Raw genomic sequence first — 56,571 nt, 5'->3', positions numbered from 1 at the left:
GCAGTGCGGCGAGCGCCCGGTACTGCGCGCCGTCGACGACGCCGTAGGACCCGGGCAGGTCGGCGATGCGCAGCGTGTCCCAGACGCCGGCCTTCTTGGGCCTCATGACCACGAGATCGCGGCCCGGGGCGAGGAGGGAGAGGAGATCCCGGTCGGAGGACACGATGACGACGGATTCGTGCGCTCCGGCCGCGATCGAGGCGATGACGTCGTCGGCCTCGGTGCCGGGCACCTCGGCGACGGGGATCCCGGCGGCGGTGAGGAGCGCGGCGATGAGGGGGAGCTGGACCGCGAGGTCCGGCGGGGTCTCCGTGCCGGCGGCCACGTCGGTGACCCGCTGCGCCTTGTACTCCGGGACGACGGCGGTGCGGAACGCCGGTCGCCAGTCCGCGTCCATCGTCGCGACGATGCGGGTAGAGCCGGTGAGCTCGACGAGGGAGGCGAGTGTCTGGGTCACTCCGCGGGCGGCGTTGATCGGCATCCCCGCGGGGTCGCGGAGCGAATCCGGGAGGGCGTGGAACGCCCGGTAGTACAGCGTCGGGGTGTCGAGGACGACGAGCGGTTGAGTCACGGTGTCACCCTACAACGGCCCTCGGACACGGGTCCGGGGGAGCATCGCGCCCCGCCCGCCGTGGCAGAATGACCGGGTGACTTCCAGGACAGTTCTGCATCACGGCGACGTCTACAGCAGCGCCGATCCCTTCGCCACCGCCATCGCCTTCGAGGGCGACACCGTGACCTGGGTGGGGTCCGATGAGGCCGCCGCCGAGCTCGGCGGGAACCAGGTCGACCTCACCGAGGACTTCGTCACCCCGGGGTTCGTCAGCGCCGGGGTGGACCTCCGGGACGCCGAGGTGTCGCCCGCGGAGCTCCTGGCCGCCGGCATCACCACCGCGCACGTCGTGGGGGAGAGCACGACGGTGGAGAACTTCGCCGCGGCCGCACCCCCGGGGCTCGACATCGTCGCCTACCCGCTCGGGCGCACCGACGCGACCGGCGCGGTGGGCATCGCCGAGCTCGACCCGCAGCACCTGCCGGAGCACCCACAGTTCGCGCTCGTCGACTCCCCGGAGCAGCTCCGGACCGCCCTCGAGCTGTTCCAGGATCCCGTGGTGCGCACCCACGCGCAGCGCCACGGCTACCGGCTGCTCATCGGCTGCCCCGTCCCTGCGTCAGGTGTGGAGAAGCTCGCCGGTCACGGCATCCCGGTCACCCTCGACCCGACCCGCCACGAGCAGCCGCTCGGCACCATGCTCTCCGCCGGAGTGCAGCTGAGCTTCGCCCTCGACCCCGCATCCCCATGGCGCTCGCTCAGCGCAGCGGTGTACGGCGCAGCCGACGGCATCTCCGCACGCGCCGCATTCAACTGCGCGACCCGGTTCGGGCTGCGCGCGATCGGTCGGTTCGAGGCCGGCGTGCTCGCCCCCGGCGCACTGGCGACTGCGGTGCGCTGGGAGGTCGACGGGCTCGCAGTGCAGGTCGCCGACGAGCGGGTGGCGGCGTGGAGCACCGATCCGCGCTCCGGCACCCCGGGGTTGCCCGATCTGACCGATCCGGAATCGCTGCCCCGGCTGCGCACGGTGTGGGTGCGCGGCACCGAGGTGTGACCGCTTAGCCGAGCGGCGCGGCGCGGGCATGCGCGACACGCCGGGAGTGCTGAGATTCTTCGACCTGTTTCCTGCTACCGCAACCCGCTGTTCACCTGGGCGGATAGGCATCGTCCCAGGTCAGAGCGATTTTGCGGAACCCTGCTCGGCGGGTAGGTTCGACTCTGACGCTCCCGTTGCGGGAGCGCGACCCGGTTCCCGCCGGCATTAGAAAACGTGGGCCTCTCGGCTCCACGGTCCGAAGTCGGTGGGGCCGGGTCCATCGATTCACGCCGGAGCGCCTCACCGGCCCGACCGCCGGTGTCCTCTAGGCTGGGGGAGTGCCTATGAAGACCCTCATCGTCATCCCCACGTACAACGAGCGGGATTCCCTCCCGCACACCATCGAGTCGATCCGCACCTGGGTGCCCGCGGCCGAGATCCTCGTCGTCGACGACGCCTCGCCGGACGGCACGGGGGAGTGGGCGGACGAGGCCGCGACGGCCGATCCGCGCATCTCCGTGCTCCATCGCACTGCGAAGAACGGCCTCGGTGCCGCGTATGTCGCCGGCTTCACCTGGGCCCTCGAGCGCGACTACGCGGTGATCTGCGAGATGGACGCCGACGGCTCGCACCGCGGCCGCGACCTGCCGCAGCTGCTCGCGGCGATCGAGGGCGGCGCGGACCTCGCGATCGGCTCCCGCTGGATCCCCGGGGGAGCGGTGGTCAACTGGCCGCGCAACCGCCACCTGCTGTCCCGCGGGGCGAACCTCTACGTCAACGCCGCGATGGGTCTCGGGGTCGGCGACGCGACCGCCGGCTTCCGCGCCTACCGGCGTGAGGCACTTGCGGCGATCGCGCTCGACGACATCGAGTCCCAGGGCTACTGCTTCCAGATCGACATGACGAAGCGGGTGGACGAGGCCGGCTTCCGGATCGCCGAGGTGCCGATCACCTTCGTCGAGCGCGAGCTCGGGGAGTCGAAGATGCACGGCGGAATCATCTCCGAGGCGATGACGAACGTCGCCCGCTGGGGCCTCGAGCGCCGCGGGCGCCAGGTCCGGCGCCTGCTCCGTCGCTGAGCCCAGACCCGCCGCCGGAAGCGGTCCGATGAACCCTGAATGCAGCGATCCCGCCGAGTCCTCTCGGCGGGATCGTGCGCTTTCAGGGGGTCAGCTCTGCGGCGGGGCCTCTTCACGCCGCACTGCCAGCCGCTCGTCGAGCAGCACCTGGAGCTCTTCGAAGGAGCGGCGCTCGAGGAGCATGTCCCAGTGGGTGCGGACGTGCTTCTCCGGCTCCGCCTCCGGCTCCTCGCCGCCCACCCGGGTGCCGATGCCGTGGGTGCCCGAATCCCAGGTCGCTGGCACCTCGGCCTCGACGGAGAACGGGACGGTGAAGGTGTGCCCGTCCTCGCAGGCGTACTCGACGACCTGCCGCGGCGCCGGCTCGACGCCGACGTCCGATTCGAGGCTCCGCGAGCCCAACTGGGTCCCGCGCAGGCTGCGCTCACTCATTCCTGGTCCACCTTCCGGTCGTGCACGATCGAACAATCCAGTCCAACAGTCTACCGGGCGCTTTCATTCCTCAGGAACGAGGATTCCCCGGCGACGGCGGATCACCCGCAGGCAGGTGATTCCCGAGCACGGCGAGTGCCCGGGCCGGGTGATCGGTGACGATGCCGTCGACCCCGAGCGCGGCGAGCTCGCGCATGTGCGCGGGTTCGTTGACGGTCCAGACGTGGACGAGGAGCCCGGCGGCATGAGCACGGTCGACGAAGCGGCGCGTCACGACGGTGATGCCGGACCGCCGGTGCGGTACCTGGAAGGCATCGAGGTCCGGATCGAACCGGTGGGCGGCCCGGCGGCCCGCGAGCAGGAACGCGGCGACCTCGGCGGTGCCCGCGGAGCTGCGCACGCCCGGAAGCGCGGCACGCAGCCGGGCGAGCCGGCGGGTGGAGAACGACGCGAGGCGGATCCGGTGGCCGATGTCCATCGCGTGGATCAGGCGCACGGTGGAGGCGGTGGACCGGTCGGCCTTGACGTCGATGTTGAAGGACACGCCCGGGAGCTCCTCGAGCACGTCCGCCAGGCGGGGGAGTCGACCGCCGCCGGTGAGCTCGATCCGATCGAGGGTCCGGGCGTCGAGGTCGCCGAGGCGTTCGGGGCGGCCGGCGAGGCGCGCGAGGTCGGGATCGTGGACGGCGTAGAGGACCCCGTCGCGGGAGGCGTGCACGTCCGTCTCGATCCAGTCGAGCCCGAGGTCCGCGCAGCGTCGGAAGCCCTCGATGGTGTTCTCCGCGGCGTCGTCCCACAGTCCGCCGCGGTGGGCGATCGTCTCCGGTCCGGTCATCGCACCCACAGTAGCCGAGCGTCGACCCACGGGCCCGCCGGACCTCCGGCGCCCGCCTGGGGATCGCCTGTGTGGGTGCGTCGAAGCGCTCCCTGACGTTGACCACGGCGGCCGTGACCGGGGACAATCGGCGTATGAGCGATCATCGTGAACCCGTGGAACCGACCGAAGTGTACGACTCGACCCATCGCAGCGCCTCGGATCGCATCCGGGCCGCGGCGGACCAGGTGATCTCCGGCGGCGTGCGCGCCGCCGATGCCGCACGACTGCGCGCGGAGTCCGCCCGCAGCGGCGTGCGCGACTTCGCCGACCAGCCCGTCGACCGGGTCCGCTCCTACTCCGAGCGCGCCCGCACGGAGAGCGCGCGGATCGGTGACCGCGCGAAGTCCCAGGCCCATCGCGCTGCGGCCCCCGGGGGACCGGTCGACTGGACCGAGACGAAGATCAACGGCCTCATCGCCGGAGTGAGCACCCGGATCACCGATGCGGTGCGCACCGGCAAGGTCGACCGCGTGTTCCAGTTCGCCCAGGAGGGCGTGACGAAGGGCGCGAGCCAGGCCCGCCGTCTGCTCCGCCGCTGAGATCCGCAATCCCCGGTCGCCCACCGCGACCGGGCGGACGCGCACCGACGACGAGGGGCGCCGATCGATTCGATCGGCGCCCTCGTCGCGTGGGTCACTCCCCGGAGTCGATGTCCGGGGTGCGGCTCCCGAGCTGGCTGTCCATGCGGAGTAGTCCGGAGCCGTCGTCGCCGACGAGGGTGAGGCGGCCGACGATCTCGCCCACCGTCGCCTCCTCCTCGAGCTGCTCGTCGACGAACCAGTTGAGCAGCGGGACGATGTCGAGATCGCCCTCGGACTGGGCCGTCCGGTAGAGCTCACGGATCGCCTCGGACACCTTCTCCTCATGGGCGAGGGCGGCCTCGAACAGCTCGACGGGCGACTTGCCCGCGAAGCTCGGGGTCTCGATGGTGCCGATCTGCGGGGCGGCGCCGCGGTCGAGCGCGTGTGAGATGAACTTCGCGGCGTGGACCTGCTCCTCCTCGGCCTGGGCACGCATCCACGAGCTCATGCCGGTGAGATCCTGGTTCTCGAGCTCGATCGCGAGCTGGAGGTAGACCATCGAGGCGGTGAGCTCGAGGGTGACCTGATCGCTGATGGCGGTGGACATCGTGTCGGACAGTCGCATGGGATTTCCTCTCGGACGGGTTCGCGGGTACGGGTGCGTTCGTGCTCTCCTGCCATGCTAGGCCGCTCGGGGGAGCGGGGCATCTGTGGTCAGGCTTGCCTCACCTCGACCGGCTCGCGCCGTCCGGTGCTGCGGACGATGAGGACGGAGAACACGGCGGCGAGGAAGCACAGGCCGCCGGCGACGATCCACGCGAGATCGTAGGCGCCGAAGGTGTCGCGGATCCACCCCGCGCCGAAGGCCGCAGTCGCCGCGCCGACCTGGTGGGAGGCGAACACCCAGCCGAACACGACCGCGCCGGCCGGACCGAAGCGCTCGACGCACAGGGACACGGTCGGCGGTACGGTGGCGACCCAGTCGAGGCCGTAGAAGATGACGAAGGCCCAGAGCGGCGGGTGGACCTCGGGGCCGAGGAGCATCGGGAGGAGCAGGAGCGAGCCGCCGCGCAGCGTGTAGTAGAGGAAGAGGAGCATCCGCGGGTCGACCTTGTCGGTGAGCCAGCCGGAGAGCACGGTGCCGGCGATGTCGAAGATCCCGACGAGGGCAAGCAGCCCGGCCGCGGTGGTCGCGGGCATGCCGTGGTCGTGCGCCGCGGGGACGAAATGCGTGCCGATGAGGCCGTTCGTGCTCGCTCCGCAGACGGCGAATCCGAGAGCGAGCATCCAGAAGGTGCGCGTGCGCGCGGAGTCACGGAGGACGGCGAGCGCCCGCCCGGCGGCCGAACCGGTGCGATCGGGCAGCGGGGCGCCGGGATTCTCCAGCGTCGCCCCGAGGGGATCGAGCCCGACCACGGCGGGATGGTCGCGGAGCAGCGTGAGAGCGATGGGGAGCGCGACGAGCGCCGCCGCCATGACGACGAGGGACGGCACACGCCACCCGTACAGCCCGACGAGGTGCGCGACGGCGGGAAGGAAGATCAGCTGGCCGGTCGCCGAGGCGGCCGTGAGGATGCCGGAGACGAGACCGCGGCGGGCGACGAACCAGCGGTTGGTGATCGTCGCGACGAAGGCCATCGACATCGCACCGGTGCCGGAGCCGATGACGACGCCCCAGAGGAGCCACAGATGCCACACCTCGGTCATGAAGACCGAGAGGCCCGAGCCCGCGGCGACCGACAGCAGCGCGACCCCGACGACGCGCCGGATCCCGAACCGGTCCATGAGCGCGGCCGCGAAGGGCGAGAGCAGCCCGAACAGGAAAAGGTTGATCGACATCGCGAGGCCGATCTGCCCGTGGGACCAGCCGAACTCGGAAGACAGCGGCTCCATGTAGACGCCCGGGACGGCCCGGAAGCCCGCGGCGCCGATGAGCGTGAGGAAGGCGGCGACGACCACCGCGAGGTACCACCAGCGGCGGCCGGCCACCCGAGCGGGACCGAGGGGGAGCGGCGGCTGCGTCGGAGTGCGGCCGCCGGGGGAACGATGCGACATGGTCATCATTCTCCGACATCGGAGACGTCGTGTCCGTATGGTGGATAGCCGGCGGGGTGAGGCACCGGTGGGGGAGGGTGAGCCTCCGCTAAGACCCGAGGATGACACCACTTGCCACGGTGGCCGACTGCGTGAGGATCCTCGACATGCGATCCGGGTATCCCTTCGCTCACAATGTCCTCGGGTTCAGCGATCCGAGCGTGGCGCTCGTCGACGGACGGTGGACGATGTTCCTCGGAGGGATGGCGCCGACGTTCCGGACCAACATCTATGAGTTCGAGCTGCCGTGCGGCGCCGATCCGACGAGCCCCGCCTGGAGCCCGAGTCGGTCGTCCGCGGCATCCGCCCGACGGGTGCGACCGATCGTGCGGCAGCCTGCCCGCGGCACGTGGAACCGCTGCACGCATTCGGTCTGCTATGTGCGCGGAATGGACTCGGGCGTCGAGGTCGAGCGCATCTACCACGCCGGTCGCGCCGTCGAGACCGTGCTTCACCGCAGAGCGCCGTACCGCATCGGATACCTCGAACGGCGCCCGGGATGCGACTGGGTGAGCGCGCAGGCGCCGATTCCGCTCCACTCGGCCGCACTGCCGAGCGTCCTCGAGCCCAAGGTCGAGTTCCACGACGGGCTGTGGCACATGCGGTTCCTCACGATCCCGGTCGGTCTGCCGAGCGACGACACCGACCATTTCCGGATCATGCACACGGTGAGCCGCACCGGGCGCGACGACTGGTCGGAGCCCGTCGAGTGGTTCGGAGCCGATGACGGCTTCTTCGACAGCGTCGTGGCCGAGGACGAGCACGGCGCAGTCATGGTCACCACCCGGGACTCCGATCTCGAGGGGCGCACCGGCGGACCCGCCCAGGGCGTCTGGCTCAGCACCGCTGCGCACGCCTCGGCACCGCGCTCGGCATGGTCCGATCCGGTGAGAGTCTTCGCGCCTGAGGAGGCCGGCATCGAATGGGTCGACAACGGGATGTGTGCGCCGAGCGCGCAGTGGATCGAAGGCCATCAGCGCCGACTGAGCGTCTTCTTCGCCGGCGCGCCGCGCGATCGGAGCTGGCCGCGTCTGACGCTGCGGGCATTGCGGGCGCGGCGCACACCGCCGGTGCCGTCCCCGGTCTACTTCACCGTCCGGCGCCTCGACATCGACATCCCCGTGGCGGGAGATCGAGGACCGGGGCTGACGGCGGACTCCTGACCGCGGGGCCTCCGCTGAGGAGCGGAGCACGTTTGGACACTCATGCCCTGCGGAGGATCCCCGGGGTGGGGTCGCACAGGGTGAGACGAGTGCCGTAGAGCTCCGGGCGGCCGAAGTCCGCGAACGACACCGTCACCCGGCGCGGGCCGGCCTCGGCGATGTCGACCCGGATCCATGTGGATCCGTGGAGCAGCTCCCACGGTTCGGCCAGGGAGCTCAGCCCGTGCGTCCGGAGATGCTCCTCGGCTTCGTCCGCCGACATGGGCCCAGCCAGGGGGAGTCCGAACACCGTGCGCGGTTCCCACCCGTCGCCGCAGGGTGCGAGATGGCCGAGGAGCTCGCCGTCACCCCGGTGGACCGGGATCGGGGCCGACGTCATCGTCGCCACGATGGACCGGAGAACCTCGAACAGGGGGAGCAGCGGGTCGAGAGCGAAGTCCACAGGATCGTCGATCCCAGTGATGACCTCACCGTGGGTCCAGGTGCGTCCACCGAGGACCGCCATCGGGGTCGCGGACCAGAGACGACTCTCGACGACATGCCGGTCCGGGCTCGGCCCGCGTACCGGCGCGGTCGGAGCAACGGGAGCGTCACCGACCACGAGGCCGATCCGAACGGCGCCGAGCATCTCGATGACGTCAGCGCTCGTCTCCGGAGGGGCGAACTCGACACGGTCGCCGGGACGGCGGCCATCGTGGAGCCAGCGCTCGGCCGACTTGATCGTCCGGTGGTTGAGCTCGGAGACCAGCAGCGTCTGCTCGTTGACGGCTGCCTGGGCATCGGGCGCGACGGCGGCTGCGGCATCGAGGACATGGGGGAGTGCGAGGCTCATGACGAAGTCACCTTCTTCCGTGCGGCGGTCGGTCGCGCCGGGACGACGGCACCGCAGCGGCTCGGTGCGCAGTGCTGCATCCACCCTCGCGGCTGACGCGCCGTCAGGGTCAAGACCATCCGTCGGTGTAATGGTATTTGCGCATCTATCCGTTAATGAGCTTCGATGGTCCCATGAAGAGCACATGGACATGGCTCGGTGATCATCTGGCCCTCGACTTCGTGAACACGGTCGTGTGTTCGGACGGGACGACGCGGCAGGAGCTGTGGGACGGACCCGAAGCGATGGAGGAGTGGCTGGAGGCGGAGCCGGAATCGCTCCCGGCACCCGCTGCGGTGAGCGCCGACGATGTCGGCGGCCTCAGACGGCTCCGCGATCACGCGCTCGAGCTCCTCGACGCGGCGGTCCGCGAGCAGGAGCTTCCGGGGGACTCCGTCGAGGCGATCAACGCGGCGGTGGTCGCGGCCGGGACCGCTCGCGTGCTGACGCACCGGGCGCGATCGTCGACGGTGGTGACCACGAGCACCGATCCGCTGCGCGAGCTGCGCGGACATCTCGCGGCGGCGGTGGTCGATCTCCTCGGGAGAGAGGATCTCGCGAACCTCGCACGGTGCGGAGCGCCGGGGTGCGGTCAGTACTATCACCGTTCCCGCCCCAATCAGCGCTGGTGCAGTCCGGGCTGCGGCAACCGCGCGCGCGTCGATCGCCACCGACACCGACGACTGAACGGAGAGCAATGATGAGCACGATCAACGTCCTCGGAGTTCCCAGCAGCGCGGGCAGCTATGCGCCCGGTCAGGAGCTGGCGCCGGCGGCGCTGCGCGAAGCGGGCCTGCTTCGGGCGCTCGCCGACGCGGGGCACGACGTCCGCGACCATGGAGACCTCACCCATCAGACATGGAAGCCCGACCGCAGCCGTCGGCGCGCCCAGAACCTGGGCGAGGTCGTCCTGTCCGTCGACGAGCTCGCCCAGGCGTGCGCCGCACATCTCGGCGGAGACGAGCGGCTCCTCGTCCTTGGCGGCAACTGCACGATCGCTCTCGGGACCTGTGCCGGACTCCGACACGCCGGAGCGGAACCCGGCCTCGTCTACGTCGACCGGCATTTCGACCTGAGCACCCCGGACAGCACCGCTGAGGGTGCGCTCGACTGGATGGGGATGGCTCACGCCCTCGATGTCGAGGGTGCCGTCCCAGCGCTGCTGAACGTGCTGGGCGCCCGTCCGCTCCTGCACCCATCGCGTCTGTCCTATCTCGGGGTCGACGTCGACGGGACAGCCGAATGGGAGCAGCGCTGCGCCTCTCGGCTCGACCTGCCCGTCGTCCCGCTCGATGCACTGGCGCAGAATCCGGCCCGGGCGGCGTCCCAGGCTCTGCAGGCGATTGCGCCCGGACCGTTCGTCGTGCACGTCGACGTCGATGTCCTCGACTTCATCGACGCACCGATCGCCGAGAACGTCAACGGCCGGAACACCGGGCCGACCATCGAACAGCTCGAAGACGCCATCGCAGTGCTCTGGGCGCATTCGAGCTGCCGAGGGCTGTCCATCGGGGAGCTCAACCCCGTGCACGCCGCCGCGGACACGGATGCCATGCCGCGGTTCGTCGCGGCAGTGGTGCGAGCATTGACTCCGTGACGAACTTCGGCGCTCCGGCTGCGTCCTCTCCCTCTGCATCCCGCGCCGATAATATACATTATGTTAACTACGGGCGGAAGAGGGGAAGAGGGCGGGAACGGCGCAGACGTACCCCCTCCCGGTTCCGCACGTCTGCGCCGGCCCCGCTCCCCGTTCAGCTGAACTGCGAGAAGTCGGGCTTGCGCTTCTCCGCGAAGGCGGTGAACGCCTCCTTGGCCTCCGGGCTCGTCAGACGTGCGGCGAACTCCTCACCCTCGACGCGCATGTGCTCGGTGATCGCCGTGGTGTCGCGCATGAGCTGCTTCGTCGCGCGGACCGCGCCGAGCGGCAGCTGTGCGATCCGGGCGGCGACGGCCTCGATCGTGGGCACGAGCTCGGCGGCGGGAACCGCTGTCGTGGCGAGTCCCCATTCCACAGCCGTGTCGCCTCTCACGGTCTCCCCCAGCGCGAGCATGCTGAATGCGCGCAGGTGGCCGATCCGGGCCGGCAGGAGCATGCTCGAGGCGGCCTCCGGGACCAGTCCCAGGCTGACGAACGGCGTCGAGAGCTTCGCGTCCTCGGCGATGGCGACGTAGTCGCAGTGGAGCAGCATCGTCGTCCCCACGCCGACCGCCCGGCCCTGGACGGCGGCGAGCAGCGGCTTGGGGAACTCCGCGATCGCGCGGACGAACCGGCGCACGTGGCGCGGTCCGCTGTCCGGCGTGCTCGCGGCGAACTCGCCGACGTCGTTGCCCGCGGTGAACATGTCCCCCTCACCCCGGATGACGACGACGCGGACCGCAGGATCGTCCTGGGCCGCCTCGAGAGCGTCCGCAAGGATTCCGTACATCTCGTTCGTCAGCGCGTTCTTCTTCTCGGCGCGGTCCATGACGAGCGTGAGGACGCCGTCGGATCGCTCCGTTCGGATGCTGCTGTGCTGCGTGCTGTCATTCATCGTTCTTCTCTCCTGGTGAGAATCGGGTGGTCACGGTTTCCAGCCAGCGCTCGACGAGGGCGAGCTCGCTCGCGTCGAAGCCCTCGCACAGCCGGTCGTTGATGGTGCGGGCGGTCCGGACCGCCTCGGCCCGGGCGGCCCGACCCTCCGCGGTGAGGACGATCGTCGCGGCGCGCCCGTCGTGCGGGTCGGGACGGCGTTCGACGAGTCCGTCCCGGCTCATCCGGTCGAGCAGACCGGACAGCGCGGAGGGGCTGAGCCGCAGCTGCGCGCGCAGCTCTTTCGTCGGTCGCCCCGAATCGTCGTCCCCGACGGCGAAGAGGATGCCGGCCCGGGCGGAGTTCTGCTTCCCCGCGTCGTCGTGGAGGGCGGCCTGGAGCGAGCGTTGCGCGAGGTTGAGCAGATAGATGAAACGGGGCTTCCGCTCAGGGGCGGGCGCGGATCCCGCGAATTCATTTCGCATACGAACAATACTAGGTCACATACGAAGCATCTTGTCGAGCGTCGGGTCCATCATTCCGTCACCGCTGTGACGCGAGCACAGTGGTGCACGGTCATGGGCGGTGAGCCCGCACCTCCCGCCGCCTGACTGCAGGCCGAGGTCGGGCCGCCTCTCCCCCAGTCCCTCGAGGACCTCGGCCTGCGGGTGGTGCACAGCGCGTGAATGACAGAGCCCGCCCGTCCGGAGAGGACGAGCGGGCACTGGAAGGTTCGGATCCGATCAGCGGTCGGTCGAGCGACGCGAGGACTTCTGGTCGGCCGTCGGCAGTACGACGATCGCGAGCAGGGGCAGCACCAGCATCCCGCCGATGATGGCCATCGAGAGCAGCACATCGATCATGTCTTTCACCTCCCACCGAGTCGTCGTGGACAATCCTAACCCGAGGTCAGGACTGCTCCGCACCCGCGTCCGGGCGCGTCGGCACCGCACATCCGTCCGGCCCGCACGCGGCGGCATCGGGCTCCCCCAGCGGCGTCAGTCCGACCTGCGGATGCACCTCCGCCCACACCTGCTCGAGTGCCTGGGTGAAGACCTCGGCCGGCTGAGCGCCGGACACCCCGTACTTCTGCTCGAAGACGAAGAACGGCACCCCGGAAACGCCGATCTGCTGGGCCGCGGCGAGGTCGGCCTGCACCGCGCGCACCACCGTGGGATCGGTGAGTCCGGCGCGCACCGCGCCGGCGTCGAGGCGCTGCGCCGCCCCGATCCGCACGAGCACGTCCGCATCCGCGATGACCTCGCCGTCGCGGAAGTGCGCGTCGAACAGCGCGTCCTCCACTGCCCCGACGTCCGCACCCGTGGCCTCCGCATATTTGAGCAGCGCGTGCGCGGCGAGCGAGGACGAGGGCACCACGGAATCGAAGTCGAAGTCGAGCCCCTCCCCCGCACCGGCCCGCGCGATCTGCTGCGTCATCGCCTCGACCTGGGCGCGCGGCATGCCCTTGCGCTCGATGAGGTATTCGACCTCGGTACCGTCGTAGCGCACCGGCAGGTCGGGATCGAGGATGAAGGCGTGCCACGCGACCTCGACCTCGTCGCGGTGCGCGAACCGCGCCAGCGCCGATTCGAAGCGGGCCTTGCCGATCCGGCACCACGGGCAGGCGATGTCGGACCAGATGTCGATGCGGATGGTCATGGCGAGGCTCCTCGGGACGGAGGGTCGATGGGCGGTGGAGGAACGGACGGCTGCGGCGGTGGCGGCCGCCCCTGTCCTGCGGGTCCCGGCGGGTCGGACCGGGTGGGCACGGCACCGGCCGGGTGGAGTCCTGCGGGATCGTCCCGCCGGTACGTCAGGCGCCGGAGCAGCGCCTCGGCCGGCCCCCGCCGGCCGCGGGATTCGAGCACTCCGGCGATGACGAGCGAGAGCACCCAGACCGCGACCGCCAGTGCGTAGGCCCCTGCGGTGCCCATCCACTCCCCCATGCCGAATCCCCAGGCCGCCAGCAGCGGAGCGAAGATCAGCGACTGGAGCAGATAGAAGCTCAGCGAGCGCTTGCCGACAGCCGCGACCGCGCGCAGCGGCGACCTGACGCGGGAGCGCAGTCGCAGCGCGAGCAGACCGAACAGCGCGGCGTAGCCGACCCCGCCGGCCATGCCGGTGAGGGTGACGAGCCCCATGGTGCCCCACCACGCTGCGTCCGCCAGCGGCAGGAGGCCGAGGTACGACAGTGCCTGGGGCACGGCGCCGAGGACTCCGATGAGGATCCCCCACAGCGCGGTGCGGCCGAGCAGACGGCGGTGGCGCTCCGAGTCCTCGAGGAAGCGGTGGCGGGCGGCGAACCACCCGAGGAGGATGCAGGCGGGCACCACGAGGCCGAGGAGCTGACCGAACAGGCCGAGGGCGAAGAACAGCACCCGGGCGCCCACCGAGACGAGGTAGTTCCCGTCCCCGCTGAGCATGCCGCGCTGGCTGCCGACGGTGAAGCCGGTATCGCCCGCGAGCTCCTCGGCGGACATGCCGGTGGCCTGCGGCAGCACCCACGAGACCATCACCGCGCCGAACAGGCTGAAGAGCGCGCTGACGGCGAGCATCGCGACGACCACCCAGACGAGGATCTTCAGGGTCCGGTCGGTGCGTCGGAAGAACAGCGCGGCGAGGATGAGGCCGGCGAGTCCGTAGGCGCCGAGGATGTCACCGGCGAACAGGAGTGCGGCGTGGACGAACCCGAAGGCGATCATCCACCAGTGGCGCCGTGCGAGCATCCGCCGGACCACCGGCTCGGGGATCCCGCGCGCCGCGCGCGAGGTCGCGAACTGCACCATCCCGTAGCCGAACAGGAAGGCGAACATCGGATAGACGCGGGCGTCGACGAAGAGGATCGCGAGTGTGGAGAGCGCCCGGTCGAGCACGGTGCCGTCGGTCGGGTGCACGACCGCGGGGTGTTCGTCGCCGCCGTAGAGGAACCACGACACATTGGCGATCGCGATGAACAGGAGCATGACCCCGCGGGCGAGGTCGGGGGCGAGAGCGCGCGGACCCGGTCCGCGGTGCGGCGTGTGCGGCGCGGGACCGGCCGCAGGAGCCGGGCCGGCCGGGCCCCGGCGGGGTTCGGGCGTGTGCATGCGATCGATGCCTTCGGGCGGGGATCGCCGAACGGGGCGGGTGCCGTCGGCGGGGCACTTCGCAGTCTAGCGGGATCCGCGGACTCAGCCGAGGAGCCGGAACCCGAGGCCGAGGACGAGCGGCAGGGTGACCATCGACAGAAGCGTCTGCACGGCGATGAGGGCGGCCATGAGCCGGGCGTTCCCGCCGAGCTGCCGGGCCATGACGTACGCGCTCGGCGCGGTCGCGATCGCCTGGAACACGAGGCCCACGCGAGCCGCCTCGCCGGTGACGCCGAAGGCGAGGAGCGCGGCGACGGTCACCGCCGGCAGGACGAGGAGCTTGACCGCGGCGGCGACGACCAGGCCGACCCCGTGCTCGCCGATCGAGATCGCACGCATCCCCGCGCCGACGCACAGCAGGCCGACCGGCAGGGCCGCGGCCGACAGCGGGTCGAGCACCTCGAGCGCGAGCCCGGGCAGTTCGACGGGGAGCAGGTTGACGACGATCCCGAGCGCGCAGCCGAGCACGAGCGGATTGAGGACCACCGTGCGCAGGAGCGAGAGCCACGAGTGCTTGTCGACGAGGAAGAGCTCGAAGGCGAGCGAGGACAGGACGTTGACGAGGGGGACGAGGATCGCGCCGATGATCGCCGCGAGCGCGAGCCCGGTGTCGGCGAACAGCGCCGCGGACAGGGACAGGCCGATGTAGGTGTTGAAGCGGATGCCGCCCTGGAACACCGAGGTGAACGCCGGGGCGTCGGCCGCGACGAGCCGGTGGACCAGGCACAGGACGCCCGCCACGCCGAGCGTCGGCAGCACGAGGCCGAGTGCGAGCGGGCCGAGGTCGAAGGCGGCGATGTCGACGGTGGCGACGTTGCGGAACAGCAGGGTCGGCAGGAGGGCGAAGTAGGCGAGCTTCTCCGCGCCCGCCCAGAAGTCCGCGGAGGAGAACAGCGGGGTGCGCCGCAATCCGAAGCCCAGGGCGATGAGAGCCGCCACCGGCACGAGCGCGGTGACGATGTCGGCGAATCCCATGGACCTCACTCTAGGAGATCGGCCGTGCTGCAGAACCTGCGGGCGCGGAGTCGGCGGTTCTCGGGAATGATCTCGGACTTGAGTGTGTTCGACTCAATGTAAGGCTTCACCGCACATCTGAAAGGACATGCACATGGCCACCAAGTTCGATCCGATCCGCGATCTCGACCGCTTCTTCTCCGAGGTCACCCGCACCCCCAACACCGCCGCGCTGCCGATGGACCTCTACCGTGAGGGCGAGGTGTTCGTCGCCCGCATCGACATGCCCGGCGTCGACCCGGCGAGCATCGATGTCGACGTGCAGGACCGCACGCTGACCGTGCGCGCCGAGCGCACCGCGAACACGAGCACCCAGGACATCAAGTGGCTCACCCGTGAGCGTCCCACCGGGACCTTCGCCCGTCAGCTCACCCTGGGCAACCGGATCGCCCTCGACCAGATCTCGGCGGACTACACCGACGGTGTGCTCCTGCTGACGATCCCGGTCGCGGAGGAGGCGCGGCCGCGCAAGATCTCGGTCGCCCACAACCAGGGCACCGACCGCAGCACCACGGTCACCACGGACCTGGGCACCTCGACCGGCACCGACTCCGGCACCTCGGGCACCGGCACCTCGGTCTGAGGATCCTCGGGGCGTCCCTCGCCCCGGTGACAGCGGAACCGGCCGGGACATCGCATCACGCGATGTCCCGGCCGGTTCTTCCATGTCCGGGCGTCGGCCGGCGCCTCACTCCATCGAGAGCACGATCTTGCCGAAGCGGAGGTTCGAGTCGAGCTGGGAGTGCGCCTCGGCGACCTCGTCGAGCGGGTAGACGGAGTCGATGACGGGATCGATGTCCCCGTCGGACACCATCTCGAGGAACCCGGCGAAGTCCCGCGGGGACCCCATCGCGGTGCCGAGGATCCGCTTGTGCTGGAGGTAGAGGGTACGGATGTCGAAGTCGGAGACGATGCCGCTGTCACCGGTCCCGCCCATCGACAGCACCGCTCCCCCGCGCCGCAGCAGCAGCACGGACTCCTGGAGCGTCGATCCCACCGAGTCGAGGACGAGGTCGGCCTCTCCGATCTCGTCGCGCAGCCGCAGCTCCCAGTCCGGGACGGTGTAGTCGACGCCGACCGCAGCGCCCATCTCCTCGGCGAGCCGGAGCTTGTCCTCGCTCGAGGACGTCACCGCGACGCGCGCGCCGGCCTTGACGGCGAGCTGGAGGGCGATGAGCGACACGCCCGACCCGGCGCCGAGGATGACGAGGGTCTGGCCGCGCCGCAGCCGCCCGACGGTGAACAGCGCCCGGTATGCGGTGAGGCCGGACAGCGACAGCGCGCCGGCCTCCGCCCAGGCGAGGTGGCGCGGTTTGGGGAACAGGCAGGCCTCGTCGACCGCGATGAGCTCCGCGTAGGTGCCGCCGTCGGGCCCGCCGCCGAGCACCGCGTAATCCGGTCCGGGGCAGGCGTCGTCGTCGCCCCAGCGCAGGGACGGCAGGATGATGACCTCCTCCCCCGTGTCACGGCGGATGCCGGCGCCGTCGGAGCCGAGGATCACCGGCAGGTGCGGTCGGTAGCCGGGGCCGATCCCGCCACGGATGAGCGCGTCGCGGCGGTTGATGCCCGCGGTCCGCAGCTCGACGAGGACCTGACCGGCCTTCGGTTCGGGGTCCGGGATCCCGGTGCATCCGAGGACCTCCGGTCCGCCGTGCTCTGTCAGCAGGACTCCGCGCATTCTCGTGTCTCCTCCTCAGTCGATTCCGTTCCTCATCCTCCCACGGATGGTTCTGCCCTCATGCGGATCCGGCGTCGGTGAGACGCTGTGCGCGATAGCTGAGACAGAGGTACGGGAGGTCGAGGCGGGTGCCGAGTGCCACGGGGTGCTCCTCGGCGAAGTAGTCGCGGAGGTTGGCCTCGACGCGCTTGCGGATGTGCCGCGGCGAGCGCAGCCAGTAGGAGCGGGTGGCGGCGAGGTCGACGATGTCGTCGACGCCCACCGGGGTGCTGAACTCGTCGAGGCGCGCCTCGACACGACCGAACCCCGGTCCGAGCTCAGGGCGCCAGTGCGGGCGGTAGACGTCGCCGGCGTGCATGATGCGGCTCAGCCGCAGCACCCAGTCGACGCGCACATCGAGCTGGTTGAGCACGATCCACAGCACTCCGCCCGGGCGGAGGACGCGGGCGATCTCCGCGGCTGAGCGCTCCGGGTCGAGCCAATGCCAGGCCTGGGCGACGGTGACGAGGTCGACGCTGCCGTCGGCCAGCGGGATCGACTCCCCAGTGCCGAGGATCCCGCGGGCCGGGTTGCGGGCGAGCGCCTGGCCGTCGGGGTCGACGGCGACGACCTCGAGGCCGCGCTCGAGCAGCGGGCGCGTGAGCTTTCCGGTGCCGGCGGCGAGGTCGAGCACCGCTCCCCCGTCCGCCGCGATCGCATCGACGAGCGCGTCCGGGTAGCCGGGACGCACCGCGTCGTAGACGTCCGCGGCCGTGCCGAAGCACCTGCCGTGCGCCTCGCGGCCGGCGGCAGGCATGCGCGGGCCGGCCAATCAGACCTGCTCCGCGAGGAGGAACTCCGCTCCGGTGTCGGCGCACACGTGCTGCAGCTGACCGACGAGGGTGTCGGCCAGCGGGATCCCGTGGGCGGATCGCTCGGCGCGGATCCTGGTCTCGGGGTCGCCGGCGACCTGCACGGGATGCGCCGGGTCGACGGGCTCGAGCCCGCGCAGGGTGTCGCGCAGCTCCTTCGCGTAGTCGGCGGCCACGCCCGGGTTGATGAGCTCGGTGTCGATCGCGAGGAAGAAGTAGCCGACGTCGTGGAACCCGGCCTTGCTGCCGGGCTGGTCGGCGCCCGGGATCGCGGCGGACAGGAGCTGGATCATCGTGGCCAGCGCGTAGCCCTTGTGGCCGCCGGACAGGGTGCCGCGCCCGCCGATCGGCACGAGGCCGTGGCGGTCGTCGTGGCTGCACAGACCGGCGTACGCGGCCCCGGCGTCGGTCTCGACCTCGCCTGCGTCGTCGACGACCCACTCCGCGGGCAGCGGCTCGCCCTTGAGCCCGTAGACCTTGACCTTGTTGAGGGGGACGACGGAGGAGGCCATGTCGATGACGATCGGCTCCTCCCCGGTGACGGGGGCGGCGAAGGCGAGCGGATTCGTGCCCATGAGCGGGTGGCGGGAGCCGGTGGGGGTCTGCAGGGCCTCCCGGGTCGAGCACAGGGCCATGCCCATGAGCCCCTCCTCGGCGGCCATCCGCGCGTAGTAGCCGGCGGCGCCGAAGTGGTTGGCGTTGCCCACCGAGCCGAGCCCGATGCCCATCTCCTTGGCCTTCGCGATCGCCTCGCGCATGCCGAGGTGCGCCGCGGTGTGGCCGAACCCCCGGTGCCCATCGATGAGGCTGAAGGCCCCGGCGCTGCGGGTCACCTCGGGCACGGCGTCCGGGTCGGTGGTGCCGGCGGCGATCTCCCGGTGGTAGATCGGCAGCATCGAGATGCCGTGGGAGTCGACCCCGGAGAGGTCGGTGGCGAACATGACGTCGGTGCACACGGTGCGGGTGGCGTCGTCGACGCCGAAGCCGGCCATGATGGCATCGATCTGGGAACGGGTCGAGTCCGGTGTGTATCGTTTCATGTGCCCATCATGGCACCCGCGCGGCGTCCACGATGTACTCGACGAGCACTCCGCGGTGGTCCGATCCCGGGATGTCGAGGATCCAGCCGCGGTGTGCGGTGAAGCGCTGCGGATCGAACAGCTGGTGGTCGATCGCGGCGCCGAGCCCGCGCGGCCACTCCCGGTCGCCGACGGTCTGCGGCCAGGTGCCCACGGCCCCCATGCCGAGTGCGGTGGCCGCATCGGTGCAATCGGTGTGTCCGGTCAGGGTCCGGTGGTCCGGGGTGGCGTTGAAGTCCCCGACGACGAGGGTGCCGGCCCCGGTCGTGCAGAGCTTCGCTGATTCCGACACCGAGCGCCACCAGTTGAACTGGCGGATACTGCGGTCGATCGGCGCATAGGTGTGGACCGCGTAGATGTCCCCCACATTCGTGCGCGCACCGACCGCGGCGAAGGGCAGCGGTCCTCCATCGATCTCCTCCGGCTCGAGCGCCGGGTTGACGAGGAGGATCGTCGCCGCGGTGTCGACCCCGGAGCGGATCGACACCGCCGCCACCTCATACTCCGCTGACAGTCCGGTGCGCTCGAGGACCGCTTCGACGATGGCCGGTGAGGTCTCCTGGAGGGCGATGACGTCGGCCTGCGCGGCGGCCGCTTCCCGGAGCAGATCCTCGTAGCCGGCGTTGCCGATGAGGACGTTCGCGGTGAGCACGGTGAGCCGGGACCCCGGGGCCGACCCAGGGGCGGCCGCCGGGGCGAACGGCTGGGTCTCCGCCGCGGGCACGCCCGGGTCGGAATATCCTCGGCCGAGCAGGATCCCGCCGCTGGCGAGCACGAGGACGGCGCCGAACCCGAGGAACCCGGTGAGGAACGGCCGCGACCGGCGGGAGAGCAGGCCGCCTGCGGCAACGAGGAGGATCCCGAGCGCGGCGAGCGTGACGAGGCCGCGCAGGGCACTGAGATGCACCGCGCCGCTGAGGGTGTGCAGCCCGAGCGCGTCGGGGAACAGGGCGACGAGGCCGAGCCCGACGGCGAGCAGCGCACCGAGCAGGACCGGGCGGAGGCGGGTCTCGGGGTCAGGGGTCACCGCACTAGGATATGAGCGGAAGGCCTCATCGACCCCGGGAAGGGCGGCTTCGCATGGCACTGGAAGATCTCTCGCAGGCGGACCTCGAGCAGGAGCTCGCGGCCGCGACCGAGGCGTACGGCGACTTCGCCGCCCGCGGGCTCGACCTCGACATCACCCGCGGCAAGCCCGGCACCGACCAGCTCGACCTGTCCGCGGGCCTGCTCACCGCGGTCGCCGGGGACGACATCCGCTCCCGCGACGGCGTCGACGTCCGCAACTACGGCGGGCTCGAGGGCCTCCCGGAGCTCCGCGAGATGTTCGGCGAGCTCTACGGCGTCCCCGCCGATCAGCTGCTCGCGCAGGGCAACTCCTCCCTCACTCTCATGCACCAGGCGCTGAGCTTCGCGCTGCTCGCCGGCACGGTCGACGGCGACGCGCCGTGGGTCGGGCAGCCGCGCCGGATCATCTGCCCCGTGCCCGGGTACGACCGCCACTTCACGCTCGCCGAGGCGCTCGGCTTCGAGCTCGTCACCGTCCCCCTCGACGACGAGGGCCCGGTGCTGTCCGCGGTCGAGGAGCTCGTCGCCACCGATCCCACGATCAAGGGCATGTGGGTCGTCCCGATGTACTCGAACCCGACCGGCATCTCGATGAGCGAGGAGCGCACCCGCGCCCTGCTCGCGATGCCGACCGCGGCCCCGGACTTCAAGCTCCTGTGGGACAACGCCTACGGCATCCACCACCTGCGCGAGCCCCACGCCCCGATGCTCGACGTGCTCGGTCTCGCCGCGGATGCCGGACACCCCGACCGGGTGTGGGTGTTCGCCTCGACCTCGAAGATCACCCATCCGGGTGCCGGGGTCGCCTTCTACGGTGGCTCGGAGGCGAACATCGGCTGGTTCACCGGCCACCTCGGCGCCGCGTCGATCGGCCCGGACAAGATCAACCAGCTGCGCCACGCCCGGTTCTTCGGCGATGCCGCCGGGGTGCGCCGGCACATGTCCGAGCACGCCGCGCTCATCGGCCCGAAGTTCGCCGCGGTCATCGAGAAGCTCGAGGCCGGCCTCGCCGGCACCGGGGCGGCGCGATGGACGGACCCGGACGGCGGCTACTTCATCACGCTCTCCGTGCTCCCCGGAACCGCCGACCGGGTGGTCAAGCTCGCCGGTGAGGCCGGTGTCAAGCTCACCCCGGCGGGTGCGACGCACCCCTACGGCCTCGACCCCGACGACGCGGTGATCCGGATCGCCCCGACGATGCCGAGCCTCGCCGATGTCACCGCCGCCACCGAGGGTCTCGCGGTGTGCGTGCGACTCGCCGCCTGCGAGAAGCTCCTCGCCCAGGACTGAGATCCCGCCGGCACGGGCGCCCACCCGCCGGCAGGAATGCGAAGGCCCCCACCGGGTTCCCGGTGGGGGCCTTCGCGTCTCCGGCCGAGGGCCGGCCGTGACGGCTCAGCGGTAGTCGTCGTAGAAGCCCTGACCGGACTTCACGCCGAGCAGGCCGGCGTCGACCATGCGGCTCAGCAGCAGCGGCGGCTTGTTCGCCGGGTCCCCGGTCTCCTCGTAGATGCTCTGTCCGACGTAGAAGCAGGTGTCCAGGCCCACCCGGTCGGCGAGCCGGATCGGGCCCATCGGGTGGGCGCAGCCGTTGATCATCCCGGTGTCGATGTCCTCCTTCGTCGCGTGCCCGGCCTCGAGCATGCGGATGGCGGAGAACAGGAACGGGATGAGCAGCGCGTTGACGATGAACCCGGGGCGGTCGTCGGAGCGGATGGTGACCTTGCCGAGCACCTCGGTGGTGAAGGCGTCGAGCTCGTCGGCCATCGCCGGGTCGGTCAGCAGCGAGGAGATGATCTCGACGAGCGGCTGCACCGGTGCGGGGTTGAAGAAGTGCATGCCGATGACGCGCTCGGGGCGGGAGGTCGCCTGGGCGAACCGCACGATCGGCATCGACGAGGTGTTCGACGCGAGGATCGCCTGCGGGTCGGTGACGATCGAGTCGAGCTCGGCGAAGATCTTCTTCTTGATCCCCTCGTTCTCGCTCGCCGCCTCGATGACGAGCTGCCGGTCGGCCATCGCCGACAGATCCGTGGTGAAGTGGAGGCGGGCGAGAGCGCCGTCGCGGTCCTCGGCGCTCATCTTGCCCCGCTCGACGCCCTTGGCGAAGGACTTCTCCACCCGGGCGCGACCGGCCTCGACGGCGGCGTCGTCGATGTCGCGGACGACGACGTCGAGGCCCTTGCGGGCGAGGATCTCGGCGATGCCGGATCCCATGAGGCCGCAGCCGATCACTCCTGCGCGTTCGATTGTCATATCAACTCCTGTAGTCATGTGCGGTGCTTGCAGTGCGGACGGGCTCGGGTGCTCCGGGCCCGATCGTGCGGGCTCAGAACCAGTCGGACTCCCGGACCGCCTTGAGGGCGGCGCGCCGGTTCTCCGGGCTCAGCCGGTCGAGGTAGACGAGTCCGTCGAGGTGGTCGACCTCGTGCTGGAGCATCTGGGCCATGAGGCCCTCGCCCCGCACGACGACCGGCTGGTTGTCCTGGTCGACGCCGCGGACCACGGCGGTCTCCCAGCGCGGGGTGGGGTACCAGAGCCCGGGCACGGAGAGGCAGCCCTCCCCGATCTCCCGCTTCTCTCCCCCGGTCTCGACGAGCTCCGGATTGACGACGTAGCCGAGCTCGCCCTCGACGTGGTAGGCGAAGACACGGCGGGTCGACCCGATCTGGGTGGCCGCCACGCCTGCCCGCCCCTCCATGCGGGTCGAGTCGAGCAGGTCGCGAACGAGCTCCCTGAGCTTCCGGTCGAACACCGTGACCGGGTCGGTCACGGTCTTGAGGACCGGATCGCCGAAGCGACGGATGGGCCTCTCAGGCATCGACCACGGCCACGAGGTCGCCGCCCTCGAGCTGCTGGACGGCGCCGATCGCGACACGGGAGACGGTGCCGACGATCGGGGCGGTGATCGCGGCCTCCATCTTCATCGCCTCGATCGTCGCGACGGTGTCGCCGGCCTTGACGCTGTCCCCGGCCGCGACCTGCATGGTCACGACACCGGCGAACGGGCAGGCCACGTGGCCCGGCACCGAGGTGTCGGCGCGCTCGGCGGTGACGACGTCGACGTCGACGGAGCGGTCGCGCACGGAGACGGGGCGCATCTGGCCGTTGAGCGTGCACATCACGGTGCGCATGCCGCGCTCGTCGGCCGGGCCGACGGCCTGGACGCCGACGAGCAGCGCCTTGCCCTTGTCGATGACGACGGCGTGCTCCTCGCCCTCCTGAAGACCGTAGAGGTAGTCGGTGGTCTCGAGGACGGACAGGTCGCCGTAGGTCTCCCGCATCCGGTTGAATTCCTTGGACGGAGCGGCGAACAGGAGCCGGTTGAGGGTCTCCTGGCGCACCCGGCCGGTCTCCCCGAGCAGGTCGGAGTCGTGGTCGGACAGGCTCTCCGCGGGGGCGGTGTACTTGCGGCCCTCGAGCGCCTTGGAGCGGAACGGCTCCGGCCAGCCGCCGGGCGGATCACCGAGGTCGCCGGACAGGAATCCGATGACGGAGTCCGGGATGTCGAAGTGGCGCGGGTTCTCGGCGAACTCCTGCGGGTCGGCGCCCACGGCGACGAGGTGCAGGGCGAGGTCACCGACGACCTTCGACGAGGGCGTGACCTTGACGAGGTGGCCGAGGATCCGGTCCGCGGCCTCGTACATCTTCTCGATCTCCTCGAATTTCTCGCCGAGGCCGAGCGCGACGGCCTGCTGGCGGAGGTTCGAGAGCTGGCCGCCGGGGATCTCGTGGCGGTAGACGCGGCCGGTGGGGCCGGGCAGACCGGATTCGAAGGGCTTGTAGACGTTGCGCACGGCCTCCCAGTACGGCTCGAGGTCGGAGACCGCGGCGAGCGAGAGGCCGGTGTCCCGGTCGGTGTGCTCGAGTGCGGCGACGAGCGCGGACAGCGCGGGCTGGCTCGTGGTGCCGGCCATCGAGGCGCTCGCGGCGTCCACCGCATCGGCTCCCGCGGCGGAGGCGGCGAGCAGCGTGGCGAGCTGACCTCCGGCGGTGTCGTGGGTGTGCACGTGGACCGGGAGGTCGAAGTTCTCCCGCAGCGCGGTCACCAGCGTGGTCGCAGCGGCCGGGCGCAGCAGGCCTGCCATGTCCTTGATCGCGAGCACGTGGGCACCGGCCTCGACGATCTTCTCCGCGAGCCGGAGGTAGTAGTCGAGGGTGTAGAGCTCCTCCGCCGGATCGGTGAGGTCCGAGGTGTAGCACAGCGCGACCTCGGCGACGGTGGTCCCGGTGGCGAGCACGGCGTCGATCGCCGGGCGCATCTGCTCGACGTCGTTGAGGGCGTCGAAGATCCGGAAGATGTCGACGCCGGTGCGCGCGGCCTCCTCGACGAAGGCATCGGTCACCGCGGTGGGGTACGGGGTGTAGCCCACGGTGTTGCGGCCGCGCAGGAGCATCTGCAGGTTGATGTTCGGCATCGCCTCGCGCAGTGCGGCCAGGCGCTCCCACGGATCCTCGGCGAGGAAGCGCAGCGCGACGTCGTAGGTCGCACCGCCCCAGCACTCGAGGCTCAGCAGCTCCGGAGTCATCCGGGCGGTGTACGGGGCGACCGCGAGCAGGTCCTTCGAGCGCACGCGGGTGGCGAGCAGCGACTGGTGGGCATCGCGGTAGGTGGTGTCCGTCACGGCGAGGGCGGACTGCTTCCGCAGGTCCGCGGCGAAGGCCGCCGGGCCGAGGTCGAGCAGCCGCTGGCGCTGACCGGCTGGGGCCTCGCCGGAGATGTCGAAGGCGGGCAGCTTGTCCTTGGGCAGCAGCGCCACCGGGGAATCGCCGTGCGGGCGGTTGACCGTGACGTCGGCGAGGAACTCGAGGAGCTTGGAGCCGCGGTCGGCACCGACCTTCGCGGCGAGCAGGTGCGGACGCTCCTCGATGAAGGTCGTGGCGACGTCGCCGCGGATGAACGCCGGGTCGTCGAGCACGGCGCGGAGGAACCCGATGTTCGTCGCCACACCGCGGATTCGGAATTCGGCCAGGGCGCGGCGGGCCCGGTTGACGGCCTGTTCGAAGGTGCGGCCGCGGGTCGTGCACTTGACGAGCATCGAGTCGAAGTGCGCGGAGATCTCGGCGCGGCGTACACCGTGCCGCCGTCCAGGCGGACTCCCGCGCCGCCGGCGGACCGGTAGGCGGTGATGGTACCGGTGTCCGGACGGAACGAGTTCGCCGGGTCCTCGGTGGTGATGCGGCACTGGAGGGCGGCGCCCTTGACGGTGATGCTGTCCTGGCTGAGCCCGAGGTCGGCGAGCGACTCCCCGGCCGCGATCCGCATCTGGGACTGCACGAGGTCGACGTCGGTGACCTCCTCGGTCACCGTGTGCTCGACCTGGATCCGGGGGTTCATCTCGATGAAGGCGTGCTGGCCGGCCCGGGGCCCTTCGGTCTCGAGGAGGAACTCCACGGTGCCGGCGTTCTGGTAGCCGAGCGCGGTGGCGAACTTGAGCGCGTCGGTGCGCAGGGCCTCGGCGACCGCCGGATCGAGGTGGGGCGCCGGAGCGATCTCGACGACCTTCTGGTGGCGCCGCTGGATCGAGCAGTCGCGCTCGAACAGGTGGATCGCGTTGGAGTCGTTGTCGGCGAGGATCTGCACCTCGATGTGGCGCGGGCGCTGCACGGCCTGCTCGATGAAGACCGTGGGGTCGCCGAAGGCGCCCTCGGCCTCGCGCATCGCGGCCTTGAGGGCATCGACGAGCTCGGACTTGCTGCCGACCCGGCGCATGCCGCGCCCGCCGCCGCCTGCGACGGCCTTGACGAACAGCGGGTAGTCCATCGACTCCGCGTCCGCGAGGAGCTCGTCGAGATCCGCCGAGGGCCGCGTCGACGCCAGCGTGGGGATCCCGGCGGAGCGGGCGGCCTCGAGCGCGTGCACCTTGTTGCCGGCCATCTCGAGGACGTCGGCCTTCGGGCCGATGAAGACGATGCCGTTGTCGGCGCAGGCCCGGGCGAGGTCGGGGTTCTCGGAGAGAAAGCCGTAGCCGGGGTACACGGCGTCGGCGCCGCACTCCTTGGCCACGCGGATGACTTCCTCGACATCGAGGTACGCGCGGACCGGGTGCCCCTTCTCCCCGATCGTGTAGGCCTCATCGGCCTTGAGCCGGTGCTCCGAGTTGCGATCTTCGTACGGGAACACGGCGACGGTGGTGGCGCCCAGTTCATAGGCGGCGCGGAAAGCGCGAACCGCGATCTCTCCGCGGTTGGCTACGAGAACCTTTGAGAACATCAGTGCTGCTCGTTTCAGCTCGGTGTCGACGGCGGTCGACGCGGGGTCCTTTGACGGGCACAACTCTACAGACGCCCGCGGACACGTCACCGGCGGGGCGCGGAAACGTTCCACGTCCCACCGCGGGTCCGGGGCGCGGCCCGCCGCCGGACCCCGTGTCCGCCCCCGCCGATACCCTGGGCACATGCGTATCCTCCACACCTCCGACTGGCACCTCGGACGGTCGTTCTTCGGCGTCGACCAGCACGACGTCCACGCCCGGTTCCTCGACTTCCTCGTCGACACGGTCGAAGCCGAGCGCATCGACGTCATCCTCGTCTCCGGCGACGTCTACGACCGGGCGATCCCGCCGCAGGAATCCCTCGAGCTCTTCGACACCGCGGTGGGCCGGCTGCTCACCGCCGGCACCCGGGTCGTGGTCTCCAGCGGCAACCACGACTCCTTCATGCGGCTCGGGATGGGTCGAAGGCTCGTCGACACGGCAGGTCTCCACCTGCGGACCCGGCTGTCGGACATCACCTGGCCGGTCCCCCTCTCCCCCGCCGGCGGAGAACCGGAGGCCGTGGTGTACGCGATCCCCTACCTCGAGCCCGCGCTCGTCCATTCCCGGTTCGGCGTCGAGCGGACCCACACCGCCGTGCTCGGTGCTGCGATGGAGAGGATCCGGGAGCACGCGGGGGCCCACCATCCCGGGGTGCCGCTGCTCGTCATGGCCCACGCCTTCGTGTCCGGTGCCGTCGGCAGCGAATCGGAGCGCGATATCGGGATCGGCGGCGTCGGCGTGGTGCCCGCTGCGGTGTTCGCCGGTGCGGACTACGCCGCGCTCGGCCACCTCCACCGCCCGCAGTCGATCACCCCGACCGTGCGCTACTCCGGCTCCCCCGTGCCGCTGTCATTCACCGAGGCGCTCACCCCCAAGCAGCTCGTCCTCCTCGACATCCGCGACGCCGGGATCGAGCTCAGCGCGGTGCCGGTCCCGGCGTTCTCCCGGATCGAGACCGTGCGCGGCACCTTCGCCGACGTCCTCGCCCGCGCGGCGGAGCACGAGGATGCGCTCGTCGCCGTCGAGCTCACCGACACCGAGCGCGTCGACGGGGCGCTCGGGCGGCTGCGCGCCGTGCTGCCCGGGCTCATCAGGCTCAGCTACGTCAACGCCGCCCAGCCCACCGCACTGGAAGTGCCGGACGCCGCGACGGCGGCCGCCCGCACCGACACCGAGGTGTTCTCCGCCTTCGTCGAGGACGTCGCCGGACGCCCCGCGCGGCCCGGGGAGCGCACCCGGTTCGAGACCGCACTCGCCTCCGCGCGGAGGGAGGACGCATGAGACTGCACACGCTGACGCTCTCGGCCTTCGGACCGTTCGCGGAGACCGCGGAGGTCGACTTCGACGCCCTCGCCGGGGACGGCCTCTTCCTCATCCACGGGCCCACCGGCTCGGGGAAGACGACCGTCCTCGATGCCATCGTCTTCGCCCTCTACGGGACCGTGCCGGGGGCCCGCAACGACGCCGGACAGCTGCGCTCCCAGTTCGCCGCTCCGACCACCCCGACGACGGTCGTCCTCGACTTCAGTGCGCGCGGCCGGCGCTATCGGATCGAACGCAGCCCGGCCTACGAACGGCCCAAGCAGCGCGGCTCCGGCACGGTCACGCAGCGACCGGCGGTGTCCCTGCTCCAGTGGGACGGCACCGCGTGGGCCGGACTCGGCCGCACGATGAACGAGGTCCAGGCCCACGTCAATCGGGCACTGCGCCTCAACGCCGAGCAGTTCACCAAGATCGTCCTCCTCCCCCAGGGCGGGTTCGCCGCCTTCCTCCGCGCCGCACCGCAGGAGCGCGAACCCATCCTGCGGCGGCTCTTCGACACCGAGCACTTCACCGCCGTCGAACGGGTCCTCGCCGACTCCGCCCGGGCGGCGCGCACCCGGATGACCGAGGTGTCCGCCGGGCGCACAGCACTCGTCGACCGGGCGCTCGCCGTCCACGGCGAGGACCTCCCCCGCCCTGCGGTCGAGCACCCGGGCGTCGCCGATGTCGACGCCGTGCTCGGGCCGAGCACGGCGATCTGCGCCGAGCGCCGGAACCTCGCCGTGGCCGGCCGGGATCTCAGTCAGGCGGCCTGGGAACGGGCGGCGGAGGCGGCCGGTGCCGCCGCGGAGCGCCTCACCGCCCGCCGGGAGCTCACCGGGCTGCGGAAGCTCGAACAGGACTACGAGGGCGGGGCGGGCGACCGCGACCGGATCCGTGAGCAGCAGGCGCTCGCCCGGGCTGCCGGCGCGGTGCTGCCGCTGCACCGTGAGCTCCGCGCCGCCGAGCGCACGCGGGACACCCGCACAGAATCGGCGCGCGCTGAGCGCGGGCGCCTCGAGGCCGCGCTCGCGACCCTGCCGGAGGTCGACCCCGACACCTCTTGGGAGGAGCTCGCAGAGCTCGGGCGCGGGGTCGCGGAAGCGGCCCGGACGCTTCGCAGAGCACTCGAGCGCGGCGAATCCCTACGCGCTGCAGCTCGGGACTGCGAGGAGGCGATCACCACGCAGTCGGCACGGCTCCGGGAGCACGCCGAGCTCCAGCAGGCGGAGGCCCGCCGGCGCACCGAGACCGCGACCGCACTCGCCGCCGAACCCACCGTGCGCGCCGCACTCGAGAAGGAGCGCGCGAACCTCCGTCGGGCCGCGGAGCAGCTCGAGTCCGCCGAGCTCCGCGACCGCCTGGCCGACCGGCTGGCCGATGCGCGCACCGAGGTCGGATCCCGGCGCACCGATCGGGACCGCGCTCGCACGGATTACGAGGACATCCGTCGCCGCCGCATCACCGGGATCGCCGCGGAGCTCTCCGCCGCACTGGAAGCCGGGGCCGAATGCCCCGTCTGCGGATCGACCGAACACCCGCACCCGGCCGCAGCGGACTCGCATTCCGTCACCCGAGAGGACGAGGAGCGCGCCCATTCCACCTGGGAGTCGCGGCAGGCCGCACTGACCGCGGCTCAGGACCGGAGCACCCGGCTCGAGGAGCAGCACGCCGCTGCGCGGGCCACCGCCGGTGACGGCTCGGTCGACGATGCCTCCCGCGCCAGGGCCGCAGCCGCGCAGCAGGTCGAGGCGCTCGAAACGCAGACCGCCGATCTCGACCGGCTCCGCACGGAGGCCGATCGCCTCGCGACCCGCGCTGATGCGCTCGACGGCGAAGCACAGCGCCTGTCGACGGAGCTCACCCGCCTGCACGCGCGGTCCGAATCCCTCGCCGAGCAGATCGCTGAGCTCGACGAGTCCGAAGCCGCCTCCGCCCGCGAGGTCCTCCGACGCACCGGGCACGCGGTGCCGGAGTCATGGGCGGCCGCGGAGGAAGCCGCAGCGACCGGCACCGCACTCACCGCGGCCGCTCAGGCGGCCGGGCGAGCCAGTGCCGCCGCCGCGGACGCCGCGAGCGAGGTGGCCACGCGGCAGACGGAGTACGACACGGCGCTGCGGGCCTCGCCCTTCACCTCCGAATCGGAGCTCCTCAGCGCCCGCAACCTCGACCCGGATGTGCTCTCCTCCCAGGCGGCGCAGCACCAGGCTCTCCTCACCCGCATCACCGTGATGCGGGAGTCGGCGTGGTTCCCGGCTGCCTCGCGCGACACCGCACCGGAGGAGGAGCTGCTCTCCGCCTGCGCCCGCGCGGAGGACGCGGAGGTGCGGTTCCGGGAGCGGGCCCGCCGGGCCGTCGAATCCCTCGCAGTCGCCGAGGATCGCTGCCGCGATATCACCGGGCTCCGCACGACGTTCCTCGACGAGGCCGCGGTCGAGGAGGACGAGCTCGGCGAACTCCGGGCAGACGTGGCACTGGCCGGCCTCGTGCAGGCGACGAGCCCGGACAACCTGCGGCGGATCTCGCTGTCGTCCTACGCGCTCGTCGCTCTGTTCGCCGACGTCGCCGCGAACGCCTCGGAGCGGCTGCGGGTGATGAGCCGGGGTCGCTACTCCCTCGTCCACGACGACGTCATCCACCGGCGGGAGAAGCGTGCGGGACTCGGCCTGCAGGTCGTCGACGGCTTCACCCAGGAGCGGCGCGACCCGCGGACGCTGTCGGGCGGGGAGAGCTTCATGGCCGCCCTCGCGCTCGCCCTCGGGCTCGCCGACACCGTGAAGTCGACCGCCGGGGGGATCGAGCTCGATTCGCTGTTCATCGACGAGGGCTTCGGCACCCTCGACCCGGACACCCTCGCCGAGGTCATCGGGATCCTCGAGGAGCTGCGCGAGGGCGGTCGCACCGTCGGGGTGATCTCCCACGTCCAGGGGATGCAGCAGGCGATCCCGAACCAGATCGTGCTCGAGGCGTCCCCCACGGGTTCGCGCATCCGGGTCGAGATCCCCGGCTGAGCGAACCCGGTGCGCGCTCCTGCGTGCGTCGTCATGATCCGGGGTGGGATATCGGCTAACGTTGGACTGTGCTCGTCCTCAGTGTCTCCAGTCTCAAGGGCGGGGTCGGAAAGACCTCCGTCACCCTCGGCCTGGCCTCGGCCGCCTACAGCCGGGGCATCCCGACGTTGGTCGTCGACGTCGATCCGCAGGCCGACGCCTCCACGGGCCTCGACGTCCCGGTGACCACCGAGGTCGACATCGCCGACGTCCTCGCCGCACCGAAGTCGCGGATCCTCGACCGCGCGGTCGTGCCGAGCGGCTGGGTGGGCGACCGCCCCGGCCACATCGATGTCATCCCCGGCTCCCCGCGTGCCGCCGAGTTCGACCGGCCCTCGCTCACGGACCGGTACCTGCGCCGTCTCAAGGACGCGATCGCCAAGGTGTCGAGCGGCTACCGGCTCGTCCTCATCGACTGCCCGCCCTCCCTCAACGGACTCACCCGCGCCGCCTGGACGGCGAGCGACCGCGTCCTCATCGTCACCGAGCCGGGCCTGTTCTCCGTCGCCGCAGCCGACCGCGCGCTGCGCGCCACCGAGGAGCTCCGCCGCCGCAACGCGCAGAGCCTGCAGCCGCTCGGCATCGTCGTCAACCGGGTTCGACCGAACTCACGTGAGCACGCCTACCGCTTCACCGAGCTCAAGGAGATGTTCGGCCCGCTCGTCATCACTCCCCCGCTCCCGGAGCGCACCGTGCTCCAGCAGGCCCAGGGCTCGGCGCGGCCCATCCACTCGTGGCCGGGCCGTCCGGCAGCGGAGCTCGCCTCCGCCTTCGACCGGATCCTCGACCGCGCGCTCCGCAGCGAGAAGATGCGCCGGCCCGGCGCCCCGCAGGGCGGGGCCGGGGACGCTGCCACTGGCGACTCCGCGCAGAACGGGCCGTCGCAGGAGAGCCCCGCGAAGGACGATGCCGCGCCGGGATCCGTCGACGCCGCAGGCGTCGCGGAGCAGACGGACGATGCGGCGGCCTCGAAGCCCTCAGCATCCACGACTCCCCCGGAACCCGGGACCGAGAAGGATGGCTCCTCGGCGGCCGACGGGAAGAAGGTCTCCACAGCGACCGAGAGGGACGACGACTCCCCCGCGACCGAACAGGACGCTGCCGGCGAACCCGGGACCGCATCCGCACCGGGGTCCGCATCCGCCACCGCCGGCGAGTCCCCGGCCGGAGTCGACGCGGCGTCTCCCCCGCGCTCCGCAGCCGGTGCTCCGCAGAGCTCGGCCCGGGGTAGCGGGAGCCGGGCGGCCGGCGAGCCGAAGAAGCCCGCCGATCCCCCATCGAGCGCCGCGCGTCCGACCTCCGGCGGCACCGGTGAGCGCCAGGCCGGCGAGCACGAGGAGAGCTTCGAGTCCCGCCGCGCCCGCCGCGCGCGGGAGAAGAAGCGGTTCTGACGCTGCACCGCCGGGCATGATGAAGGGCCGTGATGATGATCATCACGGCCCTTCATCGTCAGCGGGTCCTGCTGCTGGGGCTCTCCTGCCTCAGCTGGACTTGCGTGCGGCGCGCCGGGCGGCGAGCTCGTCGACGATCTCGACCTCGTCCTCAGGACGTTCGCTCGGGAGTTCGCACAGGGTGCCCTCGACCTCGCGCCAGACCCGGCCCACGGCGATGCCGAACACGCCCTGGCCGCCCTGCACGAGGTCGATGACCTGGTCGGCGGAGGTGCATTCGAAGACGCTCGAGCCGTCGCTCATGAGCGTGATCTGCGAGAGGTCGTCGACGCCCCGCTCACGCAGGTGGCCGACGGCCACCCGGATCTGGTTGAGGGACACACCGGTGTCGAGGAGGCGCTTGACGATCTTGAGCACGAGGATGTCGCGGAAGCTGTAGAGGCGCTGCGAGCCGGAGCCGGTCGCGGTGCGGATGCTCGGGACCACCAGATCCGTCCGTGCCCAGTAGTCGAGCTGACGGTAGGTGATGTCGACGACGCGGCAGACGGTGGGACCGCGGTAGCCGGCCTCCTCGTCGAGCACAGGCAGATCGTCGTCGAACAGCAGACCCTGCGCGGCCGGCGGCACTGCTGTGGAACGGGCCTGTTCCTGACTTGAGCGGTTCACACCGACTCCTCCTTCATGTCCCTGGGGGAAGCAGGGCCTGCGAGCACCGGATCGGTTGTCTCCAGTGATTCTACCGCACCGGGCGCTCGCGGACCCAGGGAAAGTTACACCCTTGAACTTATGCGCTGGTGCGGGCGCGGACAACGAAGCACGGGATAACGATTCGGCGTGTCGCCGTTACCGGAGTAATCGAACGCCGAGCGACCGGAATCTCTCCGCGGTGACGGCCGGTGCGCCCGCACCGGGGAGCGACCAGCATCGGCGGGTCGCCGTCACCGCGGAGCAGCCGTCGCAGGCGCCCCACCGGCGGCCTCGCCGCCGACGGATCCGCTCCCGGCGGCGTTCCCGGCGGCGTTCCCGGAGGTCTCCTCGGTCCGGTTCGTCGGCTTGGTCGAGGTCAGCAGCTTCGTCTTCACCGATGAGGCATAGGTGTCGACGTACTCCTGCCCGGACAGGCGCAGGATCTCGTACATGATCTCGTCGGTCACCGAGCGCAGCAGGAACCGGTCACCCTGCATGCCGGCGTACTCGCTGAAGTCGAGCGGCTTGCCGAACACGATCCCCACCCGACGCAGGCGCGGGATGGTCCGTCCCTCGGGCTGCACCTTGTCGGTGCCGATGAGCGCGACGGGCACCACGGGCACGCCGGCCTCCATGACGAGGCGCGCGATCCCGGTCCGCCCGCGGTACAGCCGCCCGTCGGGGCTGCGGGTGCCCTCGGGGTAGATCCCCAGGAGGTCCCCGCGGCGGAGCACCCTGAGCCCGGCGTCGAGCGAGGCCTCCGAGGCCGAGCCCCCGGACCGGTCGATCGGCAACTGGTTGGTGAGCTTGAAGAACCACCGGGTCACCGTGCCCTTGATCCCGCGGCCGACGAAGTAGTCGTTCTTCGCGAGGTAGACGACCGGCCGGGGAACCGCCAGCGGCACGAAGATCGAGTCGATGAAGGACAGGTGGTTGCCCGCGATGATCGCACCGCCGGTCTCCGGGATGTTCTCCAGCCCGCGCACCCACGGCCGGAACAGGGCACGCGCGACCGGCCCGACGACGATGGTCTTGAGCAGCCAGTAGAACACGGTGTCCCTTTCCACACGGGCGGTCGAACGGTCCGAGACTACTACACGGAGGCGTCCTCGGATCCGCTGCGATCGGCACCGCGCCCACCGCACCCACCGCACACTCGCCGCCTCTGGGCTGTGCGTCACCGACGCCCTTCCAGTGAGGAAGCACGGGCTCTCTGCGGCTGCGGCGCGGTGTGGCATTCTGGAACGCATGACGGCACCTCCCGGAAGCACGATCGCAGCCGAGCGCCCGGCCTCCGCGCTGACCTTTGACGCCCCGTCCGAGGTCGGCGTGCTGCTGCTCCACGGCATCACCGGCTCCCCCGCCGCCTGGCGGCCGATCGCCGAGCAGCTCATCGCCGACGGCACCGCGGTGCGTGTTCCGCTGCTGCCGGGACACGGCACCGTCTGGCAGGATCTCAACGCTGCCACCTGGGCCGACTGGCGCACTGCGGCGGCGCGCGAGCTCGCCGACCTCCGCGGGCGCCACTCCGCAGTCGTCGTGGCGGGCCTCTCGATGGGCGGGGCACTCGCCCTCGAACTCGCCGCAGCCGCTCCGGCAGGCGACCGGGAGGGCGCGCTCGGTGAGATCTTCGGCCTCGTCCTCGTCAATCCTGCCCTGCGGGTCGATTCCCCGCTGCGGACCGCGCTCCCCCTCCTTCAGCACCTCGTGCCGAGCGTCGCGGCGATCGGCAACGACATCGAGCTGCCCGACCAGGACGAGGTCGCCTACCCGCGCACCCCGCTGCGCGCCATCGCTTCGATGCAGCGCGGCCAGCGCTCACTGCTGCAGCGCCTGTGGCGGATCACCGTGCCCACGGTCATCTGCCAGTCGGGCACCGACAACGTCGTGGGACCGTGGTCGGCGCGACAGCTGCGCGCCCGGCTCGCCGGGCCGGTGCGCACGGTCTCCCTGCGCCGCAGTCGCCACGTCGCCACACTCGACTACGACGCGTCCCTCGTCCTCACCGAGATCCGCCGCATGCGCGACGCCGCCGCGGACTCCCCGAGGTCTCGGCCATGACCGGCTCCGGCGGCCTCCCGGGATCCTCCGGTGACCCGGATCGCGAACGCCTGCCCGACGCCGAGCGCATCCCGGATGCGGACTGGGAGTCCATGGTGTCCGGGATCGAGGCGCAGTCGGGCTTCGTCCCGGAGATGTCCACCGACGAGATCCGCGAGCGGCTCGAGGAGGACGAGGACTGGGTCCCACCGGCCCCGGAGCGGATCGGCTGGCGCAGTGCGCCCCCGCTCTTCGTGCTCTCCGTCGTCGGGCTCGTCGGCGGGGTCGGCGCTCTCCTCGTCATGGCGATCTTCTTCCGGCCCGTGCCGGGCATCGCGGTGCTCGTGCTCCTCGGCATCAGCATGGCCTCGGGCCTCATGCTCTTCCTCAACCTGCCGGCCGAGCACCGCAGCGATCCCGGCGGCGGGGCGCAGGTCTGATCAGCCGACCCGGCGGATCGCCGGAGCGAAGGGCACGTAGTCGGCCTCCCGGTCGTCCTCCCCCGGCGCCACGACCTGCGGCACGAGGCCGCAGTCGCCGAGCACCGCGAGCGCCTCGACCTCGAGACGATCGAGGTGATCCGGACTCTCGAGGATCCAGTCGGGGCGCACGGCGGGCAGTCGGTCCATCGGATCCGGACCGGAGTGGACGGCGGCGACCAGGCAGTCGGGGTCCGGGCACACGACCGCGCCCGTGCGCTCGTCCGTGCCGTGGCCGGGATCGGTGCATTCGATGATCATGAGGTCCTCCTCGATCGGTGCGCCGCGGCTGCGACGCACGGTGTCAGGTGCACGTTCCAGACCCTAGACGGAGGTGCGGACACGGCCCCGCCGGCGGCCGCCCTGCCCGCATCCCCGACCCCCGTGTCCGTCCCGCGTGGCAGGATGTCAGCCATGTCCATCCACCGCGCCCCGAGGGCTTTCGACCGGGACGAGCGGCCGCGCTCCGGGCAGCTCGACCTCAGCGATCTCGGCACCCCGCTGGAAGAGGTGACCTTCGTCGTCGTCGACCTCGAGACGACCGGCTCGACCGACATCACCGAGATCGGCGCGGTCAAGCTCCGCAGCGGCGAGGTGCTCGGCGAGTTCTCCACCCTGGTCCGGCCGCGCACGAGCACGATCTCCCCGTTCGTCGAACGACTGACCGGGATCACCAACGGCATGGTCGCCGGCGCCCCGGAACTCGATTCGGTGCTCCCCGCGTTCCTCGAGTTCGCGCGGGGATCCGTCCTCGTCGCCCACAACGCAGGCTTCGACATCGGCTACCTCAAGGCCGCCTGCAGCTCGCTCGACTACGCCTGGCCGGACCCGCCCGTGCTCGACACCGTCAAGCTCGCCCGCCAGGTCGTGCCCCGCGGAGAGGTCGTCAACCACAAGCTCGGCACACTCGCCGCGCATTTCGGCACCGCGGTGGCCCCGGACCACCGGGCACTGGCGGATGCGCGGGCGACCGGGGAGATCCTCCACCGGCTGTTCGACCGCTTCGGCACCTTCGGCATCACCACCCTCGAAGACCTCCAGCGCCTCAAGCCGGCCGGATGGCAGAAGCGCCGCACCAAGGCCCACCTCGCCACGGGGGTCCCGGAAGGACCCGGTGTGTACATGTTCCTCGACGGCTCCCGGCGGGTGCTCTACATCGGGGTGAGCCGGAACATGCGGGCCCGCGTGCGCAACTACTTCACGGCCGGGGAGACCCGCGGTCGCATGGCGGAGATGATCACCGCCGCCCAGGAGGTCAGCACGGTCCCCTGCGACACGCACCTCGAGGCGGAGGTCAGGGAGGTCAGGCTCATCGGCGAGCTCGCCCCGCCCTACAACCGACGGTCCAAGCATCCGGAACGCCGCACCTGGCTCCGGCTCACCGACGAGGAGTTCCCGCGCCTCTCGGTCGTGCGGACAGCACCGGCCTCGGCGGACGACGCCGCGCGCCGGCTCGGGCCGTTCCGGACCCACCGCCGCGCCCAGGAGGCCAAGCGCGCCCTGGACCGCCTCTTCCCGCTCAAGCAGTGCACGCAGAAGCCGCACCACGCCGCCTTCGCCCCGTGCGCCTCCGGGGAGCTCGGTCGCTGCGGCGGACCGTGCGCCGGGAACTGGGACGCCGAGGCCTACCGGGCCGGCATCACCGGCGTCCACGATCTCCTCGTCGGCGACCCGGCGGAGTTCGTCCGGCGCTGCCGGGAGCGCATGGCCGCCCTCACCGCGGGCGAGCGCTTCGAGACCGCCGCCGAGGTGCGCGACGCGATGACCGGGCTGCTCTCCTCGCTCGCCGCCCAGGAGCGGCAGGCCGGGCTCGCTGCGATCGAGGAGTGCGTCGCCGCCGTGCCGACGCCGGGGGGCGGCTGGGACCTCGCCCTCGTCCGCTGGGGCCGGCTCGCCGGGAGCGCCCGCGTGCCGGGGGGCGTCAATCCCTATCCGGCGATCGAGTCGCTGCGGCTCACCGCCGAGCACGTCGAGCAGCCGTCCGTGGATGCGCCGGCGGCGCTCGCCCAGGAGACCGCGCTGATCCATCGGCGGCTGGCCGACGGGAGCACGCGGCTGGTGCGCACCACCGGCGGCTGGAGCGAGCCGCTCACCGGCTTCGGGCGCGTCCTCGGGTCATTCGGTCCGCTCGGCGGCACCCCAGCGGTGTGACGCCTCGATCAGCTCACCGAGCTTGCGGCGGGCGGCCCCGGAATCGAGCGCCTCGGCGGCGATCCCGGACTTCGCGGCGAGCCGATCGGTCAGAGCACCCTCGGCCTCCCGATCGGCTGCGACGAGCGCGGCCGCCGCATTGAGGATGACGACATCGCGCACCGGGGACCGCTCGCCCTCAAGCACCCGGGTCATCACCCAGGCGTTGAACTCCGGGTCACCGCCACGCAGATCGTCCTTGGAGACCCGCGGGAGGTCGAGGGCGGTCGCGTCGAAGGTCGAATGGACGACCGAGCCGTCACGGACCTCCCAGACGTCGTTGACCGCGGTGGTGCTGAGCTCGTCGAGGCCGTCGCCGGACCGGAACACGAGCGCCGTGTCGCCGCGTCGGGCGAGCACCCCGGCGACGAGCGGTGCCATCGCGGGATCGGCGACACCGATCGCGGTGGCACGGGTGCGGGCCGGATTGGTGAGGGGGCCCAGGATGTTGAAGGCCGAGGGCACCTTGATGGCCTTCCGCACCGGGGCGATGAATCGCATCGCCGGGTGGTAGACGTTCGCGAAGCAGAACGCCATCCCCACCTCGCGGGCGAGCCCGACGGTCTGCGCGGGCGTGAGGTCGAGGGTGAGTCCGAGCGCCTCGAGGACGTCGGCGGACCCCGAGGCCGAGGACGTGGCCCGGTTGCCGTGCTTGACGAGACGCTGCCCGGAGGCGGCGATGATGAACGAGGCGGTCGAGGAGATGTTCACCGTCTTCGCCCGGTCGCCGCCGGTGCCGACGATGTCGACGGCGTCGGAGAGCCCGTCGAGCGTCACCGCATGAGCCATCATCGCTTCGACGAGACCGCTGATCTCCTCGACCGTCTCCCCTTTCCCGTGGTGGGCCACCAGGAAAGCGGCCATGGTGACGTCGGGGACGTTGCCGGACATGATCTCGTCCATCGCCCACGCCGCGGTCCCGGCGTCGAGATCCTGCCGCGACATGAGGGCGACGAGCAGGTCGGGCCAGTTGCGCACATCCGAGACGACGGCAGACGCGTTCGCGGGTCGGGACTGTGCGCTCATTCGGGGGACCTCTCTCTGGGCTGCGGTGTTCGATGGGACTCCGGGTCTCACCCCGGGAAGGGGACGGCTCCATCATGCTACGCCGCCCGTGCCGGCGCGTCCGCGGTCCGATCGGCGGAACCGACACGCGAGGGAGCGTGTTCCCGCACGTCACACGGATCCGCGAGTTCTCGGGCTTTCCGCTACACGCCGTAGAAAATGTCCCCGGCGAACCTGAGCAAAAGGTGAATTTATTCTTGGGACTGGGTAATAATGGGGGCGTGTCCACTGCCACTGCATCTCAAACAGCGCCGGTTCATCCAGTCGTCAACAGGCCGAACACGACAACCGTAGGGTTCATCGTGTGGCTGTCGAGCGAGCTGATGTTCTTCGCCGCGCTCTTCGCCATGTACTTCACGATCCGTTCGGTCGTCCCGGAAATGTGGGCCGAGGAAACGCAGAAGCTCGCGTTCTGGTTCGCCCTCGGCAACACCTCGATCCTGGTGCTGTCGTCGGTGACCTGCCAGCTCGGCGTGTTCAAGGCCGAGCACTTCCAGCCGCGCCGCACCGGCGGTCTGCTCAACGTCGGCCGCTGGGGCCTCGTCGAGTGGTACTACGCCTCCTTCTTCCTCGGCTCGATCTTCATCGGCGGCCAGGTCTACGAGTACGCCACCCTCGTCTCCGAGGGCGTTGCGATCAACTCGAACGCCTACGGCTCGGTCTTCTACCTCACCACCGGGTTCCACGGCCTCCACGTGCTCGGCGGCCTGATCGCGTTCCTGCTGGTCATCGGCCGCACCTACGCCGCCAGGCGGTTCGGTCACCGGGAAGCCGTGTTCGCGATCTGCGTGTCGTACTACTGGCACTTCGTCGACGTCGTGTGGGTCGGCCTCTTCGCCGTGATCTACATCCTCCAGTGATCGCGGTCTGAGACCCGCCCTGCCAGACTCCAGCAAGAAAAGGACAAATCTGTGAAGCTTCTAGCCGCACGACGCCGGCACCCGATGGCCCTCGTGGTCCTGCTGCTCGTCGGTCTGTTGATGACCGGCGGCGCCTACGCAGTGTTCACCACGAACAGCACCGCGTCCGCCGAGGAGTACACGGCTCAGGACGTGGAGGAGGGCGAGAAGCTCTTCGTCACCAACTGCGCGACCTGCCACGGGATGAACGCCGAGGGCACCGAGAACGGGCCCGGCCTCGTCGGAGTCGGCGCGGCAGCCGTGGACTTCCAGGTCGGTACCGGCCGCATGCCGCTGCAGATGAGCGGCCCGCAGGCACAGGTCAAGACTCCGCAGTTCAGCGAGGAGCAGATCTCGCAGATGTCGGCGTACGTCGCCTCGCTCGGCCCCGGACCGGCAGTTCCGGAGGACGAGTACCTCGACGCCTCGCAGGGCGACCCCGCCGCAGGCGGCGGACTCTTCCGCACCAACTGCGCGATGTGCCACAACGTCGTCGGCTCGGGCGGCGCCCTGACCCGCGGCAAGTATGCCCCGAACCTCTCCGAGGTCTCCGAGAAGCACCTCTACGAGGCCATGCAGACCGGTCCGCAGAACATGCCGATCTTCAACGATGCCAACCTCACCCCCGAGCAGAAGCGCGACGTCATCGCCTACGTCCGCGAGGTCTCGGAGCAGCCGTCCGCCGGTGGAGCCAAGCTCGGTTCGCTCGGCCCGGTCGCCGAGGGCCTGTTCATCTGGTTCTTCGGTCTCGCTGCAGTCATCGGCATTACCGTATGGCTCTCGGCGCGGTCCAAGTGACCACCACGTTCTCATCCGTATCGAGTAAAGGACGAGGAAGCGAATGACCTCGAAACAGCACACTGCCGAGCACGGCAGCCAGCTCGAGCAGGTGAACGGGTTCACCAATCCTGGTATTCCCGAGCACAAGCCCCGAGTCACCGACAGCAGCCCCGCTGCTGAGCGCATGGCCGAACGGCAGATCGCGGGATGGTTCATCCTCTCGATGATCGGAACCCTGTGGTTCATCGTGTCGTACTTCCTCTTCCCGATCGAGGACGGCTCGATGGGGTCGATCCGACTGCAGAACGCGATGCTCGGGCTCGGCGCGACGCTCGCGCTGTTCTCCATCGGAGTCGGCATCGTCCTGTGGGCCAAGACCCTCATCACCGACGTCGAGGTCGTCGAGTCCCGTCACGACATCGCCGGGTCCGAGGAGGACCAGGCGATCGCGCTCGAGATCATCAACCAGGCCAAGGAGGAGTCGGGCATCGCCCGTCGCCCGCTGCTGCGCAACACCCTCATCGCAGCCGTCGCGATCGCTCCCCTGCCGGCGCTGCTCGTGTTCCGCGATCTCGGTCCGCTCCCGGGCGACTCGCTCTTCAAGACCCTCTGGGGTCCCGGCGTGCGCCTCGTCCAGGACCCGGGCATGGTGCCCCACGAGGACCGCTACATCCGTGCCGAGGACGTCACCATCGGCTCCGCGTTCCACGTGATCCCGGAGAAGATGTACGAGTCCGAGCACCCGCTCAACGAGAAGGCCAAGGCCGCCGTGCTCCTCATGCGGATCGATCCGCAGGAGCTCAACACGGATCCGGCGAAGGAGGACTGGGGTGTCGACGGCATCGTCGCCTACTCCAAGATCTGCACCCACGTCGGCTGCCCGGTCGCCCTCTACGAGCACCAGACCCACCACCTCCTGTGCCCGTGCCACCAGTCGACCTTCGACGTGACCAACCACTGCGCGGTCATCTTCGGCCCGGCCAAGCGTCCGCTTCCGCAGCTTCCCATCGCCGTCGATGACGAGGGCTACCTGGTCGCCCAGCGCGACTTCGTGGATCCCGTCGGCCCGACGTTCTGGGAGATCAACACCAGGGAGACCTCCGAGCAATGAGCACAGCACCCGCGACGACCGCTGTCGGAAAAGCGGCACAGTTCACCGAGAGCCGCGTAGGCGCCTCGAAGATGGTGAAGGAGTTCGGTCGCAAGATCTTCCCTTCCCACTGGTCCTTCATGCTCGGTGAGGTGGCCCTCTACACCTTCATCATCCTCATCCTCACGGGCACCTTCCTCACGTTCTGGTTCAAGCCGGCGATGGGCGAGCTCCACTACGAGGGTCCGTACATCCCGCTCAAGGGCGTCGAGATGTCCGAGGCTTACGCCTCGACGCTGGCGATCTCCTTCGAGATCCGCGGCGGCCTGTTCATCCGCCAGATGCACCACTGGGCGGCTCTGCTGTTCATGGCCGCGGTGAGCATCCACGCGCTGCGCATCTTCTTCACCGGTGCGTTCCGCCGCCCGCGCGAGATCAACTGGCTCATCGGCATCGCTCTCATCGCGCTCGGCATGGGTGCCGGCTTCACCGGCTACTCGCTGCCCGACGACCTGCTCTCCGGCAACGGCCTGCGGATCATCGACGGCCTGCTCAAGGGCATCCCGCTCGTCGGCACCTATGTGTCGTTCTTCCTGTTCGGCGGCGAGTTCCCCGGCATCGACATCGTGTCGCGCCTCTACTCGCTCCACATCATGATCGTCCCGGCGCTGCTCATCGCTGCCATCGGCGTCCACCTGATGTTCGTCGTCATCCACAAGCACACGCAGTGGCCGGGCGCCGGGCACACCGAGAAGAACGTCGTCGGCGAGCCGGTGCTCCCGACCTTCGCGGCCAAGGGCGGCGGGTTCTTCTTCATGATCTTCGGCCTGCTGGCGCTGATCTCCGGCTTCTTCACCATCAACCCGGTGTGGAACTACGGGCCGTACGATCCCTCCCCCGTCTCCGCCGGCACGCAGCCGGACTGGTACATCGGCTGGATGGACGGCTTCCTCCGCATCATCCCGGGCTGGACCGAGTTCTACATCTTCGGATGGCCGATCAGCTTCAACATCTTCTCCGCGCTGCTCATCGCCGCGCTGCTGTTCGGTGCGATGGCCGCCTGGCCGTTCGTCGAGGCGTGGGTCACCAAGGACCACCGCGAGCACCACATCCTCGACCGCCCGCGCAACAACCCCACGCGCACCGCCTTCGGCATGGCGGCGGTCGTCTGGTACGCCGTGATGTGGGCAGCTGCCTCCGGTGACCTCATGGCGGTGTTCTTCCACATGTCGCTCAACGACATGATCTACATCTTCCGCTTCCTGTTCTTCGCCGGCCCGATCATCGCGTACATCGTGACGAAGCGGATCTGCCTCGGACTGCAGCGGAAGGACCGCGAGATCATCCTGCACGGCTACGAGAGCGGCGAGATCATCCGCCTGCCCCACGGCGAGTACCAGGAGCGCCACAAGGTGCACACCGATCACGAGGTGTGGGCGCTGAGCTCCTTCGAGTCCCCCGAGTACGTCCCCGCCGAGCCGGACCCCGATGGGAAGATCTCGAAGTGGGAGCGTCGCCGAGCAGCGATCTCGAAGTTCTTCTACGAGGATCGCGTCGCCCCGGTGACCAAGGACGAGCTCGATGCCGCTCACCACGATCATGGTGACCACGGCGTCGACGCCGGATCGCACTCCGGTGGAGAGCTCCCGCGCGGACACTGAGCGGAGATCCGCTCGCACGAGGCCGAGGGCCGGACTGTCACCGACAGTCCGGCCCTCGGCCGTTCACCCGGTCCTGCGAACGGCTGCTCGCCGGACTGCTCGTCCGATCACATGCAGGCCCCCAGTCCCCTCCCCCGAGGCTCCGTCCGAGCGGACGAGGCGTCCGGCACGTCACGGCTGGCCTTCGCGCTCGACCGTCAATCGCAGCCCATCACTCGCCGACTCCGGCTCACTGAGTTCAGCGCTGGTTCGCCCTCGTCTCACACCCCAGAGAGATCGCAACGGAAACTGCTGCCGCAGTCGCAGACTGCGCATTCCACGAGTCCACGACCGCCACAGCAGTCTGCGTTGTTGCAGACACGTATCGAAGTCGGCCGCGGTGCTGGGTTTCTGAGCGAGAGCAGGGGGGTTCGGCGCCGCCTCGGACAGCGCCGCCGCGACTGCAGCGATCCGGGCCTCATGAGGTTCGCCGCTGCGGATAGTCGGTGGTCGTGGCGTAGCCCCCACGCCAGATCGAGCATCCGTTGGAGTCCGATGCAGTGCGGTCTCGGAGGAACGAACCGATCGTCGGGGAGTTGCTGGACACCATCGCTTCCTGGAGCGCAGTGAAGCTGTACTCCTCGGGAACGGGGCACCGGCGGTCGCAGGATCGCCGATTTCAGCTGGTCGTGCTGATACCTTCGCCGCACCCTTCACCGCTGCGCACGTGTACCGCCTGGGCCTTCTTCCTGGCCGCAGCAGTGTTCGCCTGAACCCGTCGAACTCTCCTGCACGCCCGATCACCGCAGTTCGTCGCCCGTGCGCCCAGAGGATCGAGTATCCTACCGCGGATCACGCACTCGCTCGGTTCCAATTCCCCCGGAACAAGCAATCACGGGAGGCGCCCCCGGGTCGCCTGAAGGCACACGCAGAGAAGCGGGGCCGGGACATGAGTCCCGGCCCCGCCTCAGCGTGCCTGCGCTATGCGCCTGCGCTCAGTGCGCGTGGTTGCCGCGATCGTATTCGTAGACGAGTCCGACGAGTCCGACCAGGGCGATGAGTCCTCCGAACGGAACGATCCACCATCCGACGGCCACGCCGACGAAGCAGATCCCGGCACCGGTGGCGACGGTGATCGGCCACCAGCTCCACGGGCTGTAGAAGCCGTACTCATAGGCTTCATCGGAGATCTCGCCGTCGAGGTCGTCGGCGGCGATCCGTCCGATGCTCCTGTCGTGGAGGAAGAGGTACCCGCCGATCATCAGGGACATGAGCCCGACGAGGAGGATCGCCGGGAATCCGACGAGCTCCTGGAAGTCGGTGAGGAACCCGTAGATGAAGGCGATCGGGAGGAAGAACAGGATGCCCGAGCTGAAGATGATGGCTGATGTCTTCACTTCTTCGTCCTCTCCACCACTGCGTACGCGTCACGATCGTAGCCGGCCAGCTCGAGCAGCTCCGGGTGGTTCGCGTCGAACGCAGGGCGCTCGGAGCGGATCCGGGGCAGCGAGGTGAAGTTGTGGCGCGGCGGCGGGCACGAGGTCGCCCACTCGAGGGAGGAGCCGTAGCCCCACGGGTCGTTCACCGTGACCTTCGGTGCCCTGCGGGCGGTGACCCAGACGTTCCAGAAGAACGGGATCATCGACAGACCCAGGATCAGCGAACCCACGGTGGAGATCTGGTTCATCCACGTCCAGCCGTCCTGCGGCAGGAAATCCGCGTACCGGCGCGGCATGCCATCGGCACCCATCCAGTGCTGGATGAGGAACGTCATGTGGAAGCCGATGAACAGCAGCCAGAAGTGGATCTTGCCGAGCGACTCGTTGAGCATCCGCCCCGTCCACTTCGGCCACCAGAAGTAGAACCCGGCGAACATCGCGAACACGACCGTGCCGAAGATGACGTAGTGGAAGTGGGCGACGACGAAGTACGAATCGGACACCTGCTGATCGAGGACCGGGCTGGCGAGGATGACCCCGGTCAGCCCGCCGAACACGAACGACACGAGGAACCCGAGGGACCAGAGCATCGGAGTCTCGAAGGTCAGGGAACCGCGCCACATCGTGCCGATCCAGTTGTAGATCTTCACACCCGTCGGCACCGCGATGAGCATCGTCATGAACGCGAAGAACGGGAGGAGGACCGCACCGGTGACGTACATGTGGTGGGCCCACACGGTGACGGACAGCGCGGCGATCGCGATCGTCGCGTAGACGAGGCCCTTGTATCCGAAGATCGGCTTGCGGCTGAAGGCCGGGAAGATCTCCGACACGATGCCGAAGAACGGCAGTGCGATGACGTACACCTCGGGGTGGCCGAAGAACCAGAACAGGTGCTGCCAGAGGATCGGCCCACCGTTCTCCGGGCTGAACACGTGGGCACCGAGGATGCGGTCCGCACCGAGCGCGAGCAGCGCGGCGGCCAGCGGCGGGAAGGCCATCATCACGAGGATGCCGGTGATGAGGACGTTCCAGGTGAAGATCGGCATCCGGAACATCGTCATGCCCGGCGCACGCATGGTGATGATCGTGGTGATGAAGTTCACCGAGCCGAGGATCGTGCCGAAGCCCTGGAACGCCAGGCCCATGACCCACAGGTGTCCGCCGACCCCCGGAGTGAAGGTCGTGTTCGACAGCGGGGCGTAGGCGGTCCAGCCGAACGAGGCAGAACCCTGCGGGGTGAGGAAGCCGGCGAGCGCGATGAGGCTGCCGAACAGGAAGAGCCAGAACGCGAAGGCGTTGAGACGCGGGAACGCGACGTCCGGCGCGCCGATCTGCAGCGGCATGATGACATTGGCGAACCCGGAGAACAGCGGGGTCGCGAACATCAGCAGCATGATCGTGCCGTGCATGGTGAACAGCTGGTTGTACTGCTCCTTCGTCTCGATGATCTGCATCCCGGGCTCGAACAGCTCGAGCCGGATGAGCAGCGCCATGACGCCGCCGATGCAGAAGAAGATGAAGGAGGCGATCAGGTACATGTACCCGATGGTCTTGTGGTCGGTGGAGGTGATCCAGTCGACGACGATCCGACCCTTGCTCCTGGGGAGCGGATCCCGGGTCACCGCGGTCGTGGACCGGTTCTCAGCGACGGCTGTCATTGTTCAGCCCCCTCTTCCTGCTCATAGGGATTCTGGTACCACTCGGTGCGGTCGTAATCCGGGCCGAGGATGCCGGTGTTGCCCTGCTCGCGCAGGCTGTCCGTGTATTCGATGAACTCGTTCTCCGGAACGACCTCGACGTTGAAGAGCATCTCTGCGTGGAACTCACCGCAGAGCTCGGCGCACTTGCCCACGTAGGTGCCCTCCTTGAGGGGACGAAGGTGGATCGACGACTCGCGTCCCGGGATCATGTCGCGCTTCTCGAGGAAGGCGGGGACCCAGAAGGAGTGGATGACGTCGCGCGAGCGCATGACGAGTTCGATGTCGGTGTCGGCCGGCAGGTAGAGCGTCGGTGCGTCGTAGCCCGGCTGCTCGGTGCCGTCGAGGTTGACCTGGACGCCGGCGTAGTGGACGTCCTCGGTCACATAGTTGAAGTCCCAGGCCCACTGCTTGCCGACGACCTCGATGACCTGCTCTCCCGGCGTCTCGTCGTCGATGGTCTTCTCGAGGGCGCTGACGTTGTGGAAGAAGAAGCCCACGACGAGGATGATCGGGATGACCGTGTAGAGGATCTCGATCGGCATGTTGTAGGCCAGCTGCACTGGCAGGCCCCGGTCCGACTTCTTGCGCCGGAAGGCGATGACGCACCAGAGGATGAGTCCCCAGGTGACGAGGCCGACGAGCAGGGCGGCGATCCAGCCGCCGTTCCACAGCGCGGTGTAGGCGTCCGTGTGGGAGGTCGCTCCCTTGGACTCCACCGGGAAGAACCCGACCTCCCAGACCTCGCGGGAGCACCCGGCGAGGAGGGCTGTCATGGCAACTGCGCCGACGGCCACGAGCCGTCTGGGCCAGATCCGTCGCTTGCCGCGCACTGGCTGATTCGGAGAATCCACGTGCAGCCTTTCACAACTTCCGTCGATGACCGTCCGCCCTGGTGGGCCCGCCCGCGCGCACTCCTGCGCGCCGTGCTGGCCGCCGCCGGCGGGGCGGATCACCGAATTCTGATTCTGTCTCCACATACCTTACCGCTACGCACGGTAGAAAATCACACTCAACTGCTCAATCGGTGAGAAAAGCCTGCGAATGATTCCGCTCGAGCGCGCTTCGCAGGGCGGACAGGTACTCGAAGGCGCTGATCTCCGACACGCCGAGGCGCGCGAGGTGCGGAGTCCGCCATTGCGTGTCGATGAGCCAGGGGGCGGGATCGTCTGCGCCGTCGAGGATCCCGACGAGGTGCGCGAGTGCCGCCTTCGAGGCGTCGGTGCGGGTGTGGAACATCGATTCCCCGGCGAACACTCCCCCGAGTGCGACCCCGTAGAGGCCGCCGACGAGCTCTTCGTCGGCCCGGACCTCGACCGAATGCGCATACCCCGCCCGGTGGAGCACGAGGTAGAGCTCGATGAACTCCTCGGTGATCCAGGCCCCGGGCCGGGCCGGGTCGGCGCACGCCCGTACGACCGCGGCGAAATCCGTGTCGACCGTCACGGAGAACCTTCGCATGGACCGCCGCAGGCTGGTGGAGACGTGCAGCTCACCGGGCCGCAGCACGCCACGGCGGCGCGGTGCCCACCAGCCGATCGGCCCGGAGCCGCCCTCCCCCAGCCCCATGGGGAACAGTCCGGCTCGATACGCAGAGAGGACCTGGGTGATGCTGCGCAGCTCGCCGACGGCGCGCAGATCACCCAGGTCCATGTCGTCTCCGGACTCCGGCGGAGGCGGTTCGCGGTGCGGATCGGGATCCGCCGCCGCGGCCTCAGTGGAAGGAGTCACCGCAGGCGCACGAACCGCCCGCATTCGGGTTGTCGATCGTGAAGCCCTGCTTCTCGATGGTGTCCGAGAAGTCGATGGTCGAGCCGTTCAGATACGGCACGCTCATCCGGTCGACGATGACTTCGACGCCGCCGAAGTTCCGCACGGCATCGCCGTCGAGGAACCGCTCGTCGAAGTAGAGCTGGTAGATCAGGCCCGAGCAGCCGCCCGGCTGCACCGCCACCCGGAGCCGGAGATCGTCCCGGCCCTCCTGCTGGAGGAGGCTGCGGACCTTGTCCGCGGCCGCGGTGGAGAGATCGATCTCGTGCACCGGGGCTTCGTTCGTGACTGTCATCGGGGACTCCTTCGCAGACATGTGGTTCGGACACAGGCTACATGAACGAACGCCCGTCCCGGGTGCATTATTCCGCCGACTCCGCGCCGTGTGCGAGGCGGTCGAGCAGCAGCGCCTCGGACACGATCGCGGAGGCGAAGTCGGGCAGATAGAGCGATTCGTTCGCGCTGTGCGCCCGGGCGTCGGGATCCTCCACCCCGGTGACGAGGATCGAGGCCGCCGGGAACACCGCGGTGAGATCGGCGATGAAGGGGATCGAGCCCCCGAGCCCCATGCGCACGCACTCGACACCGAAGCCATTGCTGAGCGCCTGCTGGGCGAGCGCGGTGACCGGGTCGTCCGCATCGGCCTGCCACGGGCTGCCGCTCTCCTCGGGGCCGAACTCGATCTGCGCGCCGAACGGGACCGCCTCGGCCAGGTGCTGCTTGACCGCGGCGAGTGCCGATTCCGGCGAGTCGCCCGGCGCGAGCCGGATCGAGAGCTTGGCCCGGAGCGAGGCCTGCAGGGTGTTCGAGGAGTCGTCGACGTGCGGGTTGTCGAGACCGATCACGGTGATCGACGGCTGCGCCCACAGGCGGGAGGCCAGCGAGCCGGAGCCGATGAGCGCAATGTCCGGCAGCACCCCCGAATCGCGGCGCAGCTCCCCCTCCTCATACTCGACGTCGGCGGTCTCCCGCCGCACGAGGCCGGGCACTGCGACCGCTCCGGCGTCGTCGTGGAGCGTGGCGAGCAGCCGGGTCATGGCGAGCATCGCATCCGGCACGAGGCCGCCGTACATCCCGGAGTGGACGGCGTGATCCAGGGTGCGCACGGTGAACTCGAGTGCGGCCATCCCCCGCAGGCTCGAGGTCAGCGCGGGGACGCCGGCCGCCCAGTTTCCGGAGTCGGCGACGACGATGACGTCCCCGGTGAGCCGTTCCCGGTAGCGCTCGAGGAAATCCCGGAAGCTCGGCGAGCCGGCCTCCTCCTCGCCCTCGACGAACAGCGTCACGCCCACCCCGAGCCGCTCGCCCAGGAGTTCGAGCGCGGTGAGGTGGACCATGATCCCGGCCTTGTCGTCGGCGGCGCCCCGGCCGAACAGCCGGTCCCCCACCCGGGTCGCGGTGAATGGCGGGGTGTCCCACAGCGATTCGTCACCGGTGGGCTGGACGTCGTGGTGGGCGTAGAGCACGACCGTGGGCCGACCGGGGGGCGCCGGGATCGAGGCGACGACCGCAGGGTAGCCCGGGGTGCCGTCGGGGGTATGCGCGGTGAGGATGTCGACGCGGTCGAACCCGGCGGCCCGCGCGAGATCGGCCACCGCCTCGGCACTGGCGCGAACCGGAGCGGGGTCCAGCGTCGGCCAGGCGATCGACGGGATCGCGACGAGCGAGCCGAGCGAGTCGAGCACGCGGGGCATGATCGCCTCGAGCTCGGTGCGGAGGGCGGCGGCGGTGAGGGGTGCGGTGGATGCTGGATTCGAATCGGTCATGCGTCCGATACTATTGAATGCGTGTTTGGACGGAACAAGAACCCCGAGACCCCGAGTGCGAGCGGCTCCTCCGCCGCCGACCCTGCGACGACGCCCGACGGCGGGGCCGGCTCGCCTGCACCCGGGCACCCCGAGGCACCCGCGGCGGTGAATCCGGCAGAGGCGAAGAAGAACCGTCCGACCCCCAAGCGGAGCGCGCAGCAGGCCGCCCGCAAGCAGCCGCTCGTGCCGCAGGACCGCAAGGTGGCCAACCGGCGCGCCCGCGACGAGATGCGCAAGCAGCGCGACCAGGCGCGGATCGGCGTCATGCAGGGGGACGAGAAGTACCTCACCGCGCGTGACCGCGGACCGCAGCGCCGCTACGTCCGCGATTTCGTCGACGCGCGCTGGTCGATCAGCGAGTTCTTCATCCCGCTCGCGCTCATCGTGCTCGTCGTCGGCATGTTCGGCGGCCCGGACTTCCAAGTCATCGCGAACATCATCGTCTACGGCATCCTCGCGCTCGTCATCCTCGACAGCGTGGTCCTCAACTACCGCGTCAAGGCCCGGATGGCCGACAAGTTCGGCGGCCGCGACCGGCTCGAGAAGGGCCTGACGTTCTACCTCGTCATGCGCTCGATCCAGATGCGCCCGCTGCGCATCCCGAAGCCGCAGGTCAAGCGCGGCGAGTTCCCCGCCTGATCGCGCGCAGCAGGCGGCCGGGCCAGAACGGCCCGCCGTAGATCATCCCCGAGTACACCTGCACGAGGTCGGCGCCGGCGGCGAGCCGCGCCCGCACATCGCGGGCGTCGGACACCCCGCCCACGGAGATCACCGCGAGCCGGTCGCCGACGTGCGCCTTGACGAGACGGAGCACGTCGAAGGCCCTGCCGGCGAGCGGCCGGCCCGAGATCCCGCCGGCCTCGGCGAGGGCGAATCTCCGGTCCGACCCGTCGAGCACCGTCCGGTCGATCGTCGTGTTCGTCGTGATGAGCCCGTCCACCCCGGTGCGCAGGGCGAGCTCGGCCACCGCGATGACATCGGCGTCGGCGAGATCGGGAGCGATCTTGACGAGCAGCGGCACGTGGCCCAGGCGCGAACGGGGCGCCGGCACGGCGGACGCGGCGGCCTCCTGGACGGCACGGATGATCGGCTCGAGGGCGGCGGTGGACTGGAGGTCGCGCAGCCCCGGTGTGTTCGGCGAGCTCACATTGATGACCAGGTAGTCCGCGAACGGGGCGAGGATGCGCGCGGACTCGCGGTAGTCCTCGGCCGCCCGCACGGCGTCGACGACCTTGGTCTTGCCGAGGTTGACGCCGATGATCGGCTGCCTTCCCAGGGGCATCCGCGCGACCCGGGTGCGGGCGGTGCGGAGGTTGAAGGACGCGGCGCGCGCACCGTCGTTGTTGAAACCCATCCGATTGAGGATCGCGTCGTGGTCGAGGAGCCGGAACAGACGGGGTCGCGCGTTACCCGGCTGGCTGTGCGCGGTGATCGTCCCGACCTCGATGTGCCCGAAGCCCAGCAGTGCGAGCGCACGGACGCCGGCGGCGTTCTTGTCGAACCCGGCCGCCAGCCCGACCCGATTGGGGAAGGGCAGGCCCAGCACCTCGGCGGGATCGCCGGTGCCGGCGCTGAACAGGGCGCCGAGTGCGGCGCGCACACCGGGGACCCGGTCGAGCGCCCGCAGGCCGCCGAAGCTGATCCGATGAGCGCGCTCGGCGTCCATCGGCACGAACACGGTGCGCAGTATCAATCGGTACACGCCTCCATCCTAACGGCGGGCGACCGGGCCCGGCGCGCCTCGCGCCCCGGCGCTCACCGCGATGCCAGGACGACGGACTACGATCGGTGAGCAGGACAGCAGCCCCGACGAAAGGACCTCCATGACCTCCCCCACGATCGACATCACCGCTGACGGCACCGCCCCGGCGAAGGCCCGGGCGGACGTGCTCGTCCTCGGCATGCGGTCCCAGGACGGCACCGCCGCCCTCCCGGCCGGCATCGATCTGCCCAAGGGTGCGCAGTCGGAGCTCGGCGCGGCGGCCGCCGCGGTCGGCTTCTCCGGCGCGGTCGACTCGCACGCGCGCATCCCGGCCCCCAAGGGCGTCGCCGCCCGCTCCGTGCTGCTCGTCGGCCTCGGTGAGTTCGATGAGCTCGACATCGTCGGCGAGGCAGGCGCCGACGAGGCGCATGAAGTCCTCCGCCGGGCGGCCGGCACCGCGGTGCGGGCGCTGTCGAAGGGCGAGTCCGTCGCCCTCGCCCTGCCCGCGGACACCGCTTCCGCCGCCGAGGCGATCGCCACCGGTGCCGGGCTCGGCGCCTACCAGTACACCGAGTACCGCAGCACTCCGGAGGCCAAGCGCCGCCCGACGGCGATCTCCGTGCTCACGACCGACAAGGACGGCTCGCACGGCGTAACCCGGGCCGCTGCGGTGGTCGCCGCGACGAACCGGGCCCGCGATCTCGTCAACCAGCCCCCGCTCGACCTCTATCCGGAGACCTTCGCGGACACCGTCACCGCGCAGGCGAAGGGACGCAAGGTCAAGGTCACCGTGCTCGACCCCGCGCAGCTCGCCGCGCAGGGCTACGGCGGGCTCACCGGCGTGGGCCAGGGCTCGCCGCGCGGCCCCCGCCTCGTCAAGCTCGAGTACAGCCCCCGCAAGGCCGCCCGTCATCTGGCTCTCGTCGGCAAAGGCATCACCTTCGACTCCGGCGGGCTGTCGCTCAAGCCGGCGGCCTCGATGGAGGACATGAAGTCCGACATGGCCGGTGCCGCGGCCGCGGCCCAGGCGCTGTTCGCGATCGCGGACCTCGGCCTGCCGGTGCGCGCCACCGCCTGGCTCGCGCTCGCCGAGAACATGCCCAGCGGTGAGGCCCAGCGCCCCAGTGACGTGATCCGGATCTACGGCGGGAAGACCGTGGAGGTGACGAACACCGACGCCGAGGGGCGCCTCGTCCTCGCCGATGCACTCGTCGCCGCCCAGGAGGAGGATCCCGACCTCGTCATCGACATCGCCACGCTCACCGGCGCGCAGATCGTCGCTCTCGGCACCCGGGTGTCCGGCGTCATGGGCACCAACGGCGCGCGCAACCGGGTGGTGCTCGCCGCCGGCGCGACCGGGGAGCAGATGTGGCCGATGCCCTTCCCCGAGGAGATCCGCCGCCAGTTCGATTCCACGGTCGCCGATCTCAAGAACTCCGGCAAGCGCCACGGCGGCATGCTCGCCGCCGGCATCTTCCTCGCGGAGTTCGTCGCCCCCGGTGTGCAGTGGGCGCACCTCGACATCGCCGGACCGTCTTACAACACGGAATCCCCGTGGGGCTACACCCCGGCAGGCGGCACCGGGGTCCCGGTCCGCACCCTCATCGAGGTCGCCGCGCAGCTCTCCGGACGCTGAGCACCGGCCCGGCCCCGCGCGTGCACCCGAGTCCGGCTCGCCCTCTGGCGGGCGGGCCTCCGGGCTTCGGGCGTGAGGCGGCTTACAGCAATTCCGGCACCTCTCATCACGACATTTCCGTCGATTAGTGGAAAGATGAGTGGAAACGTGCCGTCACCCTCGGCACACCCCTTCAGTACTGCGAGGAGCGATCCGTGAGCGATCCGGACAACACGTACGATCTCGTCGTCCTCGGCGGTGGCACCGGAGGATACGCCGCCGCCCTGCGCGCCGCCCAACTCGACATGAAGGTCGCGCTCATCGAGCGCGACAAGCTCGGCGGCACGTGCCTGCACCGGGGCTGCGTCCCCACGAAGGCCCTCCTCCACGCGGCCGAGGTCGCCGACTCCGCGCGCGAGGCCGGCGGCTTCGGCATCGAGGTCGAGTTCCAGGGTATCGACATGCCCAAGGTCCTCGACTTCAAGCAGGGCATCATCGACCGGAACTACAAGGGCCTGCAGGGCCTCGTCAAGGCCCGCGGCATCGACTACATCGCCGGCGAGGGCAAGCTCGTCTCCGAGGACACCGTCGAGGTCACCAACGACGAGGGGACCATGGAGGTCACCGGCACCCACATGGTGCTCGCCACCGGGTCGACCTCGAAGACCATCGGCATCGACATCCGTGATCGCGTGATGACGAGCGAGCAGGCGCTGACGTACGACGAGGTGCCGGAATCGGCCGTCGTGCTCGGCGGCGGCGTGATCGGCGTCGAGTTCGCCAGCGTCTGGGCCTCGTTCGGCTCGCAGGTGACCATCGTCGAAGGCCTGCCCCACCTCGTCGCGAACGAGGACGAGTCGATCTCCAAGGCCCTGGAGAAGGCGTTCAAGAAGCGCAAGATCGGCTTCCAGGTGGGCGTGAAGTTCGACAGCGTCGAGCAGGACGACTCCGGGGTCCACGTGAAGCTCGAGGACGGCTCCGTCATCGACGCCCAGGTGCTCCTCGTCGCCGTCGGCCGCGGTCCGGTGACCGAGGGATTCGGTTTCGAGGACCAGGGCATCACGCTCGATCGCGGATTCGTCATCGTCGATGAGCGCCAGCGCACCGGGGTCGGGAACATCTACGCCGTGGGCGACATCGTGCCCGGGTTGCAGCTGGCCCACCGCTCTTTCGCGCAGGGCATCTTCGTCGCCGAGGAGATCGCCGGGCTGTCCCCGGCCCCGATCATCGAGTCCGGGATCCCGCGGGTGACCTACAGCGAGCCGGAGATCTTCTCCGTCGGCCTGACCGAGAAGAAGGCCGCCGAGGAGTACGGCGAGGACAGCATCGAGAAGGTCGAGTACCCGCTCGGTGGCAACGCCAAGTCGGCGATCCTCAAGACCAACGGGTTCATCAAGGTCGTGCGCGAGAAGGACGGCCCGGTGCTCGGCATCCACGGCATCGGCGCGCGCCTGAGCGAGCAGGCCGGCGAGGCGCAGCTCATCGTCAACTGGGAGGCGTTCCCCGAAGAGGTCGCCCAACTCATCCACGCGCACCCCACGCAGAACGAAGCGATCGGCGAAGCGCACCTGGCGCTCGCCGGCAAACCTCTTCACTTCCACAACTGATCCCGAGGGAGACACACCATTATGTCCAACTCCGTGCAGATGCCGGCTCTCGGCGAGTCGGTCACCGAAGGCACCGTCACCCGCTGGCTCAAGGAAGTCGGTGACGAGATCGAGGTCGACGAACCCCTGCTCGAGGTGTCGACCGACAAGGTCGACACCGAGATCCCCAGCCCCTACGCGGGCGTGCTCGAGAAGATCCTCGCCGACGAGGACGACGTCGTCGAGGTCGGCGGTGACCTCGCGGTCATCGGCGACGGCTCCGACGACTCCGGCTCCGACGACGACTCCGCCGACGCGGACGAGTCCGAGGATTCCGCCGATGCCGAGGCGGATTCCGATGCTGAAGATTCCTCCGACGACGCCCCGGCCGACGACGAGTCCGCAGCCGACGAGGATGAGGACGACGCCGTTGACGAGGACGACGACTCTGCTGATGACTCAGCGGACGAGGATTCCGCCCCGAAGTCGGATTCGTCCGGCTCCGGCGAGGCCACCGAGGTCACCATGCCGGCGCTCGGCGAGTCGGTGACCGAGGGCACCGTCACCCGCTGGCTCAAGGAGGTCGGCGACGAGATCGAGGTCGACGAGCCGCTGCTCGAGGTCTCCACCGACAAGGTCGACACCGAGGTCCCCTCGCCTGTCGCCGGCGTCGTGCAGAAGCTCCTCGCCGAGGAGGACGACACCGTCGAGGTCGGCGAGCCGCTCGCGCTCATCGGCTCCGGAGCTCCCACCGAGGACAGCTCGGATGGCGAGTCCGGCGCGGACGACACCGCCGACGACTCTTCGGACGACTCCTCCGACGACGAGGTCGCCGATGCCGAGGACCAGGCCGACGCCGAACCCGAGGACAAGGCGGACGAGGCCGCGGAGACCGACGCCGAGGGCGAGAAGGCCGCGGAGAAGGTCGATGCGGAGACCGATGTGGACCCCGAGCCGGACACGGATTCCGGGCAGGAGTCCACGAAGTCCGGGCCCGCCGAGAAGTCCGCGGAATCCGCTCCTGCGGAGAAGTCCGCGGCCGGCGCCGGGCGCGACATCTCCGCCACGGTGAGCGCCGAGAACGCCGCCTACGTCACCCCGCTGGTCCGCAAGCTCGCGAAGGCCAAGGGCGTGGACCTGTCGACGGTGTCCGGCACCGGTGTGGGAGGCCGGATCCGCAAGCAGGACGTGCTCTCCGCGGCGCAGAACGCCGCGGCCTCGCAGGCGGCGGCCCCCGTCGCCGGCGGTGCGGGCGAGCAGCGCGAGGCGTACACGCACGAGATCCCGGAGGAGGCGCAGAAGCTCCGCGGCACCACCGAGAAGGCCTCGCGCATCCGCCAGACGATCGCGTCGCGCATGCACGAGTCCGTGCAGACGACCGCGCAGCTCACACAGGTCATCGAGGTCGACATGACCCGGGTGGCCAAGCTGCGGGCCGCGCACAAGGACGCCTTCGCGCAGAAGCACGGGGTGAAGCTCAGCTTCCTGCCGTTCTTCGCCAAGGCGATCGTCGAGGCTCTGCAGGTCCACCCGAAGGTCAACGCGGTGTACGACGTCGAGGCCAAGGAGATCACGTACTTCGATCACGAGAACCTCGCGGTCGCCGTCGACACCGAGCGCGGTCTGCTCGTCCCGGTGATCAAGGACGCCGGCGAGCTCAGCATCGCCGGCCTCGCGAAGGCCGTCGACGACCTCGCCGCACGGACCCGTGAGAAGAAGATCGGGCCCGATGAGCTCACCGGCGGCACCTTCACGGTGACGAACATCGGCAGCGTCGGAGCGCTCTTCGACACCCCGATCATCAACACCCCGCAGGTCGGGATCATCGGCACCGGTGTCATCACCAAGCGTCCGGTCGTCGTCAAGACGGCCGATGGGGAGGACAGCATCGCGATCCGCGACATGGTCTACCTGCCGCTGACCTACAACCACCAGCTCGTCGACGGTGCGGATGCGGGACGCTTCCTGCAGACCATCAAGGCGCGCCTGGAGGACGGCAACTTCGAGGCGGACCTCGACCTCTGATCCACGGGTCTCCTCGCTGCAGGGGCGGGATGAGCACTGTGCTCATCCCGCCCCTGCGGCGTGTCCGTCCGTGATCCGGTAGACGCGCCAGCCGTCCGCGCCG

At 70.3% G+C, this 56,571-nt stretch carries 51 protein-coding genes and 1 pseudogene (2 of these 52 cut by a window edge); 22 read left to right on the top strand and 30 right to left on the bottom strand.

Features of this window, described 5'->3' with window-relative positions; translation table 11 throughout:
• On the bottom strand, positions 1-571 hold the start of the coding sequence (locus tag FDF13_RS11060; protein ID WP_254668784.1) for an exonuclease domain-containing protein. It extends 1,133 nt beyond the left edge of the window; 571 of the gene's 1,704 nt are visible here — the first part of the coding sequence; its start codon is at positions 569-571; its stop codon lies off the left edge, out of view.
• Between the two features lie 76 nt (positions 572-647).
• On the opposite strand from FDF13_RS11060, the gene FDF13_RS11055 reads away from it, so the two are divergent.
• Entirely contained in the window at positions 648-1,607 is a 960-nt protein-coding gene (locus tag FDF13_RS11055) for a metal-dependent hydrolase (protein WP_137319681.1), read from the top strand.
• A gap of 326 nt (positions 1,608-1,933) precedes the next feature.
• A complete protein-coding gene (locus FDF13_RS11050) occupies positions 1,934-2,668 on the top strand; it encodes a polyprenol monophosphomannose synthase (protein WP_137319680.1) in 735 nt (244 codons plus the stop codon).
• A 90-nt stretch (positions 2,669-2,758) separates the two neighbouring features.
• On the opposite strand, the gene FDF13_RS11045 is transcribed toward FDF13_RS11050, so the two are convergent.
• Together FDF13_RS11045 and FDF13_RS11040 are read right to left on the bottom strand one after the other, a co-directional pair.
• Positions 2,759-3,100, bottom strand: coding sequence for an RNA polymerase-binding protein RbpA (locus FDF13_RS11045; RefSeq protein WP_137319679.1), 342 nt, complete (start codon positions 3,098-3,100; stop codon positions 2,759-2,761).
• 70 nt (positions 3,101-3,170) lie between these two features.
• Positions 3,171-3,935 (bottom strand): glycerophosphodiester phosphodiesterase family protein, encoded by a 765-nt coding sequence (locus tag FDF13_RS11040; protein ID WP_137319678.1) that lies wholly within the window; start codon positions 3,933-3,935, stop codon positions 3,171-3,173.
• 134 nt (positions 3,936-4,069) lie between these two features.
• Here FDF13_RS11040 and FDF13_RS11035 point away from each other — a divergent pair, with 134 nt between their 5' ends.
• Positions 4,070-4,516, top strand: a complete 447-nt coding sequence (locus FDF13_RS11035) for a hypothetical protein (RefSeq protein ID WP_137319677.1) — start codon at positions 4,070-4,072, stop codon at positions 4,514-4,516.
• Between the two features lie 94 nt (positions 4,517-4,610).
• On the opposite strand, the gene FDF13_RS11030 is transcribed toward FDF13_RS11035, so the two are convergent.
• Entirely contained in the window at positions 4,611-5,123 is a 513-nt protein-coding gene (locus FDF13_RS11030; protein WP_137319676.1) for a ferritin, read from the bottom strand.
• Between the two features lie 89 nt (positions 5,124-5,212).
• Positions 5,213-6,553 carry an MFS transporter gene (locus FDF13_RS11025; RefSeq protein WP_137319675.1) on the bottom strand — a complete coding sequence of 447 codons (1,341 nt, stop codon included), beginning with the start codon at positions 6,551-6,553 and terminating at the stop codon, positions 5,213-5,215.
• A 146-nt stretch (positions 6,554-6,699) separates the two neighbouring features.
• On the opposite strand from FDF13_RS11025, the gene FDF13_RS11020 reads away from it, so the two are divergent.
• Positions 6,700-7,755: a hypothetical protein gene (locus FDF13_RS11020; RefSeq protein ID WP_137319674.1), complete on the top strand. Its 1,056-nt coding sequence runs from the start codon at positions 6,700-6,702 to the stop codon at positions 7,753-7,755.
• A gap of 40 nt (positions 7,756-7,795) precedes the next feature.
• Here FDF13_RS11020 and FDF13_RS11015 read toward each other — a convergent pair whose 3' ends face one another.
• Positions 7,796-8,587, bottom strand: a complete 792-nt coding sequence (locus tag FDF13_RS11015) for a hypothetical protein (RefSeq protein ID WP_137319673.1) — start codon at positions 8,585-8,587, stop codon at positions 7,796-7,798.
• Positions 8,588-8,760: 173 nt separating this feature from the next.
• Between FDF13_RS11015 and FDF13_RS11010 the strand changes: the two genes are divergently transcribed.
• Both FDF13_RS11010 and FDF13_RS11005 read left to right on the top strand, forming a co-directional pair.
• A complete protein-coding gene (locus tag FDF13_RS11010; protein ID WP_175406959.1) occupies positions 8,761-9,327 on the top strand; it encodes an ABATE domain-containing protein in 567 nt (188 codons plus the stop codon).
• Entirely contained in the window at positions 9,327-10,223 is an 897-nt protein-coding gene (locus FDF13_RS11005) for an arginase family protein (RefSeq protein ID WP_137319671.1), read from the top strand. Before FDF13_RS11010 ends, FDF13_RS11005 begins: the two co-directional genes overlap by 1 nt.
• A gap of 154 nt (positions 10,224-10,377) precedes the next feature.
• Here the strand turns inward: FDF13_RS11005 and FDF13_RS11000 are convergent, their stop codons facing one another.
• The 5 genes from FDF13_RS11000 to FDF13_RS10980 all read right to left on the bottom strand — a co-directional run bounded on the left by FDF13_RS11000 (position 10,378) and on the right by FDF13_RS10980 (position 15,238).
• Positions 10,378-11,157 (bottom strand): enoyl-CoA hydratase, encoded by a 780-nt coding sequence (locus FDF13_RS11000; RefSeq protein ID WP_137319670.1) that lies wholly within the window; start codon positions 11,155-11,157, stop codon positions 10,378-10,380.
• Positions 11,150-11,620: a MarR family winged helix-turn-helix transcriptional regulator gene (locus tag FDF13_RS10995; RefSeq protein ID WP_137319669.1), complete on the bottom strand. Its 471-nt coding sequence runs from the start codon at positions 11,618-11,620 to the stop codon at positions 11,150-11,152. Before FDF13_RS10995 ends, FDF13_RS11000 begins: the two co-directional genes overlap by 8 nt.
• A gap of 424 nt (positions 11,621-12,044) precedes the next feature.
• Entirely contained in the window at positions 12,045-12,794 is a 750-nt protein-coding gene (locus FDF13_RS10990) for a DsbA family oxidoreductase (RefSeq protein ID WP_265809323.1), read from the bottom strand.
• On the bottom strand, positions 12,791-14,221 hold the full coding sequence (locus FDF13_RS10985; RefSeq protein WP_254668783.1) for a DUF418 domain-containing protein: 1,431 nt from the start codon (positions 14,219-14,221) through the stop codon (positions 12,791-12,793). Before FDF13_RS10985 ends, FDF13_RS10990 begins: the two co-directional genes overlap by 4 nt.
• Positions 14,222-14,305: 84 nt before the next feature.
• Positions 14,306-15,238 (bottom strand): AEC family transporter, encoded by a 933-nt coding sequence (locus FDF13_RS10980; RefSeq protein ID WP_137319668.1) that lies wholly within the window; start codon positions 15,236-15,238, stop codon positions 14,306-14,308.
• A gap of 133 nt (positions 15,239-15,371) precedes the next feature.
• On the opposite strand from FDF13_RS10980, the gene FDF13_RS10975 reads away from it, so the two are divergent.
• Positions 15,372-15,860, top strand: coding sequence for an Hsp20/alpha crystallin family protein (locus FDF13_RS10975; protein WP_137319667.1), 489 nt, complete (start codon positions 15,372-15,374; stop codon positions 15,858-15,860).
• 105 nt (positions 15,861-15,965) lie between these two features.
• Here FDF13_RS10975 and FDF13_RS10970 read toward each other — a convergent pair whose 3' ends face one another.
• Genes FDF13_RS10970 through FDF13_RS10955 form a run of 4 tightly spaced genes read right to left on the bottom strand, consistent with a single transcriptional unit; the run spans position 15,966 to position 19,912 of the window.
• Entirely contained in the window at positions 15,966-16,955 is a 990-nt protein-coding gene (locus tag FDF13_RS10970) for a zinc-binding dehydrogenase (RefSeq protein WP_137319666.1), read from the bottom strand.
• Positions 16,956-17,013: 58 nt separating this feature from the next.
• Complete coding sequence (locus FDF13_RS10965) at positions 17,014-17,751, bottom strand: class I SAM-dependent methyltransferase (RefSeq protein ID WP_137319665.1); 738 nt, start codon at positions 17,749-17,751, stop codon at positions 17,014-17,016.
• Between the two features lie 15 nt (positions 17,752-17,766).
• Positions 17,767-18,846 carry an Ldh family oxidoreductase gene (locus FDF13_RS10960; RefSeq protein ID WP_137319664.1) on the bottom strand — a complete coding sequence of 360 codons (1,080 nt, stop codon included), beginning with the start codon at positions 18,844-18,846 and terminating at the stop codon, positions 17,767-17,769.
• A 7-nt stretch (positions 18,847-18,853) separates the two neighbouring features.
• Positions 18,854-19,912 (bottom strand): endonuclease/exonuclease/phosphatase family protein, encoded by a 1,059-nt coding sequence (locus FDF13_RS10955; RefSeq protein WP_175406958.1) that lies wholly within the window; start codon positions 19,910-19,912, stop codon positions 18,854-18,856.
• 53 nt (positions 19,913-19,965) lie between these two features.
• Between FDF13_RS10955 and FDF13_RS10950 the strand changes: the two genes are divergently transcribed.
• Positions 19,966-21,243, top strand: a complete 1,278-nt coding sequence (locus tag FDF13_RS10950; protein WP_137319662.1) for an aminotransferase class I/II-fold pyridoxal phosphate-dependent enzyme — start codon at positions 19,966-19,968, stop codon at positions 21,241-21,243.
• 105 nt (positions 21,244-21,348) lie between these two features.
• On the opposite strand, the gene FDF13_RS10945 is transcribed toward FDF13_RS10950, so the two are convergent.
• From FDF13_RS10945 to FDF13_RS10935, 3 genes and pseudogenes are all read right to left on the bottom strand, one after another.
• Entirely contained in the window at positions 21,349-22,209 is an 861-nt protein-coding gene (locus FDF13_RS10945) for a 3-hydroxybutyryl-CoA dehydrogenase (protein ID WP_137319661.1), read from the bottom strand.
• Between the two features lie 73 nt (positions 22,210-22,282).
• On the bottom strand, positions 22,283-22,774 hold the full coding sequence (gene def / locus FDF13_RS10940; protein WP_137319660.1) for a peptide deformylase: 492 nt from the start codon (positions 22,772-22,774) through the stop codon (positions 22,283-22,285).
• Positions 22,767-26,167: pseudogene (locus tag FDF13_RS10935) on the bottom strand (pyruvate carboxylase). Before FDF13_RS10935 ends, def begins: the two are co-directional and overlap by 8 nt.
• Positions 26,168-26,351: 184 nt before the next feature.
• Between FDF13_RS10935 and FDF13_RS10930 the strand changes: the two are divergent.
• From FDF13_RS10930 to FDF13_RS15645, 3 genes are all read left to right on the top strand, one after another.
• Positions 26,352-27,491: an exonuclease SbcCD subunit D gene (locus tag FDF13_RS10930; protein ID WP_137319659.1), complete on the top strand. Its 1,140-nt coding sequence runs from the start codon at positions 26,352-26,354 to the stop codon at positions 27,489-27,491.
• Complete coding sequence (locus FDF13_RS10925) at positions 27,488-30,523, top strand: AAA family ATPase (protein WP_137319658.1); 3,036 nt, start codon at positions 27,488-27,490, stop codon at positions 30,521-30,523. The genes FDF13_RS10930 and FDF13_RS10925 overlap by 4 nt, the downstream gene beginning before the upstream one ends.
• Positions 30,524-30,591: 68 nt before the next feature.
• Entirely contained in the window at positions 30,592-31,953 is a 1,362-nt protein-coding gene (locus FDF13_RS15645; RefSeq protein WP_137319657.1) for a ParA family protein, read from the top strand.
• 90 nt (positions 31,954-32,043) lie between these two features.
• On the opposite strand, the gene FDF13_RS10915 is transcribed toward FDF13_RS15645, so the two are convergent.
• Together FDF13_RS10915 and FDF13_RS10910 are read right to left on the bottom strand one after the other, a co-directional pair.
• Positions 32,044-32,619, bottom strand: a complete 576-nt coding sequence (locus tag FDF13_RS10915) for a MerR family transcriptional regulator (RefSeq protein WP_137319656.1) — start codon at positions 32,617-32,619, stop codon at positions 32,044-32,046.
• Between the two features lie 272 nt (positions 32,620-32,891).
• A complete protein-coding gene (locus FDF13_RS10910) occupies positions 32,892-33,692 on the bottom strand; it encodes a 1-acyl-sn-glycerol-3-phosphate acyltransferase (protein ID WP_137320475.1) in 801 nt (266 codons plus the stop codon).
• Between the two features lie 196 nt (positions 33,693-33,888).
• Here FDF13_RS10910 and FDF13_RS10905 point away from each other — a divergent pair, with 196 nt between their 5' ends.
• The gene (locus FDF13_RS10905; protein ID WP_137319655.1) at positions 33,889-34,701 is read left to right on the top strand and encodes a carboxylesterase; all 813 of its coding nucleotides are present in this window, start codon (positions 33,889-33,891) and stop codon (positions 34,699-34,701) included.
• Entirely contained in the window at positions 34,698-35,120 is a 423-nt protein-coding gene (locus FDF13_RS10900) for a hypothetical protein (RefSeq protein WP_137319654.1), read from the top strand. Before FDF13_RS10905 ends, FDF13_RS10900 begins: the two co-directional genes overlap by 4 nt.
• Here FDF13_RS10900 and FDF13_RS10895 read toward each other — a convergent pair whose 3' ends face one another.
• Positions 35,121-35,420 carry a hypothetical protein gene (locus tag FDF13_RS10895; RefSeq protein WP_137319653.1) on the bottom strand — a complete coding sequence of 100 codons (300 nt, stop codon included), beginning with the start codon at positions 35,418-35,420 and terminating at the stop codon, positions 35,121-35,123. It lies immediately after the preceding gene.
• 153 nt (positions 35,421-35,573) lie between these two features.
• Here FDF13_RS10895 and FDF13_RS10890 point away from each other — a divergent pair, with 153 nt between their 5' ends.
• Positions 35,574-37,310 carry a DEDD exonuclease domain-containing protein gene (locus FDF13_RS10890; RefSeq protein WP_137319652.1) on the top strand — a complete coding sequence of 579 codons (1,737 nt, stop codon included), beginning with the start codon at positions 35,574-35,576 and terminating at the stop codon, positions 37,308-37,310.
• Here FDF13_RS10890 and trpD read toward each other — a convergent pair.
• Entirely contained in the window at positions 37,275-38,375 is a 1,101-nt protein-coding gene (trpD, locus tag FDF13_RS10885) for an anthranilate phosphoribosyltransferase (RefSeq protein WP_137319651.1), read from the bottom strand. The genes FDF13_RS10890 and trpD overlap by 36 nt on opposite strands.
• Before the next feature lie 362 nt (positions 38,376-38,737).
• Here trpD and FDF13_RS10880 point away from each other — a divergent pair, with 362 nt between their 5' ends.
• Genes FDF13_RS10880 through FDF13_RS10865 form a run of 4 tightly spaced genes read left to right on the top strand, consistent with a single transcriptional unit; the run spans position 38,738 to position 42,844 of the window.
• Positions 38,738-39,274, top strand: a complete 537-nt coding sequence (locus FDF13_RS10880) for a heme-copper oxidase subunit III (RefSeq protein ID WP_254668977.1) — start codon at positions 38,738-38,740, stop codon at positions 39,272-39,274.
• A gap of 51 nt (positions 39,275-39,325) precedes the next feature.
• The gene (locus tag FDF13_RS10875; RefSeq protein WP_137319649.1) at positions 39,326-40,111 is read left to right on the top strand and encodes a c-type cytochrome; all 786 of its coding nucleotides are present in this window, start codon (positions 39,326-39,328) and stop codon (positions 40,109-40,111) included.
• A 43-nt stretch (positions 40,112-40,154) separates the two neighbouring features.
• Entirely contained in the window at positions 40,155-41,204 is a 1,050-nt protein-coding gene (locus FDF13_RS10870; protein WP_137319648.1) for a ubiquinol-cytochrome c reductase iron-sulfur subunit, read from the top strand.
• Positions 41,201-42,844 carry a ubiquinol-cytochrome c reductase cytochrome b subunit gene (locus FDF13_RS10865; protein ID WP_137319647.1) on the top strand — a complete coding sequence of 548 codons (1,644 nt, stop codon included), beginning with the start codon at positions 41,201-41,203 and terminating at the stop codon, positions 42,842-42,844. Before FDF13_RS10870 ends, FDF13_RS10865 begins: the two co-directional genes overlap by 4 nt.
• Before the next feature lie 974 nt (positions 42,845-43,818).
• Here the strand turns inward: FDF13_RS10865 and FDF13_RS10860 are convergent.
• The 6 genes from FDF13_RS10860 to FDF13_RS10835 all read right to left on the bottom strand — a co-directional run bounded on the left by FDF13_RS10860 (position 43,819) and on the right by FDF13_RS10835 (position 49,498).
• The gene (locus FDF13_RS10860; protein ID WP_137319646.1) at positions 43,819-44,220 is read right to left on the bottom strand and encodes a cytochrome c oxidase subunit 4; all 402 of its coding nucleotides are present in this window, start codon (positions 44,218-44,220) and stop codon (positions 43,819-43,821) included.
• A complete protein-coding gene (gene ctaD / locus FDF13_RS10855; protein WP_137319645.1) occupies positions 44,217-45,923 on the bottom strand; it encodes a cytochrome c oxidase subunit I in 1,707 nt (568 codons plus the stop codon). Before ctaD ends, FDF13_RS10860 begins: the two co-directional genes overlap by 4 nt.
• The gene (gene coxB / locus FDF13_RS10850; protein ID WP_247619073.1) at positions 45,920-46,738 is read right to left on the bottom strand and encodes a cytochrome c oxidase subunit II; all 819 of its coding nucleotides are present in this window, start codon (positions 46,736-46,738) and stop codon (positions 45,920-45,922) included. Before coxB ends, ctaD begins: the two co-directional genes overlap by 4 nt.
• A gap of 244 nt (positions 46,739-46,982) precedes the next feature.
• Positions 46,983-47,615, bottom strand: a complete 633-nt coding sequence (aat, locus tag FDF13_RS10845; RefSeq protein WP_217494856.1) for a leucyl/phenylalanyl-tRNA--protein transferase — start codon at positions 47,613-47,615, stop codon at positions 46,983-46,985.
• A 61-nt stretch (positions 47,616-47,676) separates the two neighbouring features.
• Positions 47,677-48,027 (bottom strand): iron-sulfur cluster assembly accessory protein, encoded by a 351-nt coding sequence (locus tag FDF13_RS10840; protein ID WP_175406957.1) that lies wholly within the window; start codon positions 48,025-48,027, stop codon positions 47,677-47,679.
• A gap of 67 nt (positions 48,028-48,094) precedes the next feature.
• Positions 48,095-49,498: a dipeptidase gene (locus tag FDF13_RS10835; protein WP_137319641.1), complete on the bottom strand. Its 1,404-nt coding sequence runs from the start codon at positions 49,496-49,498 to the stop codon at positions 48,095-48,097.
• Between the two features lie 21 nt (positions 49,499-49,519).
• On the opposite strand from FDF13_RS10835, the gene FDF13_RS10830 reads away from it, so the two are divergent.
• Positions 49,520-50,179: a DUF3043 domain-containing protein gene (locus FDF13_RS10830; protein WP_247619071.1), complete on the top strand. Its 660-nt coding sequence runs from the start codon at positions 49,520-49,522 to the stop codon at positions 50,177-50,179.
• Here the strand turns inward: FDF13_RS10830 and FDF13_RS10825 are convergent.
• Entirely contained in the window at positions 50,154-51,242 is a 1,089-nt protein-coding gene (locus FDF13_RS10825; protein WP_137319640.1) for a quinone-dependent dihydroorotate dehydrogenase, read from the bottom strand. The two genes, FDF13_RS10830 and FDF13_RS10825, sit on opposite strands and share 26 nt — an antisense overlap.
• A gap of 121 nt (positions 51,243-51,363) precedes the next feature.
• Here FDF13_RS10825 and FDF13_RS10820 point away from each other — a divergent pair, with 121 nt between their 5' ends.
• From FDF13_RS10820 to sucB, 3 genes are all read left to right on the top strand, one after another.
• A complete protein-coding gene (locus tag FDF13_RS10820) occupies positions 51,364-52,878 on the top strand; it encodes a leucyl aminopeptidase (RefSeq protein WP_137319639.1) in 1,515 nt (504 codons plus the stop codon).
• 194 nt (positions 52,879-53,072) lie between these two features.
• Positions 53,073-54,464, top strand: coding sequence for a dihydrolipoyl dehydrogenase (gene lpdA / locus FDF13_RS10815; protein WP_137319638.1), 1,392 nt, complete (start codon positions 53,073-53,075; stop codon positions 54,462-54,464).
• 21 nt (positions 54,465-54,485) lie between these two features.
• Positions 54,486-56,468 carry a 2-oxoglutarate dehydrogenase, E2 component, dihydrolipoamide succinyltransferase gene (gene sucB / locus FDF13_RS10810; protein ID WP_137319637.1) on the top strand — a complete coding sequence of 661 codons (1,983 nt, stop codon included), beginning with the start codon at positions 54,486-54,488 and terminating at the stop codon, positions 56,466-56,468.
• A 42-nt stretch (positions 56,469-56,510) separates the two neighbouring features.
• On the opposite strand, the gene FDF13_RS10805 is transcribed toward sucB, so the two are convergent.
• Positions 56,511-56,571: the 3' end of a hypothetical protein gene (locus FDF13_RS10805; RefSeq protein ID WP_137319636.1), read on the bottom strand. 1,694 nt of this gene lie beyond the right edge of the window; the window shows 61 of its 1,755 coding nt (coding positions 1,695-1,755); its start codon lies beyond the right edge, outside the window; it ends in the stop codon at positions 56,511-56,513.

Origin of the sequence: Brevibacterium sp. CS2 (assembly GCF_005280295.1) — a bacterium.
In the GTDB taxonomy this organism is placed as follows: Bacteria; Actinomycetota; Actinomycetes; order Actinomycetales; family Brevibacteriaceae; genus Brevibacterium; species Brevibacterium pityocampae.
Note: the sequence above shows the minus strand (reverse complement) of the source record. Positions and strands in the feature narration are given on the sequence as shown.

What these genes read in the sequence shown, in the direction of transcription:
- FDF13_RS11050 (WP_137319680.1), top strand. Translation starts at nt 1,934, where the DNA reads ATGAAGACCCTCATCGTCATCCCCACGTACAACGAGCGGGATTCCCTC.
- FDF13_RS11045 (WP_137319679.1), bottom strand. Translation starts at nt 3,100, where the DNA reads ATGAGTGAGCGCAGCCTGCGCGGGACCCAGTTGGGCTCGCGGAGCCTC.
- FDF13_RS11040 (WP_137319678.1), bottom strand. Translation starts at nt 3,935, where the DNA reads ATGACCGGACCGGAGACGATCGCCCACCGCGGCGGACTGTGGGACGAC.
- FDF13_RS11035 (WP_137319677.1), top strand. Translation starts at nt 4,070, where the DNA reads ATGAGCGATCATCGTGAACCCGTGGAACCGACCGAAGTGTACGACTCG.
- FDF13_RS11030 (WP_137319676.1), bottom strand. Translation starts at nt 5,123, where the DNA reads ATGCGACTGTCCGACACGATGTCCACCGCCATCAGCGATCAGGTCACC.
- FDF13_RS11025 (WP_137319675.1), bottom strand. Translation starts at nt 6,553, where the DNA reads ATGTCGCATCGTTCCCCCGGCGGCCGCACTCCGACGCAGCCGCCGCTC.
- FDF13_RS11020 (WP_137319674.1), top strand. Translation starts at nt 6,700, where the DNA reads ATGCGATCCGGGTATCCCTTCGCTCACAATGTCCTCGGGTTCAGCGAT.
- FDF13_RS11015 (WP_137319673.1), bottom strand. Translation starts at nt 8,587, where the DNA reads ATGAGCCTCGCACTCCCCCATGTCCTCGATGCCGCAGCCGCCGTCGCG.
- FDF13_RS11010 (WP_175406959.1), top strand. Translation starts at nt 8,761, where the DNA reads ATGAAGAGCACATGGACATGGCTCGGTGATCATCTGGCCCTCGACTTC.
- FDF13_RS11005 (WP_137319671.1), top strand. Translation starts at nt 9,327, where the DNA reads ATGAGCACGATCAACGTCCTCGGAGTTCCCAGCAGCGCGGGCAGCTAT.
- FDF13_RS11000 (WP_137319670.1), bottom strand. Translation starts at nt 11,157, where the DNA reads ATGAATGACAGCACGCAGCACAGCAGCATCCGAACGGAGCGATCCGAC.
- FDF13_RS10995 (WP_137319669.1), bottom strand. Translation starts at nt 11,620, where the DNA reads ATGCGAAATGAATTCGCGGGATCCGCGCCCGCCCCTGAGCGGAAGCCC.
- FDF13_RS10990 (WP_265809323.1), bottom strand. Translation starts at nt 12,794, where the DNA reads ATGACCATCCGCATCGACATCTGGTCCGACATCGCCTGCCCGTGGTGC.
- FDF13_RS10985 (WP_254668783.1), bottom strand. Translation starts at nt 14,221, where the DNA reads ATGCACACGCCCGAACCCCGCCGGGGCCCGGCCGGCCCGGCTCCTGCG.
- FDF13_RS10980 (WP_137319668.1), bottom strand. Translation starts at nt 15,238, where the DNA reads ATGGGATTCGCCGACATCGTCACCGCGCTCGTGCCGGTGGCGGCTCTC.
- FDF13_RS10975 (WP_137319667.1), top strand. Translation starts at nt 15,372, where the DNA reads ATGGCCACCAAGTTCGATCCGATCCGCGATCTCGACCGCTTCTTCTCC.
- FDF13_RS10970 (WP_137319666.1), bottom strand. Translation starts at nt 16,955, where the DNA reads ATGCGCGGAGTCCTGCTGACAGAGCACGGCGGACCGGAGGTCCTCGGA.
- FDF13_RS10965 (WP_137319665.1), bottom strand. Translation starts at nt 17,751, where the DNA reads ATGCCTGCCGCCGGCCGCGAGGCGCACGGCAGGTGCTTCGGCACGGCC.
- FDF13_RS10960 (WP_137319664.1), bottom strand. Translation starts at nt 18,846, where the DNA reads ATGAAACGATACACACCGGACTCGACCCGTTCCCAGATCGATGCCATC.
- FDF13_RS10950 (WP_137319662.1), top strand. Translation starts at nt 19,966, where the DNA reads ATGGCACTGGAAGATCTCTCGCAGGCGGACCTCGAGCAGGAGCTCGCG.
- FDF13_RS10945 (WP_137319661.1), bottom strand. Translation starts at nt 22,209, where the DNA reads ATGACAATCGAACGCGCAGGAGTGATCGGCTGCGGCCTCATGGGATCC.
- def (WP_137319660.1), bottom strand. Translation starts at nt 22,774, where the DNA reads ATGCCTGAGAGGCCCATCCGTCGCTTCGGCGATCCGGTCCTCAAGACC.
- FDF13_RS10930 (WP_137319659.1), top strand. Translation starts at nt 26,352, where the DNA reads ATGCGTATCCTCCACACCTCCGACTGGCACCTCGGACGGTCGTTCTTC.
- FDF13_RS10925 (WP_137319658.1), top strand. Translation starts at nt 27,488, where the DNA reads ATGAGACTGCACACGCTGACGCTCTCGGCCTTCGGACCGTTCGCGGAG.
- FDF13_RS10905 (WP_137319655.1), top strand. Translation starts at nt 33,889, where the DNA reads ATGACGGCACCTCCCGGAAGCACGATCGCAGCCGAGCGCCCGGCCTCC.
- FDF13_RS10900 (WP_137319654.1), top strand. Translation starts at nt 34,698, where the DNA reads ATGACCGGCTCCGGCGGCCTCCCGGGATCCTCCGGTGACCCGGATCGC.
- FDF13_RS10895 (WP_137319653.1), bottom strand. Translation starts at nt 35,420, where the DNA reads ATGATCATCGAATGCACCGATCCCGGCCACGGCACGGACGAGCGCACG.
- FDF13_RS10890 (WP_137319652.1), top strand. Translation starts at nt 35,574, where the DNA reads ATGTCCATCCACCGCGCCCCGAGGGCTTTCGACCGGGACGAGCGGCCG.
- trpD (WP_137319651.1), bottom strand. Translation starts at nt 38,375, where the DNA reads ATGAGCGCACAGTCCCGACCCGCGAACGCGTCTGCCGTCGTCTCGGAT.
- FDF13_RS10880 (WP_254668977.1), top strand. Translation starts at nt 38,738, where the DNA reads ATGTTCTTCGCCGCGCTCTTCGCCATGTACTTCACGATCCGTTCGGTC.
- FDF13_RS10870 (WP_137319648.1), top strand. Translation starts at nt 40,155, where the DNA reads ATGACCTCGAAACAGCACACTGCCGAGCACGGCAGCCAGCTCGAGCAG.
- FDF13_RS10865 (WP_137319647.1), top strand. Translation starts at nt 41,201, where the DNA reads ATGAGCACAGCACCCGCGACGACCGCTGTCGGAAAAGCGGCACAGTTC.
- ctaD (WP_137319645.1), bottom strand. Translation starts at nt 45,923, where the DNA reads ATGACAGCCGTCGCTGAGAACCGGTCCACGACCGCGGTGACCCGGGAT.
- coxB (WP_247619073.1), bottom strand. Translation starts at nt 46,738, where the DNA reads ATGACAGCCCTCCTCGCCGGGTGCTCCCGCGAGGTCTGGGAGGTCGGG.
- aat (WP_217494856.1), bottom strand. Translation starts at nt 47,615, where the DNA reads ATGGACCTGGGTGATCTGCGCGCCGTCGGCGAGCTGCGCAGCATCACC.
- FDF13_RS10840 (WP_175406957.1), bottom strand. Translation starts at nt 48,027, where the DNA reads ATGACAGTCACGAACGAAGCCCCGGTGCACGAGATCGATCTCTCCACC.
- FDF13_RS10835 (WP_137319641.1), bottom strand. Translation starts at nt 49,498, where the DNA reads ATGACCGATTCGAATCCAGCATCCACCGCACCCCTCACCGCCGCCGCC.
- FDF13_RS10820 (WP_137319639.1), top strand. Translation starts at nt 51,364, where the DNA reads ATGACCTCCCCCACGATCGACATCACCGCTGACGGCACCGCCCCGGCG.
- sucB (WP_137319637.1), top strand. Translation starts at nt 54,486, where the DNA reads ATGTCCAACTCCGTGCAGATGCCGGCTCTCGGCGAGTCGGTCACCGAA.